This window comes from Streptomyces sp. NPDC001348 (assembly GCF_053597535.1).
In genome coordinates this window covers 1-57,671 of the sequence record NZ_JBSFIK010000050.1, presented here as the reverse complement: position 1 = coordinate 57,671, position 57,671 = coordinate 1, and the positions used below count along the sequence as shown (strand labels likewise).

At 69.7% G+C, this 57,671-nt stretch carries 45 protein-coding genes (1 of these 45 running past the window's edge); 30 read left to right on the top strand and 15 right to left on the bottom strand.

The features are described 5' to 3' along the window. Nucleotides 1-159, bottom strand: the start of a protein-coding gene (locus tag ACWC21_RS35920; protein WP_450888198.1) for a ferritin-like domain-containing protein. 351 nt of this gene lie to the left of the window's left edge; the window shows 159 of its 510 coding nt (coding positions 1-159); the start codon lies at nt 157-159; its stop codon lies beyond the left edge, outside the window. Further along, nucleotides 156-701, bottom strand: coding sequence for a hypothetical protein (locus ACWC21_RS35915; RefSeq protein ID WP_450888197.1), 546 nt, complete (start codon nt 699-701; stop codon nt 156-158). Before ACWC21_RS35915 ends, ACWC21_RS35920 begins: the two co-directional genes overlap by 4 nt. A 296-nt stretch (nt 702-997) precedes the next feature. On the opposite strand from ACWC21_RS35915, the gene rimP reads away from it, so the two are divergent. From rimP to ACWC21_RS35870, 9 genes are all read left to right on the top strand, one after another. Next, entirely contained in the window at nt 998-1,495 is a 498-nt protein-coding gene (rimP, locus tag ACWC21_RS35910) for a ribosome maturation factor RimP (protein ID WP_450888195.1), read from the top strand. A gap of 2 nt (nt 1,496-1,497) precedes the next feature. Continuing rightward, nucleotides 1,498-2,484: a transcription termination factor NusA gene (gene nusA / locus ACWC21_RS35905; RefSeq protein ID WP_450888193.1), complete on the top strand. Its 987-nt coding sequence runs from the start codon at nt 1,498-1,500 to the stop codon at nt 2,482-2,484. 102 nt (nt 2,485-2,586) lie between these two features. Then, complete coding sequence (locus ACWC21_RS35900) at nt 2,587-2,883, top strand: YlxR family protein (RefSeq protein WP_450888191.1); 297 nt, start codon at nt 2,587-2,589, stop codon at nt 2,881-2,883. A gap of 145 nt (nt 2,884-3,028) precedes the next feature. Continuing rightward, nucleotides 3,029-6,109: a translation initiation factor IF-2 gene (infB, locus tag ACWC21_RS35895; protein ID WP_450888189.1), complete on the top strand. Its 3,081-nt coding sequence runs from the start codon at nt 3,029-3,031 to the stop codon at nt 6,107-6,109. Nucleotides 6,110-6,397: 288 nt separating this feature from the next. After that, nucleotides 6,398-6,691: a DUF503 domain-containing protein gene (locus ACWC21_RS35890; RefSeq protein WP_389158795.1), complete on the top strand. Its 294-nt coding sequence runs from the start codon at nt 6,398-6,400 to the stop codon at nt 6,689-6,691. A 40-nt stretch (nt 6,692-6,731) separates the two neighbouring features. Then, nucleotides 6,732-7,184, top strand: a complete 453-nt coding sequence (rbfA, locus tag ACWC21_RS35885) for a 30S ribosome-binding factor RbfA (RefSeq protein ID WP_450888186.1) — start codon at nt 6,732-6,734, stop codon at nt 7,182-7,184. Continuing rightward, entirely contained in the window at nt 7,181-8,086 is a 906-nt protein-coding gene (truB, locus tag ACWC21_RS35880; RefSeq protein ID WP_450888184.1) for a tRNA pseudouridine(55) synthase TruB, read from the top strand. The genes rbfA and truB overlap by 4 nt, the downstream gene beginning before the upstream one ends. 263 nt (nt 8,087-8,349) lie before the next feature. Further along, on the top strand, nt 8,350-11,799 hold the full coding sequence (locus tag ACWC21_RS35875) for a trypsin-like peptidase domain-containing protein (RefSeq protein WP_450888183.1): 3,450 nt from the start codon (nt 8,350-8,352) through the stop codon (nt 11,797-11,799). Between the two features lie 120 nt (nt 11,800-11,919). Next, on the top strand, nt 11,920-12,867 hold the full coding sequence (locus ACWC21_RS35870) for a bifunctional riboflavin kinase/FAD synthetase (protein WP_450888182.1): 948 nt from the start codon (nt 11,920-11,922) through the stop codon (nt 12,865-12,867). 74 nt (nt 12,868-12,941) lie between these two features. Here the strand turns inward: ACWC21_RS35870 and ACWC21_RS35865 are convergent, their stop codons facing one another. The 3 genes from ACWC21_RS35865 to eccE all read right to left on the bottom strand — a co-directional run bounded on the left by ACWC21_RS35865 (nt 12,942) and on the right by eccE (nt 18,297). Next, a complete protein-coding gene (locus ACWC21_RS35865; RefSeq protein WP_450888180.1) occupies nt 12,942-15,875 on the bottom strand; it encodes an SCO5717 family growth-regulating ATPase in 2,934 nt (977 codons plus the stop codon). Between the two features lie 302 nt (nt 15,876-16,177). Continuing rightward, a complete protein-coding gene (locus ACWC21_RS35860; protein ID WP_450888179.1) occupies nt 16,178-16,921 on the bottom strand; it encodes a hypothetical protein in 744 nt (247 codons plus the stop codon). Nucleotides 16,922-16,926: 5 nt separating this feature from the next. Next, a complete protein-coding gene (gene eccE / locus ACWC21_RS35855) occupies nt 16,927-18,297 on the bottom strand; it encodes a type VII secretion protein EccE (RefSeq protein ID WP_450888177.1) in 1,371 nt (456 codons plus the stop codon). A gap of 204 nt (nt 18,298-18,501) precedes the next feature. On the opposite strand from eccE, the gene eccB reads away from it, so the two are divergent. After that, complete coding sequence (eccB, locus tag ACWC21_RS35850; RefSeq protein WP_450888176.1) at nt 18,502-20,025, top strand: type VII secretion protein EccB; 1,524 nt, start codon at nt 18,502-18,504, stop codon at nt 20,023-20,025. Between the two features lie 25 nt (nt 20,026-20,050). Then, the gene (gene mycP, locus ACWC21_RS35845; protein WP_450888174.1) at nt 20,051-21,340 is read left to right on the top strand and encodes a type VII secretion-associated serine protease mycosin; all 1,290 of its coding nucleotides are present in this window, start codon (nt 20,051-20,053) and stop codon (nt 21,338-21,340) included. Between the two features lie 34 nt (nt 21,341-21,374). Here mycP and ACWC21_RS35840 read toward each other — a convergent pair whose 3' ends face one another. Together ACWC21_RS35840 and ACWC21_RS35835 are read right to left on the bottom strand one after the other, a co-directional pair. Then, nucleotides 21,375-21,887 (bottom strand): hypothetical protein, encoded by a 513-nt coding sequence (locus ACWC21_RS35840; protein ID WP_450888172.1) that lies wholly within the window; start codon nt 21,885-21,887, stop codon nt 21,375-21,377. A gap of 313 nt (nt 21,888-22,200) precedes the next feature. Beyond that, nucleotides 22,201-22,551 carry a DUF4333 domain-containing protein gene (locus ACWC21_RS35835; protein WP_450888170.1) on the bottom strand — a complete coding sequence of 117 codons (351 nt, stop codon included), beginning with the start codon at nt 22,549-22,551 and terminating at the stop codon, nt 22,201-22,203. Nucleotides 22,552-22,983: 432 nt separating this feature from the next. Between ACWC21_RS35835 and ACWC21_RS35830 the strand changes: the two genes are divergently transcribed. From ACWC21_RS35830 to ACWC21_RS35820, 3 genes are all read left to right on the top strand, one after another. Further along, the gene (locus ACWC21_RS35830) at nt 22,984-23,199 is read left to right on the top strand and encodes a hypothetical protein (RefSeq protein ID WP_450888169.1); all 216 of its coding nucleotides are present in this window, start codon (nt 22,984-22,986) and stop codon (nt 23,197-23,199) included. A gap of 66 nt (nt 23,200-23,265) precedes the next feature. Continuing rightward, entirely contained in the window at nt 23,266-24,534 is a 1,269-nt protein-coding gene (locus ACWC21_RS35825) for a putative T7SS-secreted protein (protein WP_450888168.1), read from the top strand. A 32-nt stretch (nt 24,535-24,566) separates the two neighbouring features. After that, nucleotides 24,567-25,082, top strand: a complete 516-nt coding sequence (locus ACWC21_RS35820; RefSeq protein WP_450888167.1) for a hypothetical protein — start codon at nt 24,567-24,569, stop codon at nt 25,080-25,082. A 68-nt stretch (nt 25,083-25,150) separates the two neighbouring features. Here the strand turns inward: ACWC21_RS35820 and ACWC21_RS35815 are convergent, their stop codons facing one another. From ACWC21_RS35815 to ACWC21_RS35800, 4 genes are all read right to left on the bottom strand, one after another. Next, nucleotides 25,151-25,864, bottom strand: coding sequence for a hypothetical protein (locus ACWC21_RS35815; protein ID WP_450888166.1), 714 nt, complete (start codon nt 25,862-25,864; stop codon nt 25,151-25,153). A 226-nt stretch (nt 25,865-26,090) separates the two neighbouring features. Continuing rightward, nucleotides 26,091-26,792 carry a hypothetical protein gene (locus ACWC21_RS35810; protein WP_450888165.1) on the bottom strand — a complete coding sequence of 234 codons (702 nt, stop codon included), beginning with the start codon at nt 26,790-26,792 and terminating at the stop codon, nt 26,091-26,093. A gap of 3 nt (nt 26,793-26,795) precedes the next feature. After that, a complete protein-coding gene (locus ACWC21_RS35805; protein ID WP_450888163.1) occupies nt 26,796-29,081 on the bottom strand; it encodes a hypothetical protein in 2,286 nt (761 codons plus the stop codon). A gap of 3 nt (nt 29,082-29,084) precedes the next feature. Further along, nucleotides 29,085-29,537, bottom strand: a complete 453-nt coding sequence (locus ACWC21_RS35800) for a hypothetical protein (protein ID WP_450888161.1) — start codon at nt 29,535-29,537, stop codon at nt 29,085-29,087. Nucleotides 29,538-30,255: 718 nt separating this feature from the next. Between ACWC21_RS35800 and ACWC21_RS35795 the strand changes: the two genes are divergently transcribed. The 7 genes from ACWC21_RS35795 (at nt 30,256) to ACWC21_RS35765 (ending at nt 40,130) form a co-directional block, all read left to right on the top strand. After that, nucleotides 30,256-30,687 (top strand): hypothetical protein, encoded by a 432-nt coding sequence (locus tag ACWC21_RS35795; protein ID WP_450888160.1) that lies wholly within the window; start codon nt 30,256-30,258, stop codon nt 30,685-30,687. 1,809 nt (nt 30,688-32,496) lie between these two features. Further along, the gene (locus ACWC21_RS35790; protein WP_450888158.1) at nt 32,497-33,798 is read left to right on the top strand and encodes a S8 family serine peptidase; all 1,302 of its coding nucleotides are present in this window, start codon (nt 32,497-32,499) and stop codon (nt 33,796-33,798) included. 130 nt (nt 33,799-33,928) lie between these two features. Then, the gene (locus ACWC21_RS35785) at nt 33,929-34,273 is read left to right on the top strand and encodes a WXG100 family type VII secretion target (RefSeq protein ID WP_450888213.1); all 345 of its coding nucleotides are present in this window, start codon (nt 33,929-33,931) and stop codon (nt 34,271-34,273) included. A 77-nt stretch (nt 34,274-34,350) separates the two neighbouring features. Further along, nucleotides 34,351-34,650 (top strand): WXG100 family type VII secretion target, encoded by a 300-nt coding sequence (locus ACWC21_RS35780; protein WP_450888156.1) that lies wholly within the window; start codon nt 34,351-34,353, stop codon nt 34,648-34,650. A gap of 153 nt (nt 34,651-34,803) precedes the next feature. After that, entirely contained in the window at nt 34,804-35,790 is a 987-nt protein-coding gene (locus ACWC21_RS35775; RefSeq protein ID WP_450888154.1) for a serine/threonine protein kinase, read from the top strand. Between the two features lie 10 nt (nt 35,791-35,800). After that, a complete protein-coding gene (locus ACWC21_RS35770) occupies nt 35,801-38,014 on the top strand; it encodes a protein kinase domain-containing protein (RefSeq protein WP_450888152.1) in 2,214 nt (737 codons plus the stop codon). Between the two features lie 40 nt (nt 38,015-38,054). Next, complete coding sequence (locus tag ACWC21_RS35765; RefSeq protein ID WP_450888150.1) at nt 38,055-40,130, top strand: protein kinase domain-containing protein; 2,076 nt, start codon at nt 38,055-38,057, stop codon at nt 40,128-40,130. Nucleotides 40,131-40,199: 69 nt separating this feature from the next. Here ACWC21_RS35765 and eccCa read toward each other — a convergent pair whose 3' ends face one another. Beyond that, nucleotides 40,200-44,174: a type VII secretion protein EccCa gene (eccCa, locus tag ACWC21_RS35760; protein WP_450888148.1), complete on the bottom strand. Its 3,975-nt coding sequence runs from the start codon at nt 44,172-44,174 to the stop codon at nt 40,200-40,202. A gap of 334 nt (nt 44,175-44,508) precedes the next feature. Between eccCa and eccD the strand changes: the two genes are divergently transcribed. Beyond that, nucleotides 44,509-46,017, top strand: coding sequence for a type VII secretion integral membrane protein EccD (eccD, locus tag ACWC21_RS35755; RefSeq protein WP_450888212.1), 1,509 nt, complete (start codon nt 44,509-44,511; stop codon nt 46,015-46,017). A 64-nt stretch (nt 46,018-46,081) separates the two neighbouring features. Here the strand turns inward: eccD and ACWC21_RS35750 are convergent, their stop codons facing one another. Further along, on the bottom strand, nt 46,082-46,372 hold the full coding sequence (locus ACWC21_RS35750) for a DUF397 domain-containing protein (RefSeq protein ID WP_450888146.1): 291 nt from the start codon (nt 46,370-46,372) through the stop codon (nt 46,082-46,084). Between the two features lie 395 nt (nt 46,373-46,767). On the opposite strand from ACWC21_RS35750, the gene rpsO reads away from it, so the two are divergent. From rpsO to ACWC21_RS35725, 5 genes are all read left to right on the top strand, one after another. Continuing rightward, a complete protein-coding gene (rpsO, locus tag ACWC21_RS35745) occupies nt 46,768-47,055 on the top strand; it encodes a 30S ribosomal protein S15 (protein WP_133047446.1) in 288 nt (95 codons plus the stop codon). 297 nt (nt 47,056-47,352) lie between these two features. Beyond that, nucleotides 47,353-49,587 (top strand): polyribonucleotide nucleotidyltransferase, encoded by a 2,235-nt coding sequence (locus ACWC21_RS35740; RefSeq protein WP_450888144.1) that lies wholly within the window; start codon nt 47,353-47,355, stop codon nt 49,585-49,587. Continuing rightward, nucleotides 49,584-50,963 carry a M16 family metallopeptidase gene (locus tag ACWC21_RS35735; protein WP_450888142.1) on the top strand — a complete coding sequence of 460 codons (1,380 nt, stop codon included), beginning with the start codon at nt 49,584-49,586 and terminating at the stop codon, nt 50,961-50,963. Before ACWC21_RS35740 ends, ACWC21_RS35735 begins: the two co-directional genes overlap by 4 nt. A gap of 36 nt (nt 50,964-50,999) precedes the next feature. Then, nucleotides 51,000-51,752, top strand: a complete 753-nt coding sequence (gene dapB / locus ACWC21_RS35730) for a 4-hydroxy-tetrahydrodipicolinate reductase (RefSeq protein ID WP_450888140.1) — start codon at nt 51,000-51,002, stop codon at nt 51,750-51,752. A gap of 16 nt (nt 51,753-51,768) precedes the next feature. After that, nucleotides 51,769-52,221 (top strand): hypothetical protein, encoded by a 453-nt coding sequence (locus ACWC21_RS35725; protein ID WP_450888138.1) that lies wholly within the window; start codon nt 51,769-51,771, stop codon nt 52,219-52,221. 111 nt (nt 52,222-52,332) lie between these two features. Here the strand turns inward: ACWC21_RS35725 and ACWC21_RS35720 are convergent, their stop codons facing one another. Further along, entirely contained in the window at nt 52,333-52,887 is a 555-nt protein-coding gene (locus ACWC21_RS35720) for a hypothetical protein (protein ID WP_450888137.1), read from the bottom strand. A gap of 90 nt (nt 52,888-52,977) precedes the next feature. Next, nucleotides 52,978-53,214, bottom strand: coding sequence for a hypothetical protein (locus ACWC21_RS35715; protein WP_450888136.1), 237 nt, complete (start codon nt 53,212-53,214; stop codon nt 52,978-52,980). Between the two features lie 198 nt (nt 53,215-53,412). Between ACWC21_RS35715 and thyX the strand changes: the two genes are divergently transcribed. From thyX to ACWC21_RS35700, 3 genes are all read left to right on the top strand, one after another. After that, entirely contained in the window at nt 53,413-54,153 is a 741-nt protein-coding gene (gene thyX / locus ACWC21_RS35710; RefSeq protein ID WP_450888134.1) for an FAD-dependent thymidylate synthase, read from the top strand. A gap of 192 nt (nt 54,154-54,345) precedes the next feature. Further along, entirely contained in the window at nt 54,346-55,245 is a 900-nt protein-coding gene (gene dapA, locus ACWC21_RS35705; protein ID WP_450888132.1) for a 4-hydroxy-tetrahydrodipicolinate synthase, read from the top strand. Nucleotides 55,246-55,411: 166 nt separating this feature from the next. After that, entirely contained in the window at nt 55,412-57,097 is a 1,686-nt protein-coding gene (locus ACWC21_RS35700) for a ribonuclease J (protein WP_450888130.1), read from the top strand. Nucleotides 57,098-57,671: the final 574 nt, after the last annotated feature.

Sequence of the window (57,671 nt, the reverse complement as noted above, 5' to 3'; positions counted from 1 at the left end):
CCTGCGCGCCCTGTGCGCGTCGTACGCCGCCCGTGCTTCAGTGCGCCGTTCCGCGCGGATCCGCCCGCCGACGACCCCGTACCCGTACACGGCCGCGTGCTCGGCGGCCAGGGCCGCCTGCAGGGCCTTGAGCTCGCCGCTCCGGGCCTCGTCGCTCACTTCCCGTCCTCCGTCAGCAGATACGCGTGCGACGCCCCGGCGGCCGCCACCGAGGCCAGCAGTCGTGCCAGTTCACCGTCCACCTCCAGCAGCGCCTTCGCCCGCCGGTCGGCGAGAGCCCGCTCGGCGGCGGCGAGAGCGGCGCGGGCGGCCTTCTCGTCGGCCGGCACGGTCGACGCCGGTGCCGACGCGGACGCGGGTGCCGACGCCGACGCGCGGGCCGACGCCGAGGCGCCGGGAGACCGCGCGGGAGCCGGCGTACCGCCGCCGAAGGCCTCCGCGTGCGCCGCGGCCTCCGCCCGCAGCGGCTTCAGCCGGTCGGCCAGCGCCGGATGCGCCGAGATCACCGCGTCGTACCGCTCCACCAGGCCCCGGCTGTCCCGGGCCGCACGCACGCGTGCCCGTGCGGAGAGCGACGGGGTGCCGCCGGAGTCCCCGCCGCCGTCGGAGCAGCCCGTCAGCAGGACCGCTCCCGCGGCCGAGGCGAGCAGGGTTCTTCTGCGCGGCCGCAGAAGGGCGCGCGGCGGTGGGGGGAGGGGCACGGCAAGTCCTCGGGGGCTCGTACGAACACACGGGCGGGGGTTCGCCGCTGATCACCGTACCCGCGAACCCGCCCGACCCATGTCACCGGCTCGTGGACCCACTTGAGGGGCGTCGGGCGTGTCGGCGGGCACGGCCGCCCGGGACACCCGACGCCGGCAACACCGGGCTCCCCCTCGGCGAAGCGGGCGCACCGCCGGAGGCGGACGTGGACGGCAACACCCCTTGCGACCGGATACCCTTTGACCAGACACGCGCCCCATCCCACAACAGCACACGCGGCCGAGGAGTCACCCGGATGAGCACCACCCAGAGCGAGAGGCTGCGAGAACTGCTGGAACCGCTCGTCACATCCCAGGGCCTGGATCTCGAAGAGATCGCCGTCGACTCCGTCGGACGCAAGCGGGTGCTGCGCGTCGTCGTCGACTCCGACACCGGGGCGGACCTGGACCAGATCGCCGATGTGAGCCGCGCGCTCTCGGCGAAGCTCGACGAGACGGACGCGATGGGCGAGGGCGCGTACGACCTGGAGGTCGGAACCCCGGGCGCTGAGCGCCTCCTCAAGGAACGACGGCACTACGCGCGCGCGGTGGGCCGGTTGGCGAAGTTCCAGCTGGCCGAGGGCGGCGAGCTGGTCGCCAGGATCCTGACGGCCGACGACGAGGGCCTCGACCTGGAAGTGCCCGGAGTCAAGGGCCGCAAGGCCACCACCCGCAGACTCGGCTACCCGGACATCGCCAGGGCGCGCGTGCAGGTCGAGTTCAACCGCAAGGACAAGAAGGAAGAGGAGGCGTAGCCGTGGACATCGACATGAGTGCCCTGCGGGGCTTGGTTCGGGAGAAGGAGATCTCCTTCGACCTGCTGGTCGAGGCGATCGAGTCGGCCCTCCTCATCGCCTACCACCGCACCGAGGGAAGCCGCCGACACGCGCGCGTGGAGCTCAACCGGGAGACCGGGCATGTGACCGTGTGGGCGAAGGAGGATCCCGACGACCTCGAGGAGGGCCAGGAGCCCCGCGAGTTCGACGACACCCCGTCCGGGTTCGGCCGTATCGCCGCCACCACCGCCAAGCAGGTCATCCTGCAGCGGCTGCGCGACGCCGAGGACGACGCGACGCTCGGCGAGTACGCCGGCCGTGAGGGCGACATCGTCACCGGGGTCGTCCAGCAGGGCCGCGACCCGAAGAACGTGCTCGTGGACATCGGCAAGCTGGAGGCCATCCTGCCGGTGCAGGAGCAGGTGCCGGGCGAGACGTACCCGCACGGCATGCGGCTGCGCAGTTACGTCGTACGGGTGGCGAAGGGCGTGCGCGGCCCGTCCGTCACCCTCTCGCGCACCCACCCCAACCTGGTGAAGAAGCTGTTCGCGCTCGAGGTGCCGGAGATCGCCGACGGCTCCGTCGAGATCGCCGCGATCGCCCGTGAGGCCGGTCACCGTACGAAGATCGCCGTCCGTTCCACCCGTTCGGGCCTGAACGCCAAGGGCGCCTGCATCGGCCCCATGGGCGGCCGGGTGCGCAACGTGATGGGCGAGCTGAACGGTGAGAAGATCGACATCGTGGACTGGTCGGACGACCCGGCGGAGATGGTCGCGAACGCGCTGTCACCCGCCCGGGTGTCCAAGGTGGAGGTCGTGGACCTGGCCGCCAGGTCCGCCCGGGTGACCGTGCCGGACTACCAGCTGTCGCTGGCGATCGGCAAGGAAGGGCAGAACGCCCGCCTCGCCGCCCGGCTCACCGGCTGGCGGATCGACATCCGGCCGGACACGGAGCAGCCCGGGGAATAGATCCAAGCCGCAGGGCGCTTGGATCACGACAGTTATATGCACGACAACTGTTCGATCTATCACCCAGAGGGGTGAGGTCGGTACGGGGAGGTAGACTTAACTGTGTCTGGCCGGACGCAAGCCCGAGCATGCCCTGAACGCACCTGCGTGGGGTGCCGGGAGCGGACGGCCAAGACGGGTCTGCTGCGGATCGTGGCGATCGAGGACGCATGCGTCCCCGATCCTCGCGGTACGCTGCCCGGCCGGGGTGCGTACGTACACCCCGCCCTGGTCTGTCTCGACCAGGCGGTACGCCGCCGGGCGTTCACGCGGGCACTGCGCGCCCCGGGAGCGCTCGACACAAAGGCGTTGCGCCGGTACGTCGAGCAGACGACAGTTGCTGAGCAGGCAACACCGTAAGACGTGCCGCACGGAACCCCGTGCGGTCTGGTACCTCGCGAGTCGAAAGCAGGTCGAGATTGCGATGAGCACTCGATGAGTACGCGATGAGTACGCCCATGAACTAGCGACGGTCCGGCCGCAACCCGGACCTCAAAGGAGCGAAGTGGCTAAGGTCCGGGTCTACGAACTCGCCAAGGAGTTCGGTGTGGAGAGCAAGGTCGTCATGGCCAAGCTCCAGGAACTCGGTGAATTCGTCCGTTCGGCGTCTTCGACGATCGAAGCGCCCGTAGTACGCAAGCTGACCGACGCCTTCCAGGGTGGTGGCAACGGCAAGCCCGCCCCCCGTAAGGCCGCCCCCAGGCCCGCCGCGCCCTCTCCGGCGCAGGCGGCCCGTCCGGCTGCACCGAAGCCGGGCGCCCCCAAGCCGCCGTCGGCCCCGCAGCCGTCGGCACCCCAGCCCGCGGCCCAGCAGCCGTCGGCCCCCTCGGCGCCCACGCCGGCCCCCGGCCCGCGTCCGGTGCCGGGTCCCAAGCCCGCGCCGCGTCCGGCGCCGGCCGCCCCGGAGTTCACCGCTCCGCCGGCCGCCCCGGCACCGCAGGCTCCGGCCGCCCAGGGTCCGCGCCCCGGCGCGCGTCCCGGCGCCCCCAAGCCCGGCGGCGCCCGTCCGGGCGGCCCCGGCCAGGGGCAGCGGGGCGAGCGTCCCGCCGGCCAGGGCGGTCAGCGTCCCGGCGGGCAGGGCCAGCGTCCCGGCGCCCGTCCGGCCGGCCCGCGTCCGGGTAACAACCCCTTCACCTCCGGTGGCTCCACCGGCATGGCCCGCCCGCAGGCCCCGCGCCCGCAGGGCGGCCCGCGCCCCGGTGGTCCCGGCGGTGCCCCCGGCGGCGGTCCCCGTCCCCAGGCGCCCGGCGCCCAGGGCGGCGGTCCCCGTCCGCAGGCTCCCGGCGGCCCGCGCCCGACCCCGGGCTCGATGCCGCGTCCGCAGGGCGGCCCCCGTCCCGGCGGTGGCCCCGGCGGCCCGCGTCCGAACCCCGGCATGATGCCTCAGCGTCCTGCCGCGGGTCCGCGTCCCGGCGGTGGCGGCCCCGGCGGCCGTGGTCCCGGTGGCGGCGGTCGTCCCGGTGGCGGCGGCGGTCGTCCGGGCGGCGGCGGCTTCGCCGGTCGTCCCGGTGGCGGTGGCGGCGGCGGCTTCGCCGGTCGTCCCGGTGGTCCCGGTGGCGGTGGCGGCGGTTTCGCCGGTCGTCCCGGTGGTCCCGGTGGCGGCGGCGGTGGCCGTCCCGGCTTCGGTGGTCGTCCCGGTGGTCCGGGTGGCCGTGGTGGCACGCAGGGCGCCTTCGGCCGTCCCGGTGGTCCCGCGCGCCGCGGCCGCAAGTCGAAGCGGCAGAGGCGCCAGGAGTACGAGGCCATGCAGGCCCCGTCGGTCGGCGGTGTGATGCTGCCTCGCGGCAACGGCGAGACCATTCGCCTGTCGCGCGGTGCCTCCCTCACCGACTTCGCCGAGAAGATCAACGCCAACCCGGCGTCGCTCGTCGCGGTGATGATGAACCTGGGCGAGATGGTCACGGCCACGCAGTCCGTCTCCGACGAGACGCTGCAGCTCCTCGCCGACGAGATGAACTACACGGTTCAGATCGTCAGCCCCGAGGAGGAGGACCGCGAGCTCCTCGAGTCCTTCGACATCGAGTTCGGCGAGGACGAGGGCTCCGAGGAGGACCTGGTCGTCCGTCCGCCGGTGGTGACCGTCATGGGTCACGTCGACCACGGTAAGACCCGTCTGCTCGACGCCATCCGCAAGACGAACGTCATCGCGGGCGAGGCCGGTGGCATCACCCAGCACATCGGTGCCTACCAGGTCTCGACCGAGGTCAACGACGAAGAGCGCAAGATCACCTTCATCGACACCCCGGGTCACGAGGCGTTCACCGCCATGCGTGCCCGTGGTGCGAAGTCGACCGACATCGCGATCCTGGTCGTCGCGGCCAACGACGGCGTCATGCCGCAGACGGTCGAGGCGCTCAACCACGCCAAGGCGGCCGACGTGCCGATCGTGGTCGCGGTCAACAAGATCGACGTCGAGGGTGCCGACCCGACCAAGGTGCGCGGTCAGCTGACCGAGTACGGCCTGGTGGCCGAGGAGTACGGCGGCGAAACGATGTTCGTCGACATCTCCGCCAAGCAGGGTCTGCACATCGACAGCCTCCTCGAGGCCGTCGTCCTGACCGCGGACGCCTCGCTCGACCTGCGGGCCAACCCGGCCCAGGACGCGCAGGGCATCTCGATCGAGTCCCGCCTCGACCGCGGCCGTGGTGCCGTGGCGACGGTCCTCGTCCAGCGAGGAACGCTGCGGGTCGGTGACACGATGGTCGTGGGCGACGCCTACGGCCGGGTCCGCGCCATGCTCGACGACAACGGCAACAACGTCGCCGAGGCCGGCCCGTCGACGCCGGTCCAGGTCCTCGGCCTGACCAACGTCCCGGGTGCGGGCGACAACTTCCTGGTGGTCGACGAGGACCGTACGGCCCGTCAGATCGCCGAGAAGCGTGCCGCCCGTGAGCGCAACGCCGCGTTCGCCAAGCGCACGCGCCGCGTGTCGCTGGAGGACCTGGACAAGGTGCTGAAGGCCGGCGAGGTCCAGCAGCTGAACCTGATCATCAAGGGTGACGCTTCCGGTTCCGTCGAGGCCCTCGAGTCCTCGCTGCTCCAGCTGGACGTCGGCGAAGAGGTCGACATCCGCGTCCTGCACCGCGGCGTCGGTGCGGTCACGGAGTCCGACATCGACCTGGCGATGGGCTCCGACGCCATCGTGATCGGCTTCAACGTCCGTGCGGCCGGCCGCGCGGCGCAGATGGCCGAGCGCGAGGGCGTGGACGTCCGGTACTACTCGGTCATCTACCAGGCGATCGAGGAGATCGAGGCGGCCCTGAAGGGCATGCTGAAGCCGGAGTACGAGGAGGTCGAGCTCGGTACGGCGGAGATCCGCGAGGTCTTCAAGTCGTCCAAGCTGGGCAACATCGCCGGTGTGCTCATCCGCTCCGGCGAGGTGCGCCGCAACACGAAGGCCCGCCTCATCCGCGACGGCAAGGTGGTCGCGGAGAACCTCAACATCGAGGGTCTGCGTCGCTTCAAGGACGACGTCACCGAGATCCGCGAAGGCTACGAGGGTGGTATCAACCTCGGAAACTTCAACGACATCAAGGTCGACGACGTCATCGCGACGTACGAGATGCGCGAGAAGCCGCGGGCGTAACGCCCACGGTCCGCACCGGCCGACGGGACCACGGTCCCGCCGGCCGGTGCGCCGTGTAGCGGGTGCTTCGCCCCCTCGATCCCGGGTCCTCGCGCCCGCCCGTTTCAACTGACTGGCACGGGTGGGTGGGAAACCGGGGGTCTGGGGGCAGAGCCCCAGGCGCGACGGCAGCCCACCGGAGGCAAAACCCCGTCGAGCCTCCGGCAGGAACGAGGTACCGTTCATGATGCCTCCGGCCACACGGCCCCGGGGCCATCGACCCCGTACCGGCGGGTGAACCGGTTACACATGTACGTGGGGACTCTGTCCTTCGACCTCCTCCTCGGCGACGTACGGTCGCTGAAGGAGAAGCGCTCCGTCGTCCGCCCGATCGTCGCCGAACTCCAGCGGAAGTACGCCGTGAGCGCGGCCGAGGTGGACCACATGGACCTCCACCGGCGGGCCCTCGTCGGCCTCGCCGTGGTCTCGGGCGACGCGGCGCACCTCACCGACGTGCTGGACCGGTGCGAACGGCTGGTCGCCGCCCGCCCCGAGGTGGAACTGCTGTCCGTCAGACGGCGTTTCCACGGCGACGACGACTAGACCCAAGAACGACCCAGAGACAAGAACGGGAGACGGACCAGTGGCCGACAACGCGCGGGCGAAAAGGCTGGCGGACCTCATCCGAGAGGTGGTGGCCCAGAAGCTGCAGCGCGGGATCAAGGACCCGCGGCTCGGCTCGCACGTCACCATCACGGACACCCGGGTCACCGGGGACCTGCGGGAGGCGACCGTCTTCTACACGGTGTACGGCGACGAGGAGGAGCGGAAGGCCGCCGCCGCGGGCCTGGAGAGCGCCAAGGGCATCCTGCGGTCCGAGGTCGGCCGTGCGGCCGGCGTGAAGTTCACGCCGACCCTCGCCTTCGTGGCGGACGCCCTCCCGGACACCGCCAAGAACATCGAGGACCTCCTCGACAAGGCGCGCCTGTCCGACGAGAAGGTGCGCGAGGCGTCCGCGGGTGCCGCGTACGCCGGTGAAGCGGACCCGTACCGCAAGCCGGGCTCCGAGGACGAGACGGACGACGCCGCGGAATGACCGACAAGCGCACCGCGCCCGACGGGCTTGTCATCGTCGACAAGCCGTCGGGCTTCACCTCGCACGACGTGGTCGCCAAGATGCGCGGGATCGCCAGGACCCGCCGCGTCGGCCACGCCGGCACCCTCGACCCGATGGCGACGGGCGTCCTCGTCCTCGGCGTCGAGAAGGCGACGAAGCTCCTCGGGCACCTGGCCCTCACGGAGAAGGAGTACCTCGGCACGATCCGCCTCGGCCAGACCACGGTCACCGACGACGCCGAGGGCGAGACCACGGCATCGGCCGACGCGTCCAAGGTCACCCGCACCGCAGTCGACGCCGCTGTCGCCAAGCTGACCGGCGACATCATGCAGGTGCCGTCCAAGGTCAGCGCCATCAAGATCGACGGCGTACGGTCCTACAAGCGGGCCCGCGAGGGCGAGGACTTCGACATCCCCGCGCGGCCCGTCAAGGTCTCCTCCTTCGCCGTGTACGACGTCCGGGACGCGGTCGCCGAGGACGGCACACCGGTCCTCGACCTGGTGGTGTCCGTGGTCTGCTCCTCCGGTACCTACATCCGCGCCCTCGCCCGCGACCTGGGCGCCGACCTCGGCGTCGGCGGGCACCTCACGGCCCTGCGCCGCACGCGCGTCGGACCGTACAAGCTGGACGCGGCCCGCACCCTCGACGAACTCCAGACGGAGCTGACCGTGATGCCGATCGCCCAGGCGGCCGCGGCCGCGTTCCCGCGCTGGGACGTCGACACCAGACGCGCCCGGCTGCTCACCAACGGCGTCCGGCTGGAGATGCCCGACGAGTACGCGGGCACCGGCCCCGTCGCCGTCTTCGGCCCCGAGGAACGCTTCCTCGCGCTGGTCGAGGAACACAAGGGCAAGGCCAAGAGCCTCGCCGTCTTCGGCTGACGCGGCCCCGGGGCGGTGCCCGTGGAGCCGGGCTGTTCCCGTGGAGCGGCGGCCACGGGATGTGGCCGCCGCTCCACGGTCCCCCCTCGGTTCCCCCACCCCTAGGGTGTATCCAGCCGCCCCCGCCTATTCACCCGACCGTGCAGGCGCTCGGAGTGAACGGGGGGAGCGGAAGGGGGCGCTTTGTCCGCTCGAGCCGTTCCGCCGATCATCCGGCCCTACCTTCGTGGGCAGGGCACGGGTGCACGGCGGGAGGTTCGACCATGGCGGGACGGGGCCCGCGCAGCGTGGGCGGCGCCGGACGGACCCCCGAGGACACCCTCCGCCGGGAGCGACGGCCGGACACTCCCGGCGGGGACCGCGACCGCGCCCTCGACGCGCGTCTGGTCCGGATCCGCGACATCACCGGCCGCCCGCGCGGCACCGGCTTCCTCGCCGACCACCACGGCACGCTCGTCACCAGCCACGAGGCCGTCGACGGCCTGTCCCGCCTGGTGCTGCACACCGCCGACGAGCGGACCCGGGTCCTGACCGCCGACGCGGTCACCCCACTGCCCGCCCTGAACCTCGCCCTGGTGCGCACCGAGGGCCTCGGCGTGGACCCGCTCCCGGTGACCGCACGGGACCGGATCCCCACCGGCACCCATGTGCGTATCGCCGCCGGATGCTGGCGTGCGGCGAGGGTGCTCGGCACCGCCCGGGTGACGTACACGACCCGGGACCGCAGCCTCCCTCTCCCCGGCGAGGCGATGGAGCTGGCGATGGGCACCGCGGGCCGCGACGCCCTGCGGCCCGGCGGCGGCGCGGCCGGCGGGCCGGTGCTCGACGCGGCGACCGGCGCGGTGCTCGGCGTCCTCGGCACGGCGCTGCGCTCCGGTGACCGCGACGGCGGTTTCGCGGTACCGCTGCGCCCGGCCGACGGCCCGCTCGCCGGACTCCTCGACCGCAACGCCGCGACCGTGCCCGCGTACGGCGCCGACCTGAATCCGGCGGGCATCCTGGAACTGACCGCCACCTCGGTCGGCCAGGACGGGCCGCCCGGAGCGCTCGCCGGGCACGCCGCCCGGCCCGGTGCCGGCCCCGGCCCGGTCGATCCTGTCGAACGACCCGAGGTGGTAAGGCACTTGACGGCCTTCACCGAGAGCGGTGCCGCCGTCCTGGGTCTCGTCGGCGCCCCGGGCAGCGGCCGCACCACGGAACTCGCGGCCCTCGCCACCCGCCGCGACCGCGGACCCGAACCGGCGCCCACCCTGTGGCTGCGCGGCGCCGACCTGACGGACTCCGACGGCTCGGTGGCCGACGCCGCGCGCCGCGCCCTGCGCCGGGCGGCCCGTATCGTCGCCGCCTCCCGGCCACCCCTCCCCGCCGACGAGACCCCCGCGGGCGATCCGACCGGCCCCGGGGACACCACCCCGGAACGCCTCGCCCGAGTCGCCGCACGGCTCGGCCGCCCGCTGCTGCTCCTGCTCGACGGCCCCGAGGAGATGCCCCCCGCCCTCGCCCACCGGCTTCCCCAGTGGACCGCGGGGACCGCCCAGTGGCTGCGCGAAACCGGCGCACGGCTGGTGGTGGCATGCCGGGAGGAGTACTGGGAGAGCGCCGGGGCGGACTTCCCGCCCGGACTGCTGTACCGCCCCGCGCCGGCCCCCACCGCGCCGCCCCGCCCGCTCCCGCCCTGCGTGCGCCTGACCGACCTCACTCCGGACGAGGCCCGCGTCGCCCGCGCCCGCTACGCGCTTCCCGACGGCGCCGTCACCGACCGCGACGCCCGTCATCCCCTCACCCTCCGGCTGCTGTCGGAGGTCCGCGCCGCCCTGCGGGACGCCCTGGCGCCCCCCGTCGACCGGCACGAGGTGTTCTCGGCCCACCTGGACCTCATGTGCCTGCGCATCGCGGTCCGCCTCGCCGCGGACAACGGTCTGCGCGGCACCGCGGTACGGCGTCTCGCGGCCCGGGTCGCCGGTCAGGTCCACGAGGCCGCCCGACGCAGCCTGGGGCCGGGACAGGGCGGGCTGGACCGGGCCGCCTTCGAGGCGGTGTTCCCCTGGGGGCCCGCCCCGTCGTGGCTGGGCGGCGGCAGCGGCTGGGCGTCCGCAGTCCTGACCGAAGGGCTGCTGGTGCCCGCGGGGACCGGCTACCGATTCGCCCACGAGGAGTTCGCCGACTGGATCCAGGGCATGCACCTCGACCTGGACGAGGCCCTGCGCACCCTGGTCCACCACCGCCCCGCCCCGCACGCGAGCCGTCCCTCGCCCGTTCCGCAGGCGAGTCACCCCCTGCCCGTACCGCACGAGAGCCAGCATCCCTCGCCCGTCCCGCACGCGAGCGACACGCCTGTCCCGCACCACCGCGTCGGCCCCGTCGTCCAGGCCCTGCTCGTCCTCGCCCGCCAGCAGGGCACCGCCGAACTCGCCGCGCGCCTCGAGAAGTTGATCCGCGCCCTCGACGCGGACCCCGGATCGTGGTGGGCCGCCCGACTGCTCGCCCGGGTGCTGTCCCAGGTCCCCGACGCGACCCCGTACACCGGCGTGCTCCGCCTGCTCGCCGACCGCATCGTCGCCCGGCGGCGCCGGCGGCGCCCCGTGCCCGGGGACTTCGGGCCCGCCTTCTGGACCGCGCTGCCGGTCCCGCCCCGCGAGCGCTTCGATCTCCTGCGCCGCCTGCTCCAGGCCGACGAGGCTCCACCGGACACCGCGGGGGCGGCCACCGCGCCCGGACCGCCGCCGCGGCCCGGGCGGCACGACGAAACCCCCGCGCCGCCACCCACCGGCGCCCGGTACCTGGATGCCGTGGCCCGGCTGCTCGCCGCCGACCCCACCGCCGTACGACCGCACCTGACCCGGTGGTTCGACGACGAGCGGCCGCTGCCCGCCACCCCCCACGCCACCGTGGCCACGGCCGCGCAGGCGCTGTTGCACACCTACCGGCACGGCGCGCCGGACGACCTCACCGAGGTGCTCGTGGACAGCGCGCACCGGCGCGGCGACGAACTGCTCGCGGTGCTCGCCGAGGACGAGGCCTCCGCCGTCTGCCGGGCCGTCGACCGATGGGCGCACGACGAACGTCCGGCACGGCGGGCGGCGGCCCTCGCATACGGCCTGCGCGTCGCACCCCACCTGTGCACCGAGGCCGACCGCGCGCTGCTGCGCCACGCGGCCGTCACCCTGCTCGCCCGGCCCGTCGACAGCGGCCTGCACGGTGGCGCGCTGGCCCTGCTGGTGCGCGACCCGCACACCCGCGCCCGCCATCTCCCCCAGGCGGTCGAGTACTTCGCCACCGGTGACCCACAGTTCCCGCCCAGCGCGCTGGCCCCCGCCCTCGCCACGGACCCCGGGCCGGTGCTGGACGCCTTCCGCGCCCGGCTGCGCGCCGGGGCGGGCCCGGGGGAGACGCTGTGCGCCCTCGCCGACGTCACCACGCCCCCGCTGGCCGGCCGGGTCGCCGCTCTCGTGTGCGAGACGGTCGAGCTGCGGCCGGAGACCGCCGAGCCGGTGGCGGAGTACGTCGACCGCCGACTCGACCACGGCCCGCCCGCCCGCACCGTGCTGCTGCCGCTGGTCACCGGCCTCCTGGACAACGCCCCGGCACCGCTCCGAACGGCCCTGGCGGCCGTCCTGGCCGCCCCCGGCACACCGGCGTCCCGGCCCCTGCGCGAGGAGCTGCTGGAGTACCTGCTGACCCACGAGCGCGATCCCGCCGTCCTGCCAGCGTGACGACGTGCGCCCGGTCACAGCCCCCATGCCGATGCGGGCCCGGAACGCTCGGCATGGCACCCTTAGACCTGCGTAAGCGGTCAATGATAGATACGGACAAGGGTTCGAGGAGCGGTCACAGTGCAGCGCTGGCGTGGCTTGGAGGACATCCCCCAGGACTGGGGGCGCAGCGTCGTCACCATCGGCTCCTACGACGGGGTCCACCGCGGGCACCAGCTGATCATCAGGCACGCTGTCGACCGTGCCCGCGAGCTGGGCATCCCCTCCGTCGTCGTCACCTTCGACCCGCACCCCAGCGAGGTCGTCCGCCCCGGCAGCCACCCCCCGCTGCTCGCCCCGCACCACCGCCGTGCCGAAGTCATGGCCGAGCTGGGTGTGGACGCGGTGCTGATCCTCCCCTTCACCACGGAGTTCTCGAAGCTGTCACCGGCCGACTTCGTCGTCAAGGTCCTGGTGGACAAGCTGCACGCCAAGGCGGTCGTCGAGGGCCCGAACTTCCGCTTCGGCCACAAGGCGGCCGGCAACGTCGGGTTCCTCGTCGAGCAGGGCGGGATCTACGACTTCGAGGTCGAGGTCGTCGACCTGTACCTGAGCGGCGACGCGGGCGGCGGCGAACCGTTCTCCTCGACCCTGACCCGGCGCCTGGTCGCGGAGGGCGACGTCGGTGGTGCCCGCGAGATCCTGGGCCGCCCGCACCGGGTGGAGGGCGTGGTCGTCCGTGGCGCCCAGCGCGGCCGCGAGCTGGGCTTCCCCACGGCCAACGTCGAGACACTCCCGCACACCGCGATCCCGGCCGACGGCGTGTACGCCGGCTATCTGCACGCGCAGGGCGAGGTGATGCCGGCCGCGATCTCCGTCGGCACGAACCCGCAGTTCGACGGCACCGAGCGCACGGTGGAGGCGTACGCGATCGACCGGGTCGGTCTCGACCTGTACGGGCTGCACGTCGCCGTGGACTTCCTGGCGTACGTGCGCGGGCAGGCGAAGTTCGAGTCACTCGAGGCACTGCTGGAGCAGATGGCCGACGACGTGAAGCGCTGCCGGGAGCTGGTCGCCGCGGACGGCTAGGGACGGGACCACCGTCGATATGACAGAAGGGCGGCCGGTGCCTACGGAGGCACCGGCCGCCCTTCTTCACGCCACTACTGCTGGGGCGGAGCCTGCGGGGGCGGCGGGCCCTGCGGAGGCTGCGCCTCGGACTGGCCGGGCTGCGGATAGCCGGGCTGCGGGGGGTAGGGCCCGCCGGGGACCGGCGGGTACGGCTGGCCCTGGGCGGGCGGGTACGGCTGGCCGTAGAGCTGCGGGTAGGGCTGGCCCTGTGCGGGCGGCTGCTGCTGTGCGGGCGGGGCGTACTGCTGGCCCGGCATGGGCTGCCCGGGCATGGGCTGGCCCGGCATCGGTGGGGCGGCCACCGGCGGCGGGTTGCCGTCGTTGGTCCACAGGCCGTGCATCTGCTGGTGCCGGACGAAGTCCTCCGCGACCAGCGCCGCGAGGTTGAAGTACGCCTCCCGCACCTTCGGCCGCATCATGTCGAGGTCGACCTCGGCACCGGCGGCGAGATGCTCGTCGAAGGGGACGACCACGACGCCACGGCAGCGCGTCTCGAAGTGCGCCACGATGTCCTCGACCTTGATCATCTTTCCGGTCTCGCGCACCCCGGAGATGACGGTGAGGGACCGCGAGACGAGGTCGGCGTACCCGTGCGCGGACAGCCAGTCCAGCGTCGTGCTGGCGCTGCTCGCACCGTCCACCGACGGCGTGGAGATGATGATGAGCTGATCCGCGAGGTCGAGCACCCCGCGCATCGCGCTGTACAGCAGACCCGTGCCCGAGTCGGTGAGGATGACCGGGTACTGCCTGCCCAGCACGTCGATCGCACGCCGGTAGTCCTCGTCGTTGAACGTCGTGGAGACGGCCGGGTCGACGTCGTTGGCGATGATCTCCAGGCCGGACGGCGCCTGCGACGTGAACCGCCGGATGTCCATGTAGGAGTTGAGGTACGGGATCGCCTGGACGAGGTCCCGGATGGTCGCCCCGGTCTCCCGGCGCACCCGGCGGCCGAGCGTACCGGCGTCCGGGTTCGCGTCGATGGCGAGGATCTTGTCCTGCCGCTCGGAGGCGAGGGTGGAGCCCAGCGCGGTCGTCGTGGTCGTCTTGCCCACACCGCCCTTGAGGCTGATGACGGCGATCCGGTAGCAGGACAGCACCGGCGTCCGGATCAGCTCGAGCTTCCGCTGCCGCTCGGCCTCCTCCTTCTTCCCGCCGAGCTTGAACCGCGATGTCGCCGCCGTGGGCCGACCGCTCTTCGCCTTCTGCTTCTTGTTGTTGAGCAACCGGTCGGAGGACAGTTCCACGGCCGCGGTGTAACCCAGCGGTGCCGCACCGGGGTTGGTCATCTGCCGCTGGTCGTGCTGTATCGGCTGCGGCCAGGCGGCACCGGCGCGGGGATCGACCGGGGCCTGCGGTACCTGCGCCTGGGGCGCGTGCGGGGGCTGCGGCTGGCCCTGGCCCTGATCCTGCGGGTTGGGCGCGGGCGGCTGGGGGAAGCCGTACCCGGCCTGCGGGTTGGGAGCAGGGGCGGGGGCGTGCGGCGGCTGGGGTGCCGGCGGAGCCGGGGGCCCCGGGGGCGGGAAACCGTAGCCCTGGTCCGGCTGGGCGGGCGGCGCACCGGCCGGGGCCGGGGCGGGCGGCGGCGGGAAGCCGTACCCGGCCTGGCTGTCGGGAGCCGGAGCGGGAGCGTGCGGCGGCTGCGGTGCCGCCGGGGCGCCCGGGGTGTACGGCTGGCCGGGGTGCGGTGCGGTCGGCGGCGCCGGGGGCTGGTTCCAGGCGGCGGGCGCGGGCTGCGGAGCCTGCGGCTGGAACGGGGGCTGCTGCGGCTGCGGCTGGGGCTGCTGGTGAGGCTGTGCGGGCCACTGGGCCGCCGGGGCGGGGGCCGCGGGCTGGTACGACGGCGGCAGCGGCGGCACCCCGGTCTGCGGCGCCGGCGGGGGAGCCCAGGCGGTCGGGGCGTCCTGCGGGGCGGGCGGTACGGCGTCCGCGGAGGCGGTCTCCGCGCCGGGGGCCTCGCCCTGAGCGGACGGAGCCTCGGCGGGAACGGCGTCGGCGGACGCTCCCTCGGCGGACGCGGCCTCCGGCTCCCCGGTCTCCTCGGCCGCGGGGGATGGTTCCGCGTCACCGGCAGGGACGTCGGCAGACTCGTCGTCAGTGTCCGCGGCCTCGGCATCCGCCAAGGCGACCGCGGGCTCCGGCGCGACCGCCTCGGCGGAAGCGATCTCCTCGGCAGGCGCGACCGCCTCCGCAGGGTCGTCCGCCGCTGCCGCCGCCTCGGGGTCCTCTCCGGAGCCGGCGGCCACGTCCTCGGCGCCCGCGGCGCCCGCGGAGGCCGCGGCGCCCGCGGAGGCCGCGGCATCCTCGGAGGCACTGCGGAGCTCGCCCGCGTCGGCCCCTTCCGTGACCGGCGCCTCCGCCTCGGCCACGTCCTTCGACTCGTCCGACGCGCCCGGCTCCGCCGGGTCCTCGTCCTTGGAGGCGGTGGCGTGCTCGGCGATGGCGGCCATCTCACGCTTCAACGCGACGGCGGAGAACCGCATGGTGGCACCGCTCTCCAGGTCACCGTTGTCCGGCTCCTGCTCCGGCTCGGCGGGCGCGTTCGCCGACGGCGCGGGCGGAGCCCAGGCCTGGCCGGGAGCCCCCGGCTGCGGCTGCTGCGGCTGCGGCGGGGTCTGCGGCTCGAATCCGCTCGACATCGGCGGCCCCGGCACCGGACCGGGCGCCCCAGCCGGCGGCGCGGGCGGAGTGAACGGCACCCCGGGCGCAGAGGCCGGGGGAGCGGGGGGAACCGGAGGAGGCGGCGTGAAGGGTGCCCCGGGAGCGGCCCCGGGGGACCCGTCGGCGCCAGGGCCCTGTGCGGCACCCCCTGCGGTCCCGCCCGTCTGCGAGGCGTTCTGCGTGTACCAGGCAGGCGGCGCGTAGTCGATGGTGAACTCGCCCGTCGTCTCGATGGCGGACTCCGCGTCGGGCTGGTCATCGCCGGGTGTGGCCCAGCCCCCGCGGATCCCGTCCCGATCGCTGCTCACAGTTCCTCCTGATGTGGTCGAGCACCCTCATGCCGTGCCGGGGCGACCATGTCGTGTCGTTCTCAGTCGTCCGTAGTCGTTAGAGGTAGTCGGATCCACCGGTTCTCCCCCTGGGCAGTCGATGCCCGGTCCACGGGTTCTGGCATCGCGCCCGGTACCAGCCTAATCACCACGAGCCGCACCCGGGCAGGCCCGTCCGCCCCTCAGCATCCGCCCACCAGGTCACACCGCACAGGAAATGCCTGAGCCGCCCGCTGCTTCGGCGCACGAAACGGCGAACAAAGCAGACAAAGGACGCCAGTTCAGTCCATTCGCCTCGGGGTGCCCAACAATCCGATCTCGGCATCGGTGGGTTGGGTCATCGCGTACTGCCGGTCGCGGTCGGTGCACCACAGTGTGACACCGTCGGGCAGTGCCGGCAGCGAGTCCACCTCGGTCCTGGACAGGCCCATGGTGCGACCCAGTTCCGCCGCCTCGTCCGGCGAGACCCGCTGGATGCCGGCGAGCCGCGCCTGCCGCAGCAACCGGGGAGCGACCGGACTGAGATACGGCAGCAGGGTCAGCACCGACTGCCACGGCCCGGACACCACCCGCCCGCGGGGCGGCCGCATACCGCAGTCCCGCACCACCAGCACGGGCGTACCGGCCGACGCCCCCTGCGGCGGCACCTGCCCCACCTCGTACACGGCGAGCCCGTTCTGCCCGCCGCCCATGGCGTGCACCATCTGGATCCAGGCCTGCGGCCGGCCGGTCTCCACCGCGACCCGCGCACCCGTCGCCGCCGTGCGCAGTGCCAGCACCTGCGCGGTCCACAGGCCGCCGATCAGCACGACGTCGTACGGCGTGGGCCGGTTGATCCCCAGCACGGCCGGCTGGCCCTCCGCGTCCACGCCGGCCACCACGCCGTCGTCGCCGATGGGCAGGGACAGCGCGTCGACCTGCTCCACGGACAGCGTGTGCCGCGGGTGGCGGGGGCCCAGCAGGCCGAAACCGGTGCGCAGCCGCTCGCCGAGGCCCGGCGCCGACGGTGTGGACGATGTCGTCATGGCCGTCAACGGGCACCTCCCAGCGGCAGGGTGGCCAGAACGCCGGGCAGCTGTTCACGGTCCAGACGCGCGAGCCCGGTCCGCGCCTGCTGCGCCGCGCGCTCCAGTTCGCGTCGCGCGTCGGTCAACTCCTGGTTGCTGCGACCGGTGATCCTCAGATGACCGGTGACGGTCACGTCCTGTCGCGCACCCTTGGCCAGCGTCAGGCTGAACGTCGTCGCCAGCGCGGGCACCACGGTCAGCTGTGCGACCAACTGCGCCAGTGAGCCGCCGGATCCGCCCAGCGGGGGCCAGCGGCGCACCCAGTAAGTGGTGTGCCGGCGGTTGTCGCAACGCCAGCTGCGGCTGGACTCCTCGGTACGGCGCTGCGGCGCCTCGCCTCGTCCTGCCTGGGCAGCCTGCGCCGTCACCATCGGGTTGGCGCACGCGGAGGTGGCGATGGCGGCCGTCAGCTCCTCCTCGGTGAGGACGCTCGCCCGGAACCCGGCCCCGGTCAGCCGGCTCGACAGGTGTTCGGCGGAGCGTGCCAGGCACTTCTGCGCCCCCGGCAGCCCGCCGCCGCGCGCGGCCACCGCCTCCGGGCACAGCTCGGGATCGAGCTTCAAAGCGATCCACGTGATCCGCACGGCGGGGGAGCCCGTCTGGGCCTGCAACGGCGCGTAGTTGCTGACGACGACCGACTGCTGGGGCAGGTGCAGCGCGGGCGCGGGCTGTGTGTGCACCACGATCTGCGCCGACTCCAGCCGGATCCCGTCGACTTCGAGGACGTCCCGGACGAGCGCCATCGGCAGCGGTCGGTGGGTGCGCTCCGCGCGCAGCGCACCGGCGTCCGACTCCACCTGGAGCACCACGGTCAGGAAGCCGCCGTCACCCACCATGCCGATCGGCCGCTGGTCGCGGTCGTCACCGCGGTTGTAGCTGTACGTACGAAGCGTCGGATCGCACTCCACGGCAGGCGCCAGACCCGAGTCGGTTCCCGGCGGCACCGGAGTGCTCGCGGCCCGCCGCCTGCGGGCCCGCAGCGCCAGCAGGGTGCCGAGCCATTCCGGCAGGGAGCGCCCCCGGCGTCGTACGACAGCGAGCACCACGAGCACCGCGGACACCGCGACGGCGACCACCAGGGCGACCGTACCCACGACCCACCCGCACACCATGAGCGCGCCCGCGATCTCCAGCAGCACCAGCCGCTGCACCGCGAACGAACCGCCGCGCCCCGAGCGGGACTCCGGATGCGGTGTGAAAGCGCCCTGGGAGAGCGTGCCTGCCTGCCGGCCGCCCGGCCGGGAGGACGAAGAGTCGTGGGCGCCCGGCGAACCCGCGCCCTCCGATCGTGATCCCGATTGCGATCGCGACCGGCTCCGCGTCGCCGAAGCCATCACTCCAAACCCCCGAACTCTCCCTGAAACCCGGCGCTCCGGTCCCTTCAAGCCCTGAGCACCCTACCTGTGCCACAAGCACGTCCGCGCAACAGGCATAGTAGGGGCCGGGTCTGACAGTCGAGGCACCAGAGGCAACCGAGGACGGGGGACGGATCTTCACAGGTCCCCCACGGCTCCGCAACGGGGAGAGAGCGGACACAAATGGCATCACGGCGGGACGAACTCAACGCCTACACCTTCGCGAAGCGCCGCACGCTCGCATCATTCCTGCAGCCTTCCGTCTCCGGCTCGGAGGAGGGCGCCCCCAAACCGCTGAGCGCGCTGGTGCCCGGCCTCGTCGTCGGCGTGGTGGTCCTCGCCGTGTTCGGCGCGGTCGGCATGTTCAGTCCCACGGCACCCAAGGGCTGGGACACACCGGGCGAGCACGTCATCGTCGCGAGCAAGTCGACCACTCGGTACGTGGTGTTGAAGACGGGCAAGGAGACCCAGCTGCACCCCGTCCTCAACATGGCCTCGGCCAGGCTCCTCCTGAACCCCGACAAGGACAGCGTCATCACCGTCGACGAGAAGGTCCTGGACAGCGGCAAACCCCCGCACGGCGCGACCATCGGCATCCCGTACGCCCCCGACCGCCTGCCGTCCTCGGGCGAGGCGGAGGCCGCCAAACGCTGGGCGGTGTGCGAGCGCCCCGGCGACGGCGGCCGGGCCATCCAGAAGGCGGCGTTCGTCCTCGCCGAGAAGGAATGGTCCCGGACGGAGGGCGCGGACAGGCTCACCCGCGGCGACCTGATGTACGTCGTCGCCCCGGACGGCAAGACGCAGTACGTCGTCGACGCGCGGGGCACGGCGTACGAGATCGCCGATCCGGGCGACAAGGAACTGCTCAAGGCCCTCGACACCCAGGGCCGCGCCCCGCAGCGCGTCTCCCAGGAGTGGCTCGACACCCTCCACAAGGGCGCCCCGGTCGCCATCCCTACGATCCAGGGCACGCCCGGCGAGAAGGCCGGCGCCTCCACCCTGCTGCGGCAGTACGACAAGGTCGGCGAGGTCATCAAGGCCTACGACGGCCAGACGATGCAGTACTACGTCGTGCTGCGCGGCAAGGTGGCCCGTATCACCGAGTTCACGGCCACACTCCTGCTGAACAGCGGCGACCTCATCGCCACGGGCCAGGCCGGTGAGGCGCAGCAGGTCAGCCCCGGCGCGGTCGCCGACAGCACGACGTTCGACACGGACAAGAACTGGCCGACGTACAAGCCGAGGACCGTGAACGACGGCTCCAGCACCACCAGCGGCCGCAACACGGTCTGCAACGTCCTGCGCTCGGTCGGCGGCAAGGGCGTCACCACCCTGTCCACCTGGGTGGGCACCGACTTCCCCGCGCAGCTGCCCACCGGCTCCTCCAGCGCGTACGTCACCCCCGGTTCCGGCCAGCTCTACCGCCAGTTCAAGGGCACGGAGACCTCGGCCGGCGGCGTCTTCCTGGTCACCGACACGGGCCTGCGCTACGCCCTGCAGTCCAACAGCGACAGCGCCACCGACGACCAGGGCATCGGCACCTCCGCCAAGCAGCGCAAGGAGGAGCTGAGCGAGGCGAAGATCGCCCAGACCCGCCTCGGCTACGAGAAGGTGACGCCCACGCCCATCCCCGCGGAGTGGTCGACGTTCCTGCCGACGGGCCCGCGCCTGTCGGAGTCGGCGGCGCGGCAACCGCAGGGTTCGTAAGGACGGGGCGGAGGAGAACGGACTCATGCTGAAGGCAAGGACATCAGGGACCAGGACACCGGGCATCCCGCTCCGAGCGGCGGTCCTGGCCGCCGGAGCGGCCATCACCGCGACGACCACGGTGGTCGCCCTCCCCGCCTCCCCGGCCCGGGCGGACGACGGCCAGTGCACGTTCCCGGCGAAGAAGTACACGGGCCGGCCCTGGGCGCTGCAGCGCGTCAACCTGGACCAGCTCTGGGGGCAGTCGCGGGGCAAGGGCGTCCAGGTGGCCGTGATCGACACCGGAGTGGACGTCAAGAACCCGCAGCTCACCAAGGCCGTGAACGCGTCCAAGGGCAAGAACCTGCTGCCCCCCAAGAACTCCAAGGGCGAGAAGATCGACCGCGGCAACAACTCGGGCACCACCGACACGGTCGGCCACGGCACCCGCGTGGCGGGCATCATCGCGGCCCGCCCGGCGAACGGAACGGGCTTCGTGGGCCTGGCCCCGGACGCGACGATCATCCCGATCAAACAGAACGACGCCGAAGGCGACGGCACGACGCTCACCCTGGCCTCGGCGATCCGGTACGCGGTCCAGGCGGGCGCGGACGTCATCAACATCTCCCAGGACACGGCCAACGCGGTCGCGGGAGGCCCGCAGCTGCAGCAGGCCGTCGACTACGCCCTCGGCCGGAACGTCGTCATCGTGGCCTCGGCCGGCAACGACGGCCTGGGCGGCAACGTCAAAGTCACGTACCCGGCGTCCTACAAGGGCGTCCTGGCGGTGGCGGCGTCCGACCGCAACAACGAACGGGCGCCCTTTTCACAGTCGCAGGATACGGTGGGCGTCGCCGCACCCGGCGTCGACATGATCTCCACAGTTCCCGGCGGCGGCCACTGCTCGGACAACGGCACGAGCTTCTCGGCCCCCTACGTGGCCGGCGTGGCCGCCCTGCTGAAGGCCAAGTACCCCAAGTGGACGGCCCAGGAGGTCGTCGCCCAGATCGAACAGACGGCGGAACGCTCGATCCCCGGACACGACCGGCTCGTCGGCTGGGGAGTGGTGGACCCGGTGAAGGCGCTGACGGACGTGGACCCCGAACACCCCGTCCAGTCCCCACGACCCGAGGGCGGCGTGTCCAGAGCCGAGGCCCCGTCGGTCGCCCCCCTTCACTTCGGCGAGACGGCGGACGAACGAAACACCCGTCTGGCGACCTACGTGGTCGTCGGCGGCCTGGTCGGCGTGGCAGGACTGAGCGGCACGGCCGTGGCGGTACGGGACGCACGGCGTCGGCGGGGGAGGTTGCTGGAGGGCGGGCGGGGCACGTCCTGACGGGGCTGAACCATGGGCTGCGGGAAGGCGAACCTCACAGCTTGCCGAAGACCACGCCCCGCCAGGTCCAGCCGGACTCGAGGACGGTGTTCCGCAGCGGCTCGCGCAGCTCGGCACTGTCGAAGCTGAAGGTCTCCGTCGCCTCGAGGCGACCGCTTTCCCCACGACCGACGGTCCACCGGCGACTGACGGTCCGGCTCGGTCCGCGCGTGTACTTGGATTCCACCTGGAGCGTGGTCGGACTCCCCACCCGGCTGAGCTCCCACTGCTCCTCGAGAGCACGCACCTCGTGCTCCTTGTGGGCCAGCCGCATCCGGATCCGCACGGCGTGACTGATCTGGGACCGCACGAAGAAGTTCTGCCAGGCAGGCTCCTGCAACCGCCACTCCGCCAACAGATCGCACTGCTCACCGCCACCGTAACGGATGACGTACGGGACATCGGGCCGGTTGAGTCCGAGCAGCGCCGTCCGCAGCTCTTCCCTCGGGACCGGTGAAATCCCCTCCGTCGGGTACTTCGTGCCGGTGAGTCTGTCGAAGAGTCCCATGAGGCCAACCTACGAGGCACCGGAGCGGCGTTCAACGGCACGCCGACGCACAGCGCTTGCGAAGGCCCCCAACTTCTGTAGTAGGGAGGGGCGTTGAGCCGTCTCGCCGCAGCATCGTCGCCTGATCCTCCGGACCCACGCCCGGCAACTGATCCAGCCACATCAGGAGACGGAGTCGCCGTGTCGTTTCCCTGACCCGGCCCGGTACCGGGGCTCGGCCATGAGGGGCAGGAGGAGCCGGGGACGACGATGGCCCGGAAGCCTTGAGTGACTGCCGGACCATGGACAGGAGCTGGGCCAGAAAGCCCACGAGTCAGCTCGCGGGGGAAGCCTTGTCGTCGGCCTTGATGTCGTAGTTGATCTGGCTGCCCTTGACGGACGTCACGGTGACCGTCACGCCCAGCGTGCTGCCGTCGCCGGCCGTGAGCTTGCAGCGAGTCGTCGTGCCGACCTTCCCAGCGAGGTCCTCAGGGCAGGTGATCTTCGGCTTCGGCTGGCCCGTCTGGGCGGCGAGCTTCTCCGAGACCGAGCTGGCCAGCTTGTCCGCGGACAGCTTCGGCGTGTCCTTCTCGGCCTTGACCGAGGCCGAGCAGCCGACGAGCAGCGCGCCGGCGGCCACGGCCGTAAGACTCCAAGCGGTCGCGGACGGGCGGGCTGTGGTCATGGGTGACTCCAATTCGGCTGAGCAGGACAGGGGACGGCGGAAGCATACTGGCAGGACGGCTCCCAGAACGTTGCAGACGAACACCATATGGTCTCCGCCCGACCGTGAACGCCCCCTGTTTACACAGGAGTCGGCCGCCGTGCTCACATGACGCCTGACGCATCTTCACATAATCCGACCAGGTAGAAGATCCCTCTCACGCGCACCGGTGATGAATCCCGGGTGAGTCGTGTGGGGCCCGTGAGCTCGGCGTTGAGGGCGCGATGCTGGTGTTAGCGTTAGCAAGTCGATCGCCAAGGCGTGTGTATGCGGGCGGTGTTGAAGAAATGAGGCGGGGGTCTCGTGTCGGGTGATCTCGGAGTAGGGCCAGGCGTCCTGAAGAAGGGCGCTTCGGACATTCTGGAATGCCTTACGTCAGTTCAGAAAGTGGACATGCAGAGCCTGGCCGAGCAGGGCTCCGCGATCGGGGACGATTCGGCGGCCGAGGCGCTGGTCACGTTCTGCGGCACATGGGAGCTGGGAGCAGAGTTCCTCGCCGACTGTGCGGCATCCCTGGCCGAGGGGCTGAACTCGGCCAACAACAACTTCACTGAGACGGACCAGGCCATCCGCGACGCGGTGAACTCGGTCAAGTCGGATTTGGGTTGAAACCTGTGGCAGGTCTGAATCAGACGCTGCTTCAGGGACGGAATCAGAAACGGGGAATCCGTATCCATGGCAACCGAGTTGGGGTCGACGACCGACCCCAAGGAGCTCATCCCGGGAGACACCGGGAAGCTGGCCACTCTCGCCTCCACCCTCACCAGCTGGTCCAAGAAATTCGACAAGATCGGCGACGGCCTGCGCGACGTCAAGATCCCGGGCTGGAGGGGCCAGGCCAGTGACGCCTTCTGGCCCACCCTCACCAAGGAGAAGAACAACTGGTACCTCGCATCCGACGCGATGTCGGGCGCGGCCGATGCGGTCACGTCGTACTCCTCCACACTGGGATGGGCGCAGAAGCAGGCCTCGACGGCGATCGAACAGTGGAAGTCCGGCGACCACGAAGCGGCCCAGACGACACTGAATGCCGCGCGCAAGCAACTCAAACCCGAACTCGAGAAGCTGACGAAGAAGCTGGGCGACCTGGCGGGGGGTACGTCGCACAGTCCTGGCTGGTTGGTGGACGCGCGTCAGCGGGTGGACGACTGGAAGTGGGTCGCGGATCACGGGGTCGGCAAGACCAGTCAGAACCGGTGGAAGTGGGAGACCGAGCGCTGGCTCCCGAAGGGCGACGGCTTCTATCGAGCCGACAAAGTCTGGGGCAAGGACGAGGACGGCAACTGGTACATCCGTAATAAGCCCGAACCGACCGGAGAAGAGGAGGAGACTGCCCCCGGCAAGAAGACCAACCTGACTGTCAAGCTCGCCGAGTGGCAGGGCGGAGCCAATGCCTGGTCGGACGGCGTGAAGGGCGAGACGTCCTTCGGGGGTGACGGCAAGCTGAGCGGTTCCCTCGGCGCCTCGGCGCTCGGTGTCGACGGCTCCGCCGGTGCGAGTATCACCAATGGACGACTCCAGGCCGGCGTATCGGGAAGCGCATACCTCGCGCAGGCATCCGCGAACGGTGGCGTGGAGTACGGCTACGCCGCGGCCCAGGTGGAGGGGAAGGCCTACGCGGGTGCCGAAGCCGGCGCCAACCTTGGCGTCGGCAAGGATGGCCTGCACGCTGGCGCCGAGGCGTTCGCCGGCGCCAAGGCCACCGGCTCGGTTTCCGGCGACGTTGCCGGCGTCGGCGCTGGTCTCAGTGGCGAGGCATGGGCGGGCGCGGGTGCCTCCGCCAGCGGCGACCTGGGCATGAAGGACGGCAAGTTCACCATTGGGGGCGAGGTCGGAGTAGGCCTCGGTGTCGGCGGCAAGGTCTCTTTCGACGTCACTGTCGATCCGCACAAGGTCGTCGACTCGCTCGGTGACGCGGCTGATGCGATCGGCGACTGGTTCTAGGCTGGCCGACGCACATCAAGGAAAGGTTCACCATGACGGCCACATTGCCGGTCAAGATCTCGTTCGAGTTGCCGGACGGCTGGCAGGCAGCACCGCCGGACGAGGTGGCAGCGCCCGGCGCCGCTTTCGTCGCCCTCCATCCCGCCTCAATCGACGACGGATTCACGGCGAACATCACCATCACCGGGCGGATGCGCAACGACAGCGCCACCATGTGGCAGATCGCCGACGAGTCGGTGCACCGGCTGGAGCAGGCGGGCACCGTGGAGGTCGTCAAGAAGTCTGAAGTGGGCACCCCGGACATCCCGGGCCTGACGGACGCCCCTGGCGTGATCCAAAACCTTCGCCTCCACACCACCCTGCGGGGCGAGCCGCTGGAGCTGCGCCAGAGCCAGGTGTACCTCGGTATGGAGGACGTCAAGAACCCGGCGAAGCGCGCGGTCATCGAGCTTGTCCTCACCGCGAAGCCGAATCAGCTCGCAGAAGTTATCGACGACTTCAAAACCTTCCTCAGGACAGTACGGCCGGCCGAGGAAGACGCAGAGTAAACGACAGAGTGCCCTTTCCTGTGGTCATGTTGGCAGCGGGAAAAGGGCACCCCGGGTAATCCGCTTGCTCAGGCACCGCTCCAAGCCTGTGCTGGAATGTGGTCCAGGACATCGCACAGGTAGTTCAACTTCTCGTCGACAGCCTGTGGAGACAGGTTGCCCCTGTACCACGTGAACAATTCGTTGTCGCGCAGCTGGAGCGAGGACTTGCTCCTCGGGTCCTGCAGTAGGTAGGGCACCACCGTGTGGCTCAGAGCGGTGCGGACGAAACCCTCGTCCCTGGTGATGATCCGAAAGTTCTTGTCGAATTCCGGTACGCCAAGCTGCATGTGGGGCCTCCGGTCGAACAAGTTGTCCAGCAGGCTCGGGCGGAGGATCTGCGTGAGCGGTCCAGAGCCCGGCGCCGTGACGATGAAAACGGCCTCAATGGTGGGCTGCTTACGCTCTCCGACATCGGCGCCTGACATGAGGTTCATGGAGCGATACTCGAAGTACTTGAAGCGGCGGCCACGGAACTCTCCCGTGGTGTAGTGCCAGGCGCGCAGGTTGCTTCCACGGCCCGGGAAGGGGCGCACGCCGCAGTACTGATCGATCTCCCCTTGCACGCGGGGCTGGTATGTCCACCCACGTTCCGGCGCCATCCGGGCAAGCCGCGCGTAACCCTCCCTGATCTGCTCGTCCTTCTTGCGTCCGCGCCTGGACACTGTGAACACCAAGATGAACATGCCCGCGACGAACGCGTACAGCAACCACTTAATCAGTTCCCCAACCCAACCATTCATGGTCCCAGCTTATGGCGGACGCAGGGCGTGGTGTACCGAGGCTTCCGCTTGGTCGCGGATGTGTGGAGACAGGGGCGCGGGGCTCCGCCACGAGCAGACCGTCACTGCCCGCCCCCGAGGAGCGGGTCCGGCCGGCCCCGTCGAGGAGGGGCGCGAGCTCCCCGGCTAGCTGGTACCCGCCAAGCACCCTTGGTCGTCGGCGAGCACTCGTCTAGGGCCCCGAGGCTTATTGGGCTTCGGCCTCTGGAACCCGTGAAGGCAAGGCTGCCTCTGATGCGCAGCCAAGTTGTTGGGCCATGCCGCGTGAGACTGCGTTGAGAACAGTCATCAAGTCCTGCCCTGTGGCCTTCGCGGCGACTTGCCCCGGTGCGCTGGTGAGAGAAGCCCTGATGTGTGAGGTACTCTTCTGGGAATTTTTCGTGGAGCACTCGAAGTAGAGCAGCGCGCTGATGCTTCTGTTCGTCTTGGCGTAGGCACCTAACGAATAGAAGGCCTGCCCTGATTCGTCGCTAGCTGCTGACGTGTGCTTGCTAGGAACGTGATTATCGGCTGAAAAATCCACGCTGATCAACGGGTGGCCGGTCTTGTCACCTGCCTTGAAGACGACGCACTGGTTTCGCAGCGTCTGGTCCTCATGGATTGTGCTCGCGGCGTGCTTCAGTGAAAACTTATTGGGCTTCCCGGAGTCATCGGTGCCGGGCAGCTCAGTGAACTTCGCCGTGCCGCCGATGCGTTCGAGCGCCGCAGCCGCAGACGAATCCAGTGTTGACGCGCAAACCTGAGAAGCCGGTAGAGTTGCTACTTCCTGGGCGCCGTCGCCTCCACTGCACGCGGAAATTCCCAAGAGGAGTACTGCGGCACCTGCCGTGGAACGGCAGGTAGCGAGCGTTGTCATTCTCTTCTGCAGCCGGTCGGTTGTCTGTCGCACAGATCAGTCCTTATACGGAGATCGGCCGCGCTGCTCGTTTTCTCCAGTGCCAGTCCCGTAGTACGCGCTATTGATGTCCTGGTCCCAGTTCTGCTTGTCGCCGATGCCGCTGGCCTTGGGGTTGTCCTCCAGGTAAGTGCCGTATGCGCTGCCCAGCTGATTGATGCCTTTCTTGTAGAAGTCGCTGCTCGTGACCTGAGCTTGTTCTTCCGGGTGCCCTCCTGCATCGTCCACCTCCTTGTCGATTTGGTGGCCGATGAAAGTGTTCACGGCTCCGCCGACGGTGTCTGCGGCAACCGGCGCAATGAGCATTGCTGCTGCGGTGCTCCCTGGGAGGGGGATGGCGGCAACACCGACCCCAACGGCCCCTCCGACGCCAAGCTTGATCCAGTCGGCGGAACGGCCAAGTGACTTGTTGGCTTCCTCGGAGTTCTCGCCATAGTCTGCTGCGGCCTGCTCGACACGAGCGTTGTCGAGGATGCCTCGCGCCTGCGCTGATGCGATCAAGGCATCGTGAGCATGGCCAACGTTGGCATCACTGGTCGACGGGTACTTGTCGAGAGCACTGAGCGTGTACACATGCTGAGCTGCGGTGACAGCGCGGTGCGAGTTTTCGTCCTGTCCGAGCACGCTCAGGAAGTTGATCGCACCCTCGTTGGTGAAGTTGGCACGCCCCTGATATGCCGCAGCGAAAGTGCCACCGTCCATCTCGTGCTCCCCGACACCAGACAGGTTGTAGTCGATGTCGTCGATGTATGAGCCAGCCATCTTGCCCAGACTGTCGGCCAGTTCGGGCTGGTCGTGCAACAGTTTCGGGCCGTCCTTGCTGCCGTAGAGGTATGCCACCTGTTCCATCACACCCGCGGTTCCGGAGGTGCGGTGATCGCCGCCGGACTTGATGGCGTCTGGGCTCGCGTCGTAGGCGTACCCGGTCGTCGCGGCCTCCAGGGCGTGGCCGAGGGAGTCGCGTCCTGCGACGTAACCATCCTTGCCCTCGAGTGTCACGTCGGAAGACCAGACGCGTTCCTGGGTCAGGTACTTGAAGTGTTGGTTGAGCTCCGATCCCTTGTTGACGGTCTCTCCGGCGCCGTTCGGCTGGGCGAAGAACTGTGTCGAAGCGTCCGGGTTGTGTCCCAGTGCCTCCAGGAAACCAGTCACGGGGTCGCGGCCACGGTCGTTCTTGTAGTTCCAGTAGTTGAGGTCACCCTGGTTGGCGTTGTTGACCCAGAGGTTGATGCCTTCGCCGTTGACCTGCTTGTCGTAGGCGAGGAGCTTGTCGCCGTAGTCATTGAGGAACTGGTCGTCGTAGTCGCCGAAGCGCATCAGGTTGCTCATCACGGCATAGCCCGTGGGATTGCTCGCGTCGTCGATACCGAGCTGGCCGGGCCCCAGCTTGATCATCTGCTTCTCCCAGCTCTGCATCTCGTCGCTGTCGGAGAGCGTCGCCTTACCGATGGTGATCCCGAGGTTCTTCTGAAGCTGCTTGACCTGCTTGGCACGATCGGGGTCGTACTGGCCCTGGAAGGGGTCGGCGACCCCCGCGTAGAAGGTGAGCAGCTTCCTGGGTCCGATGCGCTCGGCGAACTCCTCCGCGAAGAGGGGGTCGTTCTTGTACTTCGCCAGCGTGGAGTTGAGCGAGGCGAGTTCCGTGTTCGTCACGTCGTGCGGGTTCTTCGCGAGGATCCGGGCCAGTTTGTCGGCGTCCGCGATGGCCTTCGCAGCCGAGTCCCGGTCTTCGTACCTGGCATCGGAGAAGCCGTACTTGGCCTGATCGACGATGAGGCGCAGCGCCTTGCCGGCGGTGGCGTCGCTCTCGTTGGCCTTGTCGAGAATCCGCTGGATCTCGTCGCGCAGGTCGTCGGCGTCCTTCTGGGCCGCCGCGTCGTCCTGACCGCTGGGATCGGATGCCCAGTCAGGGCGGGTCGACCTGGTGACCATGAAGGAACCATCGCCCATGTTGAGCACGGTCAGATTCTTCTTCAGGCCCCGCTCGATGGCTTCGTTGACCTGTGCGCGGTATCCGACGAGTTCGTCGCGGGTGTCGCTGAGGATCTTGGTTACCGTGTCGGCCTGGGTGTGGGCGTCGGAGAACTCGCCAGCCGTCTTGTCGATGAACTCACGAGTGACGGTGGCATTCAAGCCAGCCCAGTCGGCCTTTCGCGCCTTGCCCTTGAGGTTCTTGTCAGCCTCGTCGGCTAGCCTCTTGAGCTGCTTCGTCATGTTCTGCCAGTCGGAGATCGCCTCACCGAGCTGGTGAAAGTTCCCGTGTCGGAGCGCTTCGAGGTCCACCGGTCAGTTGGCCTTCCGCTCATCGAAACCCTGGTCGAGCGTTGCGATACTGCTGAGCGTGCCTGCGATGTACTGCTCGTCGCCGGCGTGGGCCTTCTTCGTATAGTCCAGGTGGTTGGAGATGTGAGCCGTGGCATCGAGCAGCGACTGGACCTGATCCACCCAGTGCTGAGCGACATGGTTCAACGCTGAACCGATCGCGTAACCTTCGCTCTCCAACCCGTCGGCGGCCTTGACTGAGCTCATCCGGGCGAGGTCGCTGAAGTGCCTGAATTCCTGATGTAAGCCGTAGGCCGCATCACCGATCGCGGCAAGGTCCTTCTGGTTGACCCTCAGATCACCTTGACTGCTGCCGCCTCCCGGATCGGCCGGAAGCTGGTTGAGCTGCATGTGTGTGGAGCGTTGCGGGCGCTTCTGCGCCTCGTCCAGGAGCTGCTCCCATTCGTCCCATGCCATCTGCGGCACCCTTCCCCCGACGCTTCGGTGGTCGCGAGGATACCCACGATCACCATGGCGAGCTCGAAGCATGCTAGCAACCGGCAGTCTGAGTAGGGCTTTTCGGTGTTGCCGTTCCAGGGTGAGAACAGTCCGCAGGACTTGACGGAATCAATTCGGAGTGGTGCCTTGTGCTCAACGGGACCCAGGCCGTCATGGTGCGCGATCGGGTCGCTTCCCCCTCCACCATCGCAGCTTGTCTGTCGTCGGAAAGAGACCTGCAGACGGCATGGGCGGGTGGAGCAGCTGGAGTTCGAGACGATCAGAGCTGTTCGAGACACATGCACCTCCACCAGCCGCCTGAAGTGCGCCAGCGCGCCGCTTCGCGCTTCACCGGCGTTGCAGTGGAGTCGCCATCAGTCACCCGTGGAAATTCGATGGAGATCGCAAACGGAGTCGTGTGAGCGGCGTCGGTCGTTGCCACGATGGGCCGTCACCTGGCCGGTGACATGGCCGGGCGCTGGCGTAATCGCATCCCCATACCGGCAAACCGGGCAAAGTGCGGCGCCGGGTGCGGTGGTGTAACTGAGTTGACGCACAGTCTGGTTGGACCCGTTGAGCCGGTTGACTAGAGTGGTAAAGGCGTTGTGAGACGCGGCTCGCTTTGCGATCGTACGGGTGAGCGTGTGTGGTCGGTCTCGATCCGGTCGGGGCGATGTAGGCAACGGGGAGGAGCGTCGTGCTTCCGGCAGACATGGGTGGGGGCGTGTCGGCGGCGAACCTGGAGGCGAGCGGTGACGCGCTGAAGAAGTTCGTGAGTCGGGTGGACGCGGTGCTACGGGACCTTGAGGGGTCGGCGGGCAATCCGAAGCGGGTGGGAGCGCAAGCGATTCGTCAGGGGTCGCTCAGTAGCGGGGCCGGGACGTTCCATGAGGCGGATGCCTTGTATGCCACGTTCAACTCCGTGCATGAGAGCCTCACCACCCTGTCCAGGACCCTGCACCTGCAGATCGAAGCGATGGGTATCGCCGTTCTGGGTGCGAAGGGCACCTTCGACGAGGTCGAAGAGGAGCAGCGCCGACGGTTCTGGGAGATCCAGGCGGAGATCCAGCAACTTCAGGAAGCGGCAGGCGCGAAGCGTACCGGCGACGGCACCGATGTGGTGATGTAACGATGACGGACAAGCACAAGGGGGACCTGGACCGGGCCTCCTCTCAGAACACTTTCGCGGATCTTGCTCGGGACGCTGCGCAGCACCCTCACGAGGGTGGCTTCTTCAAAGGCGTTCTGAACAGCGCCATTCGCGGGGCGGCTCAGGGCACCCCGTACTCAGAAGCCATGGTCAGTCGTACGGAGTTCGACGGCTATGACCTCAATGCGATGGTCGACCTGGTCGATCAGACGGATCCGGAGGATCTGGAGTCCTCCGGCCGAGCGCTCTGGGACGCGCGCGATGCCATCAAGGCGGCGGCTGATGAACTCAAGGGCCACTTCGACTCGGTGCCATGGGTCGGAAAGGCGGGTGATGATTTCCGCGCATGGGGCGCGGGGCTCGTCACGAGTACGTACGATCTGAGTGCTTTCGCCGGAGGGGCAGGCGACCAGATCACTGCCGCTGCTGTGGGGCTGGCGTCTGTTCGGAAAGCAATGCCCCCTCGTGATTCCCGAGCGGTTGCGACCCGCCCCACGGATATCCCCACCCCCGCGAGGACCGCGAGCAACAGCGAGTACGCCGCTGCCGTCCAGGTGGAGAAGCACCGCCAGGAGGCGATCAATCAGATGAATCGATTGGCGTCGTACTACGCGGTGTCGAGGGAGCAGCTGCAGGTCCTGAACGACAATGCGCCCACGTTCAAGAGTGTGCCGAATGTGGGTATGCCCAAGCCGAACCGGGTGATGCGGGACGCCTCGGGCGGTGCTGCCTCCGGCTCGGGTCAAGAGGCTGGGGCGAACCCCGTTGCGTCCCATCATGCTGCAGTCGCGTCCACCGCTGGTCATGTCCGCCCACACGCCGGTGACGTCCCAGCGTCCGCGGCGGACGGCGCGAGGCATGTCGCGGTCCCGGACAGCACCGTAGGTACGAACATCGACAGCGTTGGCACGCTCCCACCCAGCACCACCACACCTGTGACCGGCCACACCCCGCCGATCGCGAGTACTCCTGTCATCGGCGGTGACCAGGCACGCCCGTTCGATGGCGGCCCCGGGTTGCCGATCCCCAACCGCACACCGGGCAGAGGCTGGGGCGGAGCCGGCGGTGTCCGTACCCCTGTATCCGCGCAGGGACGCACCGCTGCTGTACCCGGTTCGAGTAAAGCGGGCCCCGGCTACAGGTCCGCGGGGCAAGGCCTCGTGGACCAAACAGAGCACGCTGCGTCGACCGGCCAGCAGGTTGCCAGGGGCACCAGCCCGGGATCGAAACCGTCCCAGATGGGCCGTGGGGTCTCCGGCGGTACGCCGCGGCCCTCCGGCACGGCGGCACCACGAGCGAACGGCGGGCCAGCCACTGGCGCCGGTCGGTCCAACGGAGTCGTCGGGGGGAGCCCCTCGGCCACCGGTGATGCCGCGGCGAAGGGTGGGGCAAGGATTCCCCGCGGTACGGTCATTGGCCGTGAAGGCGCTGCCAACACGCAGCCCAGTACTGGCCGACCCGGGCAGCGAGGTGTCGTCGGATCACCCGAGTCCCGGACCGGTTCGACAGCGACCGGGTCTCGTACTGGCACTCGAACGTCCGAGCCCGTCACGGGCAGGCCCATCGCGCGCAACTCCATTGCGGGATCGGAGCGCAGCGGCATGACTCGTGGTGGATCGGGTCTCGTGCGTGGTGCTGGCCACAACGGGAAGCCCGGAAGCGAGGGAGAGGCGCAGCAACCGCAGCGCCCTGACTACCTCGTCGAAGACGAAGAAACTCACCTGCCCGACAAGCCCCGGCGCGATGTGCCGCCGGTTGTCAACTGAGACCGCGAGGACACGGAACACGATGAAGTCAGGGACCAGCCGACGAGTCGAGCAGGCTGCGTGCCTCAAGACACCCTTCGGGAGACGGGCGCGTGATCTCGGCGCGATTCTCGGCGCTCTGGCCGCTTTCAGTGTGGGCCTCGCGCCGAGCTCCAGTGCGTATGACGCCAAGTCGGAGCAGTGGTACTTGGGGCCGATGAAGGCCGAGCAGATGTGGAAGGTCAGCACGGGGAAGGGCGTCAAGGTCGCCGTCGTGGACAGCGGTGTTAACCCAAACACGCCCTCGCTGAAAGGCCAGGTGCTGGCTGACGAAGTCCCGAAGAAGGTTGCTTACCGGGCCACTGATGACTACAACGGTCACGGGACGACCATGGCCGAACTGATCGCTGGTACCGGGGCTGATGGCGGCCTTCAGGGGCTGGCGCCGGGAGCCAAGATCGTCCCGTATCGTGTCGACCTCGAAGGTCTGCCGGGCGGGAAGAAAGAGGAGAAGAAAACTCCCCGGTCCGCTGAGGCGATCAGGGCGGCCGCCGATACCGACGTGAAGATCATCAGCATGTCATTCGGAGGGCTGATCGATCCGGACGAAGAGGCAGCGGTCAAGTATGCCGCGTCAAAAGGAAAGTTGCTGATCGCCGCTGTTGGTAATGCTGGGGAAGGTAACGGCAATATCGACTACCCTGCCGCTTACCCCTATGTGGTGGGTGTAGCCGCGACCAACAAGTCTCTTACGGTTTCGAAATTCTCATCATTCGGCAACTATGTAGACCTTTCTGCTCCTGGTGAGGGTTTCCCCGGGTGGTGCGACACCAGTTTCCGCTCGTATTGCAACCGAAAGGGTACGAGCCCGGCAACTGCGATCGCCTCAGCCTCCGCAGCCCTGATCTGGTCTGCTCACCCCGACTGGTCGGTCAACCAGGTTGTGCGGTCCCTGATCGACACTGCTGGTCGCAAGTGGGCGAAGGACAACCCGAGTAAATATGCCGGCTATGGGATGGTTCGTCCTCGTCTGGTTCTCGAGAAGCGTGACTACGATGCTGGACCGGCAGACGTCGACCCGCTCGCGAAGGAGAACGGTGGCAATCTGCTGGCTCAATCCGCCGGTTCTTCCTCGAGTTCAAAATCGCCCGCACCTTCTGCTTCTGCATCAACCCCGTCACAAGCCCCGGGAAAGGGCTCCGTGGGCGGAACCGCAGCGGCAGGATCAAGCACGGAATCGTCGAGCAACAGCAACACGCTGTGGATCGCGGTCGGGGCTGTGGCTGCGGTCATCGTGCTCGTCGGTGCCGGCGTGGCCGTGATGCGGGCAAGGCGTACCACATGACGCCGCCGACCTCCTGTAACCCTGGGCCCTTCGGACAGGGAATGCGGTAAGCGCTCACCGGCGCGTACAACACTGGGTGTCGGTGAGTTCAGACAGTTGGATCAAGGAAAAAAGAGAAGGGCGGGCAGACATGGCCGGCGGAAAGCAGAAGCTCGAAGATGCCGCAGTAATCCATCTGGAGAAGCAGATGGTCGAGAAATACGAGGGCATCCGCAAGCGCGTGCATGGTCTGCAGGGCGTGATCGACGGCCTCGAGGGCCAGTGGCAGGGTATCGGCCGTGCCGCGTTCGACAAGAAGCAGTACGAGATCAACGAGTCGCTGCAGAACATCGGCAACATCCTCGGCGACGTCATCGAGGCGATGACCGCGACGCGCAACATCAAGGACAGCAAGGAAGACGAGGTACGTGCGTCCGTCAACAAGATCGATGTCCAGGACGGCGCTCCCACGGTGTCTCCCCTGAGCTCGTACTGAGTCGAGCGCACTCAGGACAACCGCCGGGCAGCCGGCGCATCCATCAGGCACACACCAGCGAGACGAGGTAATCAGACATGGCCAGCAACGCTGATGGGCTGTCAGTCACTTATGACGGGCTCGACGTCGCGGCAACCAAGATCGGTAACGAGGCGAGCCAGCTCGAGCAGGATCTGCAGGAGCTCAGGAGGCTCGTGGTGAGCAGCCTGCAGTACTGGGAGGGCCAGGCGCAGGACACCTTCAACGAGAAGCTGCACCGCTGGGACAAGGAAGCGAACGACATCCACCAGGCGCTGACCGGTATCGGCCACGTCGTCGCCCAGTCCGGCGGTACGTACATGGACGGCGACAAGAAGGCGGCTGGCTACTTCCGGTAGGACGAGGCCCGCAGAAGCGACTCGAGGGTGGGCGTGCGCGGGAGGCGCCCACCCTGTCGTCGGTCCGCAGCCCGGCCGTACTCGTTCGTTCGATTCCCGTTGTCCGCAGGGTTGAGGCCGCGGACACCGCACAGACAAGGGACTGGGAATCAGGTGCACGCGACAGCCGCCGAAACCGGCGAAGCGCCGCAGGGCGTGCATGCCTCACGACGGATCGGCCCCTACATCCTGATCACTTCGCTCGACGATCCCCGCAGCGATGTCCCGGTGCCGGAACGGCGCTACATAGCCCGAAGCGCCGATGGTGAGCACACAGTCCTGCTCAGTGCTCCGCTCCCCGGCACCGATCCCCGGCGCTTCATGGCGGAAGCCGAAGCCTCTCGCTATCTGCTCAGTCAGTTCGCGGCGCCCGCTGTCACGTGCGCAGCCCCTGGCGAGAGCGCCTGGCACGCCCGCCCCTATGTGCCCGCGCTGCCCCTGCCCACCGCACTCGCGGTGCACGGGGGCCCACTTCCCGAGCGGACGGTCCGGGCCCTTGGGGCGGCCCTCGCGGAGGCCCTGAGCATCGTGCACGGGCAGGGACTGACGTACGCCGGTGTGTCCCCGGCGGCCGTGCTGCTCGCCGCCGACGGGCCGCGCCTCACCTGCTTCGGGGCCGTGCGGGCCGCTGCCCCGGACGGTACGGCTCGGTCCGGGTTGCCGGGACTGGAGCCGGGCAGCCTGCCGGCCGAGCAGGCATCCGGCGGACGGCCACGCCCAATGGGCGATGTGTACGCTCTGGGCGCGACGCTCGCGTACGCCGCTACCGGATACACAACTCCCGAACGCGACGAGCTTCCTTCCTCGCTGCGGACGATCGTCAGCCGCTGTCTGACCCGGGACCCCGGGGCCCGCCCGCAACTGGCGGAAGTGATGGACGAGTTCGCGCCCACCTCGGTGACCGCTTCGCCGGCATCACATCCCGCCGACCCCGCCATGGCCCAAGAGCCGGCCGGTGCCGCCTTCGCGACCAGAACCGCCCCACTGCTCGGCCCGGGATGGCTGCCGAGCCGCGCGATCGCGGCCATGGCCCATCAGTCGGCCGCCGTACTCGCCGCCGAGATCCCGCACGCCACCGTGCCCTCTTCACGCCAGGACTGACGACGACCGCATGCCCACTCCGCTCACTCACGACGATCCCCAGGCGTTCGGCCCCTACCGTCCGATCGCCCGCCTCGGCAGCGGCGGCATGGGTACGGTCTACCTGGCGCGCTCGGGCGGTGGACGGACCGTCGCGGTCAAGACGATGCACGCCGCCATCGCCTCGGATCCCAGTGCCCGAACCCGGTTCCGTCTGGAGGTCGATGCCGCCCGGGTCATCGGAGGGCAGCACGGTGCACAGGTCGTGGGGGCGGACACACAGACCGGGGCACCGTGGATCGCCACCGAGTATGTACTCGGTCCGCCGCTCGACGAGGCGGTCGAACTGGCTGGACCGCTCCCCGAGGCGACCGTACGTGCTCTCGGGGCGGCTCTGTGCGGGGCGCTGGGGCAGCTGCACAGCAGCGAAGTGGTCCACCGCGACCTCAAGCCCTCCAACATCCTGATCACGGCCTACGGACCGAAGGTCATCGACTTCGGCATCGCCCGGGCGATCGGCGACGAACGGCTCACCAGAGTCGGCGCGGCCATGGGTACCCCGGCCTTCATGTCACCGGAGCAGGCAATCGGTCAGGAACACACCGCGGCGGGTGACGTGTTCGCACTTGCCGCAGTCCTCGTCTTCGCCGCCACCGGGCGCGCCCCGTTCGGCCATGGCCAGACCGCGGATCTTCTCTACCGCGTCCGCTACAGCGCACCGGACCTGAGCGACGTACCCGCCGCCCTGCTTCCGATTCTCGGGCGGTGCCTGGACAAGAACCCGTTCCTGCGGCCGACCACGGCGGAACTTGCAGCCGAACTCCACGACGGATCGGGAGAGTTCGCGGAGCATCTGCCGGACTCACTGCTCGCGGAGATCGCCCGGCGGGCCACCGAGGTCTGGCAGATCACACCGCAGCGACTCCCCGCACCTCTTCCACAGCACGTGCAACCGCCGACCGCACCGGCCGCTCCGATGCCGCGTCGTCGACTGCTGCTGCTGGCGGGCAGCGGACTGGCGTTCGGCGCGGTGACCGTCGGGGCGGGAGCCTGGGCCTGGAGCCGACGGTCCGTGTCCGAGCCGAAGTCGCCCGTGCCGGCTCCCAGCAACAGCCTGCTGCCGAAGAAGCGGCTCGACTCACTCTGGCAGCATCAGGTCGCCGATCCGCCGTACGGCACGGTCCCGCCCGCACAGCCGCTCGCCGTGAGCAACCTGGTCACAGTTGTGGCCGGGACTGGTCTGGCCGGAATAGATGCCGCCTCGGGAGGGATCCGGTGGGCGTCGGACCAGATGGAGATTCACTGGCAGATCGCGACGGACGGCGAGCGCCTCGTCCGGATGGTGACGCCAGAAGGGTCCGAGAACAACGCGGGTAAGCCCGGCGGCTTTCCGCTGGTCTTCGCGTCCGTCGACATCGACACGGGCGTGGCGGCCGAGCCCTTCGCCCAGCTCACGGATTTCAATGGGGTGATCAGCCAGAACCAGGTGCTGTGCACGGCCGACGGCATCGTGTACGCGGCGGCAGGCAAGGGCAAGTTCGACGAGTACTTCCTGGCATCCCAGTCCTGGTCCGTCTTCGCCGTCGACATCAGCACCGGGAAGAAGCTGTGGACCAAGCCGCTGCCCTCCCGACCGGATCACACCGACCGCCTGCACTTCCTCTCCGCCCGAGCGGTCGGGCGCAGCCTGGTGGCCCTCCAAGAGACCAACGACGGCAAGGTACGCGTCGTCGTGCGGGACACCCGTACGGGCGCTGTCCGCTGGGAGAAGCCGTTCGACGGCGTCGCCCCGGACCGCGTACAACTGCCGCTTGCGACGGACACCGAGAACCTGTACTTGGGCACCGGCCGGCTGCGGGCACTACGGCTGAGTGACGGCGCTGACGTATGGGACTCCGCGCAGGAGCGTCCCGGGCGCACGTACGGCCCTCCGGCGGTCAAGGGCGGCTCGGTCTACGCCGTGGAGAAGGGCCTCGGCCTCGTCGCCTTCGACTCGCGCAACGGGCGGGTGCAGTGGGAGGAGAAGGGCGGCGGGGGAACGAAGGCGGATGTGTCCGCCTCACCGGTGATCGGCACCGAGTGCGCGTACAGCAAGCGGTCTTCGGCGCTCTGGGCGGTCGACATCTCCTCGGGCAGGCCCGCGGCCTCCTACCGGACCACCGGCGACCGCTTCATCGCTCACGAGAAGGCCAAGGTGACCGTGGCGCTGGGCGGCAAGTTCCTCGCGGCCTTCCCCCTGAGATGAGCGGCGGTCAGCGGATGAAGAAGACAGAAGGCAGCCAACGATGAACCCCCTGGATGTCGGCGACCCGATCCGTCTCGGCCCGTACCGCCTGCTCGGAGTCCTGGGCGAAGGCGGCATGGGCAAGGTGTACGTCGGCCAGGACGGCGCGGCGACGGTCGCCGCGGTGAAGGTGCTGCGCCCCGAACTCGCCCACGACTCCGGTCTCAGCCGGCGCTTCGTACGGGAGGCGCTCGCGGCACAGGCGGTACGGAGCCCAGGCGTCGCCGCGGTCCTCGGTGCACAGACCGAGGGCGGTCGCCCCTGGATCGCCACCGAGTTCCTCACCGGGCCGACCCTGGACGAGGCGGTCGGGAAACACGGGCCGCTCGACGAGACGGGCGTGCGTGCCCTGGCGGCGTCCATCGCGCACACCCTGGCGGACATTCATGCCGCAGGCTTCATCCACCGCGACCTCAAACCCCAGAACATCGTGCTGACGACGACCGGCCCCCGGGTCATCGACTTCGGCATCGCGCGCCCCGAGCACGGCCTGACGCTCACCACGACCGGCCAGATCCCCGTCACGCCCGGCTACGGCGCACCTGAGCAGGTGCTGGGGCAGCGCGTGACACCCGCCGCCGACGTGTTCTCCCTGGGCGCCGTCCTCGTCTACGCGGCCACCGGTCGGCGCGCTTTCGAGGGCGGGCACGTGGCTGCCGTTCAGTACGAGGTCGTCCATGGCGAGCCGCGCTGGGACGGCCTGAATCCCGAGTTGTACGCGCTCATCGCCCCCTGCCTTGCCAAGGACGGTGCCTCCCGGCCCGTCCCCGGACAGATCGCCACGGCGTTCGCGCCGCCGAAAAACAGCGACCGGGTGTGGCGACGAGGTCCGGTCGCGGACGACATCAAGGAACGGGAGAGACTGGTCCGAGAGCTCACCGCGCCGCCCACGACGGGCACGGTGACGACCGTGACCAGGCGGCGTCTGCTCACCGGCTTGGCAGCCGGCGGCACGGTGCTCGCCGCAGGGGGCGGTACGACGGGATGGTGGCTGCTCCGGTCGCGGGCGAGCCAGAAGAAGGACGACCTGTTCGACATCCCTGCCGCCGTGAAGACGCCGAACGCCCGACTGCTGGTGGCGGATGACGGTGACTACATGGTCGATGGCTCCCCGAAGGCGTTGTGGAGGACCGATGCGGCCGTGGACGGCAAGTCCCGCGCCCCGTTGCCCGTCAGGGACGTCGTCGTGATCGGGCTCTACGGCGGTATCGGCGCCTACAACGTCGTCGACGGAAGGCTGCGTTGGAAGGTGGAGGACGTACAGCCCGACCACTACCTGTCGCTGTCCGACCGTCTGGTCGTGACCCTCGACGCCAAGGGGGTGCTGCGTACGTACGTCCCCTCCACGGGTGAACCCAAATGGACGGCGGCAGCTGATGCGGCGGCCCTGCTGACCGCGGACGACCACGCGGTGTACGTCGTGACGAAGGACCACCGGTTGCGCAGCGTGGGACGCTCGGACGCCCGGATCCGCTGGACCGCCGAGGTTCCGGCGCGATATCGGGGCAAGCTCTCCGTCAGGACAGCCGTCGGCAGCGGGCGCCTGGTGCTCTCGACGGTCGACGGTCATGTGCTGGCCGTGGCGACGGCCAACGGTCATCTGGTCTGGGAGCTGCGCCACCAAGCGGAGAAGGCCTCGCTCAGCCCTGTCGCTCAGGACGGGATCGTGTACGTCAACGGCAAGACGTTGACCGCGTTGCGGATCACCGACCGCAAGGAGATCTGGGCCCGCACCACCAGGGACATGTACAAGGTGCGCGCGGAGTGGGGCCCGCCGAGCGTCCATGGAGACTCCGTCTACGTGCTCGGCGGGATGTTTCCCGAACGTCTCCGCAGCAGTGACGGCAGTACGGTCTGGAGTTCCCGTAAGGACGGCAGTCCCGTCCTGGTACAGGGCACCGGTGTGTGGACGATCGACGACTCATACAAGACTCAGGTGAACACCGTCAACGTGGACAACGGATACCCGGTCTGGTCCTACGAACTTCCCGAAGCCGAGCACCACGGCATTGCGGTCGACGGCAACAGAGCCTTCATCCGGAACGACGAGTTGCTCTGCGCGCTACCGGTCTTCTGACCCACGAGGTCGCGACGGCGGGAGAGGAACCTTCGCGACCTCGCAGGAACTGCAGGCGTCGCCACCTGCTCACACGTTCTCGTCCTCGACCAACCCGACCTGAACCATAGGCTTCCCCCGCTTCCGGGACACGAAGACGCCCCGCCCCGCCGGCATCGGCCGGGGGCGGACTCCGCCGAGCAGGTCGCCCTCGGCCGGGTCGCCCGCAAGGACGACTCCCTGGGCGCCGAGTTCCTTGATGCGCTGCATGAAGGACTCGTAGCCGGCGCGGCTCGCCCCCGCGGTGGAACGCGCGATGATGAAGCGGACGCCGACGTCGCGGGCGAACGGCAGCAGTTCCGTCAGGCCCGCCAGCGGGTTGCCGCTCGACGTGGACACGAGGTCGTAGTCGTCGATGACGACGTACACCGTGGGCCCGCGCCACCAGCTGCGGTTGCGCAGCTGCTCCGGGGTCACGTCGGCCGTCGGTGTGCGGCGCTGCATCAGTTCGGCCAGCGCGTCCATGTGGTGCTGCATCTGGTTCGACATGGGGATGTATGCCGCCAGGTGGGACTCCGGGGTCACCCCGAGGAGTGAACGCCGGTTGTCCACGACGAAGAGCTTGCAGGTGTTGCCGTCGTAGCGTTCGGTGAGGCGCTTGATCAGCAGCTTCAGCAGGTTCGACTTGCCGGACTCGCTCTCACCGAACACCAGGAAGAACGGGTCCTGTTCGAAGTCCACGAACACCGGCTCGAGGTTGTCCTCGTCGAGGGCGAAGGAGATGCCGCGGTGCGGGAAACGGTCGCCCGGGGGGAGTTGGGCCGCCGGGAGCTCGCGGGGGAGCAGGCGTACCTCCGGTGCGCCGGGCTCCTGCCAGTGGCGAGTGACCTCGGCGGCGAGGGCGGTCGTGGCCTCCGCGAGGTCCGTGTCGGAGGAGAGGCCGTCGATGCGGGGGACCGCCGCCATGAAGTGCTGCTTGTGCGGGGTCTGGCCGCGTCCCGGAACCCCGGTGGGGACGTTGGCCGCCACCTTGCGGTCGATCTCGGAGTCCATGGGGTCACCGAGCCGCAGCTCGAGCCGGTTCATCAGGTGGTCCTTGAGGTTCGCGCGGACCTCCATCGAGCGGGACGCCGTGATGATCACGTGGATGCCGTAGCCGAGGCCGCGGGCGGCGATGTCGAGTACCAGCGGCTCCAGGGCCTCGTAGTCGGTGCGGAAGTTGCCCCAGCCGTCGATGACCAGGAAGACGTCGCCCCAGGGCTGGTCGGTCACCGAGATGTCGCCTCGCGCGCGGCGGGAGCGGAACTCCGCGATGGAGGAGATGCCCGTGGAACGGAAGTACTCCTCGCGGCGGGTCATGATGCCGTACACCTCGGCCGCCGTACGCCGGACCTTCTCGGGGTCCAGGCGCGAGGCGACACCGCCCACGTGCGGCAGGCCGGCCACCGCGGCCATGCCGCCGCCGCCGAAGTCCAATCCGTAGAACTGGACTTCACGCGGGGTGTGGGTGAGTGCGAACGACGCGATGATCGAGCGCACCAGCGTGGACTTGCCGGACTGCGGGCCACCGATGATCTGCATGTGGCCGGCCGCGCCGCCGAAGTCGACCAACAGCGGGTCGCGCCGCTGCTCGTAGGGCTTGTCGATGAGGCCGGCCGGGATGACGAGCCGGCCCGCGCCTTCGTAGCCCGGCTGGGTCATACCGCGGCCGGGCACCGGGGCGAGCCCCGGCAGCAGCGTGTCGAGCGACGGCGGGCTGTCCAGCGGGGGCAGCCACACCTGGTGCGCGGCCGGGCCCTGCGCCTCCAGGCGCCGCACGATCACGTCGAGCACCGTGTCGGCGAGCGCGTCGTCCTGCCGTTGTTCGGCGGCTTCCTGGCGCTGCTGCGGGATCGGCGCGTACTGCACCGGCACCTCGGCCGCGGTGAAGAGGACCGGCCGGCGGTCGACGGGCATCGGGCCGCCGAGCGCCGCGGCCTGCTGCGAGCTCGTACGATGCACCCCGGAGACGTACGCCGCCTTGAAGCGCACCATTTCGTCCGTGCCGAACTTCAGAAAACCGGAACCCGGGATGTTCGGCAGTTCGTAGGCGTCCGGGACGCCGAGCGCGGCGCGTGACTCGGCCGCCGAGAACGTCCGCAGACCGATGCGGTACGACAGGTAGGTCTCGAGGCCCCTCAGCCGGCCCTCCTCCAGGCGCTGCGAGGCCAGCAGCAGATGCACGCCGAGTGAACGGCCGATACGGCCGATCTGCACGAACATCTCGATGAAGTCCGGCTTGGCGGTGAGCAGTTCGCTGAACTCGTCGATGACCAGGACCAGCGACGGGATCGGCTGGAGGGGCGCGCCCGCGGCGCGGGCCTTCTCGTAGTCGTGGATGTTCGCGTAGTTGCCCGCGTCGCGCAGCATCTCCTGACGGCGGTTGAGCTCACCGCGGATCGAGTCGCCCATGCGGTCGACGAGGGTCAGGTCGTCCGCGAGGTTGGTGATCACGGCCGCCACGTGCGGCAGTTGGGCCATGCCCGCGAACGTGGCACCGCCCTTGAAGTCGGCGAGGACGAAGTTCAGCGTCTCGGAGGAGTGGGTCACCGCGAGGCCGAGCACCAGCGTACGCAGCAGCTCCGACTTGCCGGAACCGGTCGCACCGACGCACAGGCCGTGTGGCCCCATGCCCTCCTGCGCCGCCTCCTTGAGGTCCAGCATCACGGGCCGGCCGTCCTCGCCGAGACCGATCGGCACGCGCAGGCGTTCCGACTGCGAGCGCGGGCGCCACGTCCGCTTCGGGTCCACCGAGGCCGCGTCGCCCAGGTTCAGCAGATCCGTGAACTCCAGGTTGGCGAGCAGCGGTTCGTCGTCGTCGCCCCCCGACGCCACCCGCAGCGGGGCCAGTTGGCGGGCGAGAGCCTCGGCGGCCTCGTACGACAGGACGTCCGGCGTCCCCTCGTAGACCATGCCGTGTGCCGACTCCAGGCGCAGCTCGTCGGGCTGCACGATGACGGAGAGGTCGCCGCGTCCGATGGTGAGGTCGCCCGGCACGATCTCCAGGACCGTCACGCCCTGCAGACCCTCGGGACTGGCCAGCAGCGACGCGGGCGGAAGGGAGATGCCGTCGAGCACCACCACCAGGTGCGGTTGCTCGGCGACGGGTGGGCCGTCGGGGTGGAAGCGCGGGCGGCCCTGGAGGCGGGAGGCGAGCCGGTCCTCCAGTTCCACCGGGTCGGTGGTGATCAGACGCATGCTGCCGGCGCCGTCGGCGAGGCCGGGTGCCTGCACGTGCGGCAGCCACTTCGCCCACTCCCACTCGGGCGCCGACGCGCGCCCGGTGACGACGGCGATGACCAGGTCTTCGGGGGAGTGCAGGGAGGCGAGGGAGGCGCAGACGGCCCGGGCGGTGCCGCGCACGGCGCCCGGCTCGCCGCTGATCGTCACGTGGTAGAAGGCGCGCAGCGACACCGCCATCGGCAGATCGTCGAGGGTGCTGTGGGCGGCCATGAAGCGCTGCATGGCGCCCGCGGTCAGCGGCTCGAGTTCGTCCACCGGGGCGGTCTGCGGCGGGATCAGGGGAGTGGCCAGGGCCTGCGGGCCGAGACCCACCCGCACCTGTCCGAAGTCCTCGTCAGCGGTGCGTCGTTCCCACACCCGGCTGCCTTCGGCGACCAGTGCCCACAGTTGCTCCGGCGAAGGATGCAGGTAGTACTGGGCGTCGCGCTGGGCCTTCGCGGTGTCCAGCGCGAAGCGCCGGGTCTGCGACAGATAGCGGAGGTAGTCACGACGCATGTCGGCCATCTGCCCCTGGTTGCCGCGACGGTAGCGGATGAGCATCGAGATGCCCATGGCGATCGTCGAGGCCACCATCACCATGCCCATGATCTTCATGAAGGGCTGGGCCTGGGGGTTGAAGAAGAAGACCACGGATCCGCCCATGCCGAGCATGGGCAGGAGCTGCATCAGAGCGCCTTCCTGCTGGCCCCGCGGAAGTTCCGGCGGAGCCTGCAGCACGACCTCGTCCGTGGGCACTTCCTTCGGCAGTGCCCGCGGCGGGCGCTTGACGACGATGTGGCTCACTACGCACCAATTCCCTTGCCGGACCGAGATTTTTCATCCGCCGCCCCGTGTCAGACGGACGTCGATCGCGAAGCGCGATCCTACTGACAACGGCCGACAACGTCGGGCGGTAGGGTGCCGGTGAGACGGGTGAGCAGTTGCGAATCGTTCCGGGAAAAACCGGGCAATCCGCAACGGTCCGAAGCGAGCGCGCCCCCGTAAACCCCGGATACGACCGCTCGGTTGTCGGGTGGAGGGGGTGGCGCCGCACAACCTACACAGGATTTTTACGGGCGGAAGGTGCGTGGCGCACGTGGACCGCCTCACCACCGACGAGGGGGAACATCAGGTGAGCATGACGGCCTCCGCGCCGGCCGGCGCGACCGGTGGACCGGGTACCGCCGCCGTTTCCGGGGCGGGCATGGGGTTCGGCTTCTGCCGGGTCACCATCGTGGCGCCCGACAGCCGCATCGACGTGGCGTTGCCCGACGACGTACCGGTCGCCGACCTGTACCCGGAGATCCTGCGCCTGTCCCAACAGGGTCCCGCCGAGGGCGCGCCGGTCGGCTACCACCTCGTACGGCGTGACGGCACCGTCCTCGACGGGGCCCGGTCCTTCACGGCGCAGCGCATCCTCGACGGCGAGTTGCTCACCCTGCGCCCGTTCGCCGAGTCCCTGCCGCCCGCCGTCGTCGACGACGTCTCCGAGGCGGTGGCCTCCGCCGTCACCCGCGACCGCGCCCTGTGGAACGGCGAGCTCACCCGTGCCGCCGGTCTCGTCGCGGGCGGCATCCTGCCGGCGCTGCTCGCTTTCGTGGCCTGGAGCTCCCGGATCGGCCACGACATGAACAGTCTGCAGGGCATCATCGCGGGCGTCGCCGGCATCCTGCTGATCACCATCGCGTGCGTACGCGCGCGTGTCTACGACGACCGGGGATCCGCCGTCGCCCTGGGACTGGGCGCCCTGCCGAACGTCGCCGTGGCCGGTTCGGGGCTGCTGCCGCTCTCCGACGGCCAGGGCATCGGCCGGCTCCAGTTCCTGCTCGCCTGCACGGCGGTCCTCGTCGCCTCCCTGGTGCTCACCCTGGTGTCGCCGGGCGGCGACGGCCCCTTCGTGGCGTTCCTCTTCGCCTCCGCCATCGGCCTGATCACCACCTTCATCGCGATCCTCACCGAGCTGAAGCCCATCGAGACGGCCGCCGTCTGCGCTCCGCTGTCCGTCGTGGCGCTGGCCTTCCTGCCGGGCCTGTCCATGCGCTTCGCACGGCTGCCCATCGGCTTCGAACCGCCCAACCCCTCCCGCGGCGGCTACGACACCGGCGAGCCCGCCCGGCAGGAGCCCGTGGACGCCGAGCGCGTGGCCGCCCAGGCCCGGCGCGGCCACGAACTCCTCGTCGGCCTCGTCGGGGGCTGCGCCCTCGTCGCCGTGGGCGCGTCGATCGTCCTCGGCTTCTCCAGCAACACCTGGGCCCAGCTCCTGGCCCTCGCGACCGGCGTGGCGATGCTGATGCGGGCACACCTGTTCCGTTACACCGCGCAGGTCGGCGCCACCCTGGCCGCGGGCCTCGCCGCGATCGTCTTCCTCGGCCTCGGGCTCGCCCTGAACCCGCCCCGGGGTTACCTGATCGACGCCCTCCAGGGCGACGCGACCGCCCTCGACATCCGCAGCGTCTGGCTCGCCGCGGCGGTCGGCGCGGCCACGGTCCTGGTCACCGCGATCGGTCTGATCACTCCGCGGCGCGGTCTCACCCCCTTCTGGGGGCGCTTCCTGGAGGTCGCGGAGAGCTTCGTCCTGCTGACGCTGATCCCGCTCGCGCTGGCCGTGTTCGACGTGTACGCGCAGGCGCGGGCGATGACCAGCTAGGGGGACGGCCAGGAGGACAACCGGAGGGCGGCACGCACGCGTGCCGCCTTCCGTCACGTTCCGCTCACTCCGCCGGGAGCCCCCCGTCGTGCGGGGCCGGTTCCAGATCGAACTCCCCGTCCCGTGCCCCCAGCACGAACGCCCGCCACTCCGCCTCCGTGTACCGCAGGACGGTCTCCGGATCGAGGGAGGACCGCATGGCCACCGCGCCTTCCGGGAGGTACGCGATCTCGACCCGCTCCTCGTGCTCCTCCGTGCCCGGCGCGCAGTGCCACTCGACGCCGGAGATGTCGAGCGCGTACAGCTCGTCCCGCTCCCGTTCCTTGCGTGCCCTGAGTTCCTCGGCATCGGCCATCGTGACCAGGTCCTTCCTTCAGTACCAACGAGCTGTACCAACGAGCTGTACCAACGAGCTCTACGAGCTGTGTCAACGAGCTGCGCAGACACCCTACTTGTCATTGTTGTCCCAGCTCAGAGGTTTGCCGATGTCCGCCCGTGACGGAGCGTGTCGACGCCGTCGCGGCCACCGACCCCCGGCCGGAGCGTCACCTGGCGCCCCTGTCAGGAGCGCGCGTCGACCCTGGTACCCTGAGTGACGGCCGTTCGTGTACGCACCTCCGGAGCCATGCAGGCACCCCCTGCAGGCACTGGAGGCCGCGCCGGCGGATCCCGGGCTCCCGAGTAACGGAAGCTCCCCGAGATGAAGACCGGGGGCACTCGGTGGCCACTCACAGACCATGAGGAGTACGCGTGTCGCTCGACGCCGCTACGAAGAAGCAGATCATCTCCGAGTTCGGTACCCAGGAGGGTGACACCGGCTCCCCCGAGGTCCAGGTCGCTCTGCTGTCCCGTCGGATCTCCGACCTGACGGAGCACCTCAAGACCCACAAGCACGACCACCACTCCCGCCGCGGCCTGCTGATCCTGGTCGGTCAGCGCCGTCGCCTGCTGCAGTACCTGGCGAAGAAGGACATCCAGCGCTTCCGTGCGCTGGTCGACCGCCTCGGCATCCGCCGTGGTGCGGCGGGCGCCAAGTAAGACGCCGTGAAGGGAGCGGTTCCCGGAGGGATCGGGGGCCGCTCCCTTTGCCGTACGTGCGGAAACGTGCAGAGTGTCATCGGCGCTTTGTAGTGTGGTAGCACAACGCAATACGGACGACACAGCACGACAACGACATGGAGAAGCGCACCTCGCCGCCGCCGGTCCTCGGTAGTGGCCCCCGGGCGGAGCCCCGGGTGCTTCGATCGAAGACCGGCCCGCACCAGACGGAGCGCTTCTCCGCCACCGTCCCCCGCCACACGGGCGAGGAGGGACGAAGACGAGGAGAAGACGCTAGTGGAGAACGAGACCCACTACGCCGAGGCCGTCATCGACAACGGCGCCTTCGGCACCCGCACCATCCGCTTCGAGACGGGCCGCCTGGCCAAGCAGGCCGCCGGTTCCGCCGTGGCGTACCTGGACGACGACACCATGGTGCTGTCGGCCACCACCGCATCCAAGAACCCCAAGGACCAGCTCGACTTCTTCCCCCTGACGGTCGACGTCGAGGAGCGCATGTACGCGGCCGGGAAGATCCCCGGTTCCTTCTTCCGCCGTGAGGGCCGGCCGAGCGAGGACGCGATCCTCACCTGCCGTCTGATCGACCGTCCGCTGCGCCCGTCCTTCAAGAAGGGCCTGCGCAACGAGATCCAGGTCGTCGCCACGATCATGGCGCTCAACCCCGACCACCTGTACGACGTCGTGGCGATCAACGCCGCGTCCGCGTCCACCCAGCTGGCCGGTCTGCCCTTCTCCGGTCCGATCGGCGGCGTCCGCGTCGCGCTGATCCGCGGCCAGTGGGTGGCGTTCCCGACGCACACCGAGCTGGAGGACGCCGTCTTCGACATGGTGGTCGCCGGCCGCGTCCTGGAGGACGGCGACGTCGCGATCATGATGGTCGAGGCCGAGGCCACCGAGAAGACCATCAAGCTGGTCGAGGACGGCTCCGAGGCGCCCACCGAGGAGGTCGTCGCCGCCGGTCTGGAGGCCGCGAAGCCCTTCATCAAGGTGCTCTGCAGGGCCCAGGCCGACCTCGCGTCCAAGGCCGCCAAGCCGACCGGCGAGTTCCCGATCTTCCTGGACTACCAGGACGACGTCCTCGAGGCCCTGACGGCCGCCGTCCGCCCCGAGCTCGCCCAGGCGCTCACCATCGCCGGCAAGCAGGAGCGCGAGAGCGAGCTGGACCGCGTCAAGCAGCTCGCCGCCGAGAAGCTCCTGCCGGAGTTCGAGGGCCGCGAGAAGGAGATCTCCGCCGCGTACCGCTCGCTGACCAAGGCCCTGGTCCGTGAACGCGTCATCAAGGAGAAGAAGCGCATCGACGGCCGCGGTGTCACCGACATCCGCACGCTGGCCGCCGAGGTCGAGGCCATCCCGCGGGTGCACGGCTCCGCGGTGTTCGAGCGTGGCGAGACCCAGATCCTGGGCGTCACCACCCTCAACATGCTCCGCATGGAGCAGCAGCTGGACACCCTCTCCCCGGTGACCCGCAAGCGCTACATGCACAACTACAACTTCCCGCCGTACTCCACCGGTGAGACCGGCCGCGTCGGTTCCCCGAAGCGCCGCGAGATCGGCCACGGCGCCCTCGCCGAGCGTGCGCTCGTGCCGGTGCTGCCGACGCGCGAGGAGTTCCCGTACGCGATCCGTCAGGTGTCCGAGGCGCTGAGCTCCAACGGCTCGACGTCCATGGGTTCGGTCTGCGCCTCCACCATGTCGCTGCTGAACGCCGGTGTGCCGCTGAAGGCCCCGGTCGCCGGCATCGCCATGGGCCTGATCTCCCAGGAGATCGAGGGCGAGACGCACTACGTCACCCTCACCGACATCCTCGGTGCCGAGGACGCCTTCGGTGACATGGACTTCAAGGTCGCCGGCACCAAGGAGTTCGTGACCGCCCTCCAGCTCGACACCAAGCTGGACGGCATCCCGGCCTCCGTCCTGGCCGCGGCCCTCAAGCAGGCCCGCGACGCCCGGCTGCACATCCTCGACGTGATGATGGAGGCCATCGACCGGCCCGACGAGATGTCCCCGCACGCCCCGCGGATCATCACCGTCAAGATCCCGGTCGACAAGATCGGTGAGGTCATCGGCCCCAAGGGCAAGATGATCAACCAGATCCAGGAGGACACGGGCGCCGAGATCACCATCGAGGACGACGGCACGATCTACATCGGTGCCGCCGACGGTCCCTCGGCGGAGGCCGCCCGCGCCACGATCAACGGCATCGCCAACCCGACGATGCCCGAGGTCGGCGAGCGCTACCTGGGTACGGTCGTCAAGACGACCACCTTCGGCGCGTTCGTCTCCCTGCTGCCCGGCAAGGACGGTCTGCTGCACATCTCGCAGATCCGCAAGCTCGCCGGCGGCAAGCGCGTGGAGAACGTCGAGGACGTCCTCGGTGTGGGCCAGAAGGTCCAGGTCGAGATCGCCGAGATCGACTCCCGCGGCAAGCTCTCCCTCGTTCCGGTGATCGAGGGCGAGGAAGACGCCGCCGACGGCGGCTCCGAGACGAAGAAGGACGACGCCGAGCAGTGACGTCCCGTAGCTCCAAGGCGACGGCCCGCACCTCTTCCGAGGCGCGGGCCGTCGCCCGTACCCAAACCCTCATCAAGGGCACCAGCGGCATCGGCACGGTCCGCAAGACCACCCTCCCCGGTGGCCTGCGCATCGTCACCGAGACCCTGCCCTCGGTCCGCTCCGCCACCTTCGGCATCTGGGCGCACGTCGGCTCCCGCGACGAGACACCGTCCCTGAACGGCGCCACGCACTACCTGGAGCACCTGCTCTTCAAGGGCACCCAGCGCCGCTCCGCCCTGGACATCTCCGCCGCCATCGACGCCGTCGGCGGCGAGATGAACGCGTTCACGGCGAAGGAGTACACGTGCTACTACGCACGCGTGCTCGACACCGACCTGCCACTCGCCATAGACGTGGTCTGCGACATGCTGACCGGCTCGCTGATCCTCGAAGAGGACGTCAACGTCGAGCGCGGCGCGATCCTCGAAGAGATCGCCATGACCGAGGACGACCCGGGCGACTGCGTGCACGACCTGTTCGCGCACACGATGTTCGGCGACAACCCCCTCGGCCGCCCCGTCCTCGGCACGGTCGACACGGTCAACGCCCTCACCGCCGACCGCATCCGCCGCTTCTACAAGAAGCACTACGACCCCACCCACCTCGTGGTCGCGTGCGCCGGCAACGTCGACCACAACAAGGTCGTACGACAGGTCCGCGCCGCCTTCGACAAGGCGGGCGCCTTCAACGGCGACAGCGCCGCCCCCGTCGCCCCCCGGGGCGGCCGGCGCGGCATCCGCACGGCGGGCCGTCTCGAGCTGCTCAACCGCAAGACCGAGCAGGCGCACGTCGTCCTCGGCATGCCCGGCATCGCCCGCACGGACGACCGCCGCTGGGCCATGGGGGTACTGAACACGGCACTCGGCGGCGGCATGTCCTCCCGACTGTTCCAGGAGGTCCGGGAGAAGCGCGGCCTCGCCTACAGCGTGTACTCCTACACCTCCGGCTTCGCCGACTGCGGCCTGTTCGGCGTGTACGCGGGCTGCCGCCCGAGCCAGGTGCACGACGTGCTGAAGATCTGCCGGGACGAGCTCGACCACGTCGCCGAGCACGGCCTCTCCGACGACGAGATCGGCCGCGCCATCGGCCAGCTCCAGGGCTCCACGGTCCTCGGCCTCGAGGACACCGGCGCGCTGATGAACCGCATCGGCAAGAGCGAGCTGTGCTGGGGCGAGCAGATGTCCGTCGACGACATGCTGGCCCACATAGCGGCGGTCACCCCGGACGAGGTACGCGCGGTGGCGCGCGACATCCTGGGACAGCGCCCCTCGCTGTCGGTCATCGGCCCGCTCAAGGACAAGCAGGCCGCACGGCTGCACGACGCCGTGGCGTGAATCCCTCCGCCATCCCTCGCTAAGGAAGCAACAGACATGAGCAAGCTGCGTGTGGCGGTCCTCGGGGCCAAGGGACGCATCGGTTCCGAGGCGGTACGGGCCGTCGAGGCCGCCGAGGACATGGAGCTGGTCGCCGCCCTGGGCCGGGGCGACCAGCTGGAGACCCTGGCGGAGACCGGGGCCCAGGTCGCCGTGGAGCTGACCACCCCCGCTTCGGTGATGGACAACCTCGACTTCTGCGTACGCCACGGCATTCACGCGGTCGTCGGTACGACGGGCTGGACCGACGACCGCCTCGCACAGCTGCAGGACCGGCTGGCCCAGTCCCCGGAGACCGGTGTGCTGATCGCGCCGAACTTCTCCATCGGGGCCGTGCTGACCATGAAGTTCGCGCAGATCGCCGCGCCGTACTTCGAGTCCGTCGAGGTCGTCGAGCTGCACCACCCCAACAAGGTGGACGCCCCCAGCGGCACCGCCACCCGCACCGCCCAGCTCATCGCCGAGGCCCGCCGCCAGGCCGGCACCGCGCCGGCCCCGGACGCCACGGCGACCGCCCTGGACGGCGCCCGCGGCGCGAACGTGGACGGCGTCCCCGTGCACGCCGTCCGCCTGCGCGGCCTGCTGGCCCACCAGGAGGTCCTGCTGGGCGGCGAGGGGGAGACCCTCACCATCCGCCACGACTCCCTTCACCACAGCAGCTTCATGCCGGGCATCCTGCTCGGCGTGCGCCGCGTGGTGACCACTCCGGGCCTGACCTTCGGCCTGGAGCACTTCCTGGACCTCGGGTGACGCGGGGCCTGCCGACATGCGCGCGAAGATCTCCTACACCGTCACGGCCGCCGTCCTGGTCTTCTACTTCGTCCTGGTCGGCAGCCGCGGCGTCATGCTCATCCAGTCCGGCACGGCCCTCACCGTCACCTTCGGGGTCGCGGTCCTGATCCTGCCGGTGATCGGCCTGTGGTTCCTGTGGAAGAACACCCAGTTCGTCCGCAAGGCCAACCAGCTCGCCGCCGAACTCGACGCCGAGGGCGGGCTGCCCGTCGACGAGCTGAAACGCACCCCCGGCGGCCGCATCGACCGCGACTCGGCCGACGAGGTCTTCGCCAAACGCAAGGCCGAGACGGAGGCGGCGCCCGACGACTGGCGCAGCTGGTTCCGCCTCGCCGTGGCCTACCACGACGCCCGCGACACCCCGCGCGCCCGCAAGGCGATGCAACGCGCGATCGCACTGCACGACGGCAGACCCGTCCAGGCCTGACCGCACGTGTACGCCGAAGGGGCCGGTCCCATAACCAGGGACCGGCCCCTTCACGCTGCTCAGCGGGGAGCGGGGAGCGGGGAGCGGGGAGCGGGGAAGGCGGCTCGGGCGTCAGCCGAGCTGGTACTCCGCCGCCCACGCCTGCACCCTGCCCGCCGCCCGGTCGAAGGCGGAGACCCGGGCGAGGAAGTCCAGGCCGTGCGTGGTCAGCAGCGGCGGCGCGTCCTGCGCGCCGCGATCCCGGCGCACCAGGGTCAGCGCCTGCCCCTGCACCGTACGGGGCAGCCCCAGCCAGCGCACCGGCTGCTGCAACGTGCGCACCGCGACGACCCGCTCCCAGGGAACCGTGCGGGTGTGGAAGAAACCCACCTGCCGCACTCCACGCCCGCTTACCCAGACACCCATGCGCAGCAGCCGCAGCGCGCCGACGAGGATCACCAGTGCCACGGCGAGGACCGTCCCGGCGGAGGACGGCGAGCCCGTCAGGGCGATGAGCACCGCGGCGAAGAGCACGAACGAGGCGAGCATCAGGCACAGCGCCGCCACGGCCACGCGCCACGGGCCGGGCCGGTAGGGCCGCCGCCAGCGTTCGCGGTCGTCGTACGGCAACGCGGTGTCCGATGCCGCCTCGAAGGTGCGGTCGGCCGTCAGGAAGGGCAGGGGCATGGCTGGTCCTCACTCAATCCATGCACAAGCTGTGCCCGGTGAGGCTATCCGCCGGTGACCCTGCCCACCACCCGAGGGGGTCCGGAAGAGTCAGTGACCCTGCGACGCCTGTGACTGCTGTGTCTGCGTCGCGGTCGGGGTCGACAGCGCCGGCATACCGATGACCAGGGAGCCCACCAGCCCCGCGATGATGGTCAGGGCCAGCAGCCAGCGCCCGGCTATCTGACCGGCGGAGGCCCGCTCAGGGGCCGGGGGCGCCACGTTACTGCGGAACTTGTCGGCTTCGGCGAGGAAGGCGAAGGGTACGGGCTCGCGCCGACGGAACATCGAGGTCGCATCTCCTCTTGGGTCGAACGGATGTCTCTTGGAACACAGACGCACGGGTCCCCCAGAAGGTGCCCGCTTGCCCCGGATTCGCAGACCTTCACCGAAAAGTCGCGTCCGGGCACCGAACGCCCCGATGTCAGAGCCGGGCCGTAGAGTGGGCGCCGCCCGCCAGAAGTAATGGGAAGGACCCTCCGAGCCGTGACCGACGCCCCCGCCGACGACCTCAAGCCGAGTTTCCGCAGTGACGTGACCGTCGAGCTGGTCAAGCACGCCGCGTCCGACGCGGACGTGCTGTTCGCCGCCCGAGTCTCCACGGCCGGCGAGCAGTCCCTGGACGAGCTGAACAAGGACCCGGAGCGCTCGAAGGGCCTGATCAACTACCTCATGAGGGACCGGCACGGCAGCCCCTTCGAGCACAACTCGATGACGTTCTTCATCAGCGCCCCGATCTTCGTCTTCCGCGAGTTCATGCGGCACCGGGTGGGCTGGTCGTACAACGAGGAGAGCGGCCGCTACCGCGAGCTGCAGCCGGTCTTCTACGTCCCCGACGAGGCCCGCAAGCTCGTCCAGCAGGGCCGGCCCGGCAAGTACGTCTTCGTCGAGGGCACCCAGGCGCAGCAGGAGCTGGTCGGCCGCGTCATGGAGGACTCCTACCGGCAGGCCTACGAGGCCTACCAGGAGATGCTCGCCGCCGGCGTCGCCCGCGAGGTGGCCCGTTCGGTCCTCCCCGTCGGCCTGTTCTCCTCCATGTACGCCACCTGCAACGCCCGCTCCCTGATGCACTTCCTCGGCCTGCGCACCCAGCACGAGCTGGCCAAGGTGCCGTCCTTCCCGCAGCGGGAGATCGAGATGGTCGGTGAGCGGATGGAGGCCGAGTGGGCCAAGCTCATGCCCCTCACGTACGCCGCCTTCAACGCCAACGGCCGTGTCGCCCCCTAGTCCGACACAGATGTACGGTCAGCCCAGCGAAGTGTCCGTATTGCGGCATTTGGAGAAGTTCATCTAGCCTGATCAAACGGACCCGGCACTGCTTGAACCCCCGAGCAGGCAGTGCCGGGTTCCATGTTTGTCCGGACTTCTCCGGCACCCCGCGGGCAGACCACTCACTGAGCAGCGAGTAGCGTGTAAGCCATGGCTCCGACCTCCACTCCGCAGACCCCCTTCGGGCGGGTCCTCACCGCCATGGTCACGCCCTTCACGGCGGACGGCGCACTCGACCTCGACGGCGCGCAGCGGCTCGCCTCGCATCTGGTGGACGCAGGCAACGACGGCCTGATCATCAACGGCACCACCGGCGAGTCCCCCACCACGAGCGACGCGGAGAAAACGGACCTCGTACGAGCCGTGCTGGAGGCGGTCGGCGACCGCGCCCACATCGTGGCCGGTGTCGGCACCAACGACACCCGCCACAGCGTCGAGCTGGCCCGCGCCGCCGAGCAGGTGGGCGCCCACGGCCTGCTGGTCGTCACCCCGTACTACAACAAGCCCCCCCAGGAGGGCCTGTACCGGCACTTCAAGGCCGTCGCCGACGCCGCCGAGCTGCCGGTCATGCTGTACGACATCCCCGGCCGCAGCGGCGTCCCGATCAACACCGAGACGCTCGTCCGCCTCGCCGAGCACCCGAGAATCGTCGCCAACAAGGACGCCAAGGGAGATCTCGGCCGCGCCAGCTGGGCCATCGCCCAGTCCGGCCTCGCCTGGTACTCCGGCGACGACATGCTCAACCTGCCGCTGCTCTCCGTGGGCGCGGTCGGCTTCGTCTCGGTGGTCGGCCATGTGGTCACACCCGACCTGCGGGCCCTCGTGGAGGCCTTCGTCGCCGGTGACGTCCAGAAGGCGACCGAGATCCACCAGAAGCTGCTCCCCGTGTACACGGGGATGTTCCGCACGCAGGGCGTCATGACCACGAAGGCGGCGCTCGCGCTCCAGGGTCTGCCCGCAGGACCACTGCGCGCCCCCATGGTCGAGCTCACCCCGGAAGAGGTCGCCCAGCTCAAGATCGATCTTGCTGCCGGCGGGGTACAGCTCTGACAACAGACTTCGCGCGGCCCGCCGCGCACCAGGGCTCCACAACTGAACACCAACTGAATGAGCGGGCCACCGGTGCCCGCATTCCACAACGACAACTGCTTCTGCACGAACGTCACGCGCGCCACGTGCCCTACCGGTACGTGGCGTGCGTGGTGAGGAGAGTCTTTTGAGTCATCCGCATCCTGAACTGGGTCCGCCCCCACTGCTCCCCGAAGGCGGCCTGCGGGTCACCCCGCTCGGCGGCCTCGGCGAGATCGGCCGGAACATGACGGTCTTCGAGTACGGCGGCCGTCTGCTGATCGTCGACTGCGGAGTGCTCTTCCCCGAGGAGGAGCAGCCCGGAATCGACCTGATCCTGCCGGACTTCTCGTCCGTCAGAGACCGCCTCGACGACATCGAGGGCATCGTCCTCACGCACGGCCACGAGGACCACATCGGCGGCGTCCCCTTCCTCCTCCGCGAGAAGCCGGACATCCCGCTGATCGGCTCCAAGCTGACCCTCGCGCTCATCGAGGCCAAGCTCCAGGAGCACCGCATCCGGCCCTACACCCTCGAGGTGGCGGAGGGGAACCGAGAGCGCATCGGACCCTTCGACTGCGAGTTCGTCGCGGTCAACCACTCCATCCCGGACGCGCTGGCCGTCGCCATCCGCACGCCCGCCGGCATGGTGGTCCACACCGGCGACTTCAAGATGGACCAGCTTCCGCTGGACAACCGTCTGACCGACCTGCACGCGTTCGCGCGGCTGAGCGAGGAGGGCATCGACCTCCTCCTCGCCGACTCGACGAATGCCGAGGTCCCGGGGTTCGTCCCGCCGGAGCGGGACATCTCCAACGTCCTGCGCCAGGTCTTCGCGGGTGCCCGTAAGCGGATCATCGTGGCGAGCTTCGCCAGCCACGTTCACCGCATCCAGCAGATTCTGGACGCGGCGCACGAGTACGGCCGCCGGGTCGCCTTCGTCGGCCGCTCGATGGTCCGCAACATGGGCATCGCCCGGGACCTGGGCTACCTCAAGGTGCCGCCGGGCCTGGTGGTCGACGTCCGCACGCTCGACGACCTCCCGGACCACGAGGTGGTCCTGGTCTGCACGGGCTCCCAGGGCGAGCCGATGGCCGCGCTCTCCCGGATGGCGAACCGTGACCACCAGATCAGGATCGTGGAGGGTGACACCGTCATCCTGGCGTCGTCGCTGATCCCCGGGAACGAGAACGCGGTGTACCGCGTGATCAACGGCCTGACCCGCTGGGGCGCGAACGTCGTCCACAAGGGCAACGCCAAGGTGCACGTTTCCGGCCACGCATCCGCGGGCGAGCTGCTGTACTTCTACAACATCTGCCGCCCGAAGAACCTCATGCCGGTGCACGGCGAATGGCGCCACCTGCGGGCCAACGCCGAGCTGGGTGCCCTCACCGGCGTCCCGCACGACCGGATCGTGATCGCCGAGGACGGAGTGGTCGTCGACCTCGTCGAGGGCAAGGCGAAGATCTCCGGCAAGGTCCAGGCCGGTTACGTGTACGTCGACGGCCTCTCGGTCGGTGACGTCGGCGAGCCGGCCCTGAAGGACCGGAAGATCCTCGGGGACGAGGGCATCATCTCGGTCTTCGTGGTCATGGACTCGTCCACCGGAAAGATCACCGGCGGCCCGCACATCCAGGCCCGCGGTTCCGGCATCGAGGACTCCGCCTTCGCGGACGTCGTCCCGAGGATCACGGAAGTGCTCGAGCGGTCGGCCCAGGACGGTGTCGTGGAGCCCCACCAGCTCCAGCAGCTCGTCCGCCGGACCCTCGGCAAGTGGGTCTCGGACACGTATCGGCGCAGGCCGATGATCCTGCCCGTCGTCGTGGAGGTCTGACCCGCGTACGACCCCTCGCAGGCGTGAACACGGAGCGGGGTGCCTCGATTTGCATCGAGGCACCCCGCTCCAGTACGTTTACGGCTCCGCCCGATCGGGAACCCAAGTGCTTCATGCGCTGCATGTCGGTCTCCCGGGCCGGGTGGAAAATCCGACTCAGAACTTCTGATAAAGTCGGAACCGCCGGAAAGGGAAACCGCGAGAGCGGGAAACCTGGAAAGCACCGAGGAAATCGGATCGAGAAAAGATCTGATAGAGTCGGAAACGCAAGACCGAAGGGAAGCGCCCGGAGGAAAGCCGCGAGACAGAGTCTCGGGTGAGTACAAAGGAAGCGACCGTTCCTTGAGAACTCAACAGCGTGCCAAAAATCAACGCCAGATATGTTGATACCCCGTCTCCGGTCATCACGATCGGGACGAGGTTCCTTTGAAAAACACAGCGAGGACGCTGTGTGCGAGAGGATCATTCCTCCTCTCGCACCGCTCTCGTGGTGTTCAACCGGATTACCGGTAAACATTCACGGAGAGTTTGATCCTGGCTCAGGACGAACGCTGGCGGCGTGCTTAACACATGC

Coding starts and splice junctions, on each gene's coding strand:
- ACWC21_RS35780 (WP_450888156.1), top strand. CDS start 34,351: ATGGCCAGCAACGCTGATGGGCTGTCAGTCACTTATGACGGGCTCGAC.
- ACWC21_RS35830 (WP_450888169.1), top strand. CDS start 22,984: ATGCAGAGCCTGGCCGAGCAGGGCTCCGCGATCGGGGACGATTCGGCG.
- ACWC21_RS35875 (WP_450888183.1), top strand. CDS start 8,350: ATGGCGGGACGGGGCCCGCGCAGCGTGGGCGGCGCCGGACGGACCCCC.
- ACWC21_RS35800 (WP_450888161.1), bottom strand. CDS start 29,537: ATGGCATGGGACGAATGGGAGCAGCTCCTGGACGAGGCGCAGAAGCGC.
- ACWC21_RS35835 (WP_450888170.1), bottom strand. CDS start 22,551: ATGACCACAGCCCGCCCGTCCGCGACCGCTTGGAGTCTTACGGCCGTG.
- ACWC21_RS35785 (WP_450888213.1), top strand. CDS start 33,929: ATGGCCGGCGGAAAGCAGAAGCTCGAAGATGCCGCAGTAATCCATCTG.
- ACWC21_RS35770 (WP_450888152.1), top strand. CDS start 35,801: ATGCCCACTCCGCTCACTCACGACGATCCCCAGGCGTTCGGCCCCTAC.
- eccD (WP_450888212.1), top strand. CDS start 44,509: ATGACGGCCTCCGCGCCGGCCGGCGCGACCGGTGGACCGGGTACCGCC.
- truB (WP_450888184.1), top strand. CDS start 7,181: ATGACCGACAAGCGCACCGCGCCCGACGGGCTTGTCATCGTCGACAAG.
- ACWC21_RS35720 (WP_450888137.1), bottom strand. CDS start 52,887: ATGCCCCTGCCCTTCCTGACGGCCGACCGCACCTTCGAGGCGGCATCG.
- ACWC21_RS35715 (WP_450888136.1), bottom strand. CDS start 53,214: ATGTTCCGTCGGCGCGAGCCCGTACCCTTCGCCTTCCTCGCCGAAGCC.
- rimP (WP_450888195.1), top strand. CDS start 998: ATGAGCACCACCCAGAGCGAGAGGCTGCGAGAACTGCTGGAACCGCTC.
- eccB (WP_450888176.1), top strand. CDS start 18,502: ATGGCATCACGGCGGGACGAACTCAACGCCTACACCTTCGCGAAGCGC.
- ACWC21_RS35725 (WP_450888138.1), top strand. CDS start 51,769: ATGCGCGCGAAGATCTCCTACACCGTCACGGCCGCCGTCCTGGTCTTC.
- mycP (WP_450888174.1), top strand. CDS start 20,051: ATGCTGAAGGCAAGGACATCAGGGACCAGGACACCGGGCATCCCGCTC.
- ACWC21_RS35815 (WP_450888166.1), bottom strand. CDS start 25,864: ATGAATGGTTGGGTTGGGGAACTGATTAAGTGGTTGCTGTACGCGTTC.
- ACWC21_RS35825 (WP_450888168.1), top strand. CDS start 23,266: ATGGCAACCGAGTTGGGGTCGACGACCGACCCCAAGGAGCTCATCCCG.
- ACWC21_RS35890 (WP_389158795.1), top strand. CDS start 6,398: ATGTACGTGGGGACTCTGTCCTTCGACCTCCTCCTCGGCGACGTACGG.
- ACWC21_RS35840 (WP_450888172.1), bottom strand. CDS start 21,887: ATGGGACTCTTCGACAGACTCACCGGCACGAAGTACCCGACGGAGGGG.
- ACWC21_RS35820 (WP_450888167.1), top strand. CDS start 24,567: ATGACGGCCACATTGCCGGTCAAGATCTCGTTCGAGTTGCCGGACGGC.
- ACWC21_RS35750 (WP_450888146.1), bottom strand. CDS start 46,372: ATGGCCGATGCCGAGGAACTCAGGGCACGCAAGGAACGGGAGCGGGAC.
- ACWC21_RS35860 (WP_450888179.1), bottom strand. CDS start 16,921: ATGACGACATCGTCCACACCGTCGGCGCCGGGCCTCGGCGAGCGGCTG.
- ACWC21_RS35790 (WP_450888158.1), top strand. CDS start 32,497: ATGAAGTCAGGGACCAGCCGACGAGTCGAGCAGGCTGCGTGCCTCAAG.
- dapA (WP_450888132.1), top strand. CDS start 54,346: ATGGCTCCGACCTCCACTCCGCAGACCCCCTTCGGGCGGGTCCTCACC.
- dapB (WP_450888140.1), top strand. CDS start 51,000: ATGAGCAAGCTGCGTGTGGCGGTCCTCGGGGCCAAGGGACGCATCGGT.
- eccE (WP_450888177.1), bottom strand. CDS start 18,297: ATGGCTTCGGCGACGCGGAGCCGGTCGCGATCGCAATCGGGATCACGA.
- ACWC21_RS35765 (WP_450888150.1), top strand. CDS start 38,055: ATGAACCCCCTGGATGTCGGCGACCCGATCCGTCTCGGCCCGTACCGC.